52 protein-coding genes and 2 pseudogenes (2 of these 54 only partly in view) are annotated in these 55363 nt (G+C 71.1%); 30 read left to right on the top strand and 24 right to left on the bottom strand.

All coding sequences use genetic code 11. The features are described from left to right. Window positions 1-122: the 3' end of a flavin-containing monooxygenase gene (locus tag ACZ7OH_RS25315; RefSeq protein WP_470283026.1), read on the top strand. Its footprint begins 1702 nt before the window's first position; 122 of the gene's 1824 nt are visible here — the last part of the coding sequence; its start codon lies off the left edge, out of view; its stop codon occupies window positions 120-122. After that, the gene (locus ACZ7OH_RS25310) at window positions 119-1051 is read left to right on the top strand and encodes an NADP-dependent oxidoreductase (protein WP_470283025.1); all 933 of its coding nucleotides are present in this window, start codon (window positions 119-121) and stop codon (window positions 1049-1051) included. Before ACZ7OH_RS25315 ends, ACZ7OH_RS25310 begins: the two co-directional genes overlap by 4 nt. 237 nt (window positions 1052-1288) lie before the next feature. Here the strand turns inward: ACZ7OH_RS25310 and ACZ7OH_RS25305 are convergent, their stop codons facing one another. From ACZ7OH_RS25305 to ACZ7OH_RS25285, 5 genes are read right to left on the bottom strand one after another with little or no spacing between them, the layout of a single operon-like run. Next, window positions 1289-2113 carry a class II fructose-bisphosphate aldolase gene (locus ACZ7OH_RS25305; RefSeq protein ID WP_470283024.1) on the bottom strand — a complete coding sequence of 275 codons (825 nt, stop codon included), beginning with the start codon at window positions 2111-2113 and terminating at the stop codon, window positions 1289-1291. Next, window positions 2110-3048 carry a 1-phosphofructokinase family hexose kinase gene (locus tag ACZ7OH_RS25300; RefSeq protein ID WP_470283023.1) on the bottom strand — a complete coding sequence of 313 codons (939 nt, stop codon included), beginning with the start codon at window positions 3046-3048 and terminating at the stop codon, window positions 2110-2112. The genes ACZ7OH_RS25305 and ACZ7OH_RS25300 overlap by 4 nt, the downstream gene beginning before the upstream one ends. Continuing rightward, on the bottom strand, window positions 3045-3983 hold the full coding sequence (locus tag ACZ7OH_RS25295; protein ID WP_470283022.1) for a DMT family transporter: 939 nt from the start codon (window positions 3981-3983) through the stop codon (window positions 3045-3047). The genes ACZ7OH_RS25300 and ACZ7OH_RS25295 overlap by 4 nt, the downstream gene beginning before the upstream one ends. Continuing rightward, window positions 3980-4951: an N-acetylglucosamine kinase gene (locus tag ACZ7OH_RS25290; RefSeq protein WP_470283021.1), complete on the bottom strand. Its 972-nt coding sequence runs from the start codon at window positions 4949-4951 to the stop codon at window positions 3980-3982. The genes ACZ7OH_RS25295 and ACZ7OH_RS25290 overlap by 4 nt, the downstream gene beginning before the upstream one ends. A gap of 3 nt (window positions 4952-4954) precedes the next feature. After that, entirely contained in the window at window positions 4955-6073 is a 1119-nt protein-coding gene (locus ACZ7OH_RS25285) for an SIS domain-containing protein (RefSeq protein ID WP_470283020.1), read from the bottom strand. Window positions 6074-6256: 183 nt separating this feature from the next. Between ACZ7OH_RS25285 and ACZ7OH_RS25280 the strand changes: the two genes are divergently transcribed. Beyond that, on the top strand, window positions 6257-7093 hold the full coding sequence (locus ACZ7OH_RS25280; protein WP_470283019.1) for a DeoR/GlpR family DNA-binding transcription regulator: 837 nt from the start codon (window positions 6257-6259) through the stop codon (window positions 7091-7093). Window positions 7094-7128: 35 nt separating this feature from the next. On the opposite strand, the gene ACZ7OH_RS25275 is transcribed toward ACZ7OH_RS25280, so the two are convergent. The 3 genes from ACZ7OH_RS25275 to ACZ7OH_RS25265 form a co-directional block, all read right to left on the bottom strand. Beyond that, window positions 7129-8169 (bottom strand): ketoacyl-ACP synthase III family protein, encoded by a 1041-nt coding sequence (locus tag ACZ7OH_RS25275; RefSeq protein WP_470283018.1) that lies wholly within the window; start codon window positions 8167-8169, stop codon window positions 7129-7131. Then, window positions 8156-8452, bottom strand: coding sequence for a hypothetical protein (locus ACZ7OH_RS25270; RefSeq protein WP_470283017.1), 297 nt, complete (start codon window positions 8450-8452; stop codon window positions 8156-8158). Before ACZ7OH_RS25270 ends, ACZ7OH_RS25275 begins: the two co-directional genes overlap by 14 nt. A 395-nt stretch (window positions 8453-8847) precedes the next feature. Next, window positions 8848-9489, bottom strand: a complete 642-nt coding sequence (locus ACZ7OH_RS25265) for a TetR/AcrR family transcriptional regulator (RefSeq protein WP_470283016.1) — start codon at window positions 9487-9489, stop codon at window positions 8848-8850. 108 nt (window positions 9490-9597) lie between these two features. Between ACZ7OH_RS25265 and ACZ7OH_RS25260 the strand changes: the two genes are divergently transcribed. Next, entirely contained in the window at window positions 9598-10515 is a 918-nt protein-coding gene (locus ACZ7OH_RS25260) for an NADP-dependent oxidoreductase (RefSeq protein ID WP_470283015.1), read from the top strand. Between the two features lie 15 nt (window positions 10516-10530). Here the strand turns inward: ACZ7OH_RS25260 and ACZ7OH_RS25255 are convergent, their stop codons facing one another. Continuing rightward, window positions 10531-11613 (bottom strand): helix-turn-helix domain-containing protein, encoded by a 1083-nt coding sequence (locus ACZ7OH_RS25255; protein ID WP_470283014.1) that lies wholly within the window; start codon window positions 11611-11613, stop codon window positions 10531-10533. Between the two features lie 162 nt (window positions 11614-11775). Here ACZ7OH_RS25255 and ACZ7OH_RS25250 point away from each other — a divergent pair, with 162 nt between their 5' ends. Further along, window positions 11776-14073, top strand: coding sequence for an ATP-binding protein (locus ACZ7OH_RS25250; RefSeq protein WP_470283013.1), 2298 nt, complete (start codon window positions 11776-11778; stop codon window positions 14071-14073). Window positions 14074-14102: 29 nt separating this feature from the next. Here ACZ7OH_RS25250 and ACZ7OH_RS25245 read toward each other — a convergent pair whose 3' ends face one another. Continuing rightward, complete coding sequence (locus ACZ7OH_RS25245; RefSeq protein ID WP_470283012.1) at window positions 14103-14552, bottom strand: DUF302 domain-containing protein; 450 nt, start codon at window positions 14550-14552, stop codon at window positions 14103-14105. After that, window positions 14549-15412 (bottom strand): alpha/beta fold hydrolase, encoded by an 864-nt coding sequence (locus tag ACZ7OH_RS25240; protein WP_470283011.1) that lies wholly within the window; start codon window positions 15410-15412, stop codon window positions 14549-14551. Before ACZ7OH_RS25240 ends, ACZ7OH_RS25245 begins: the two co-directional genes overlap by 4 nt. Before the next feature lie 142 nt (window positions 15413-15554). Between ACZ7OH_RS25240 and ACZ7OH_RS25235 the strand changes: the two genes are divergently transcribed. Then, complete coding sequence (locus ACZ7OH_RS25235; RefSeq protein WP_470283010.1) at window positions 15555-16634, top strand: 4Fe-4S binding protein; 1080 nt, start codon at window positions 15555-15557, stop codon at window positions 16632-16634. Between the two features lie 9 nt (window positions 16635-16643). On the opposite strand, the gene ACZ7OH_RS25230 is transcribed toward ACZ7OH_RS25235, so the two are convergent. Further along, window positions 16644-17213 (bottom strand): TetR/AcrR family transcriptional regulator, encoded by a 570-nt coding sequence (locus ACZ7OH_RS25230; RefSeq protein WP_470283009.1) that lies wholly within the window; start codon window positions 17211-17213, stop codon window positions 16644-16646. A 151-nt stretch (window positions 17214-17364) separates the two neighbouring features. Between ACZ7OH_RS25230 and ACZ7OH_RS25225 the strand changes: the two genes are divergently transcribed. From ACZ7OH_RS25225 to ACZ7OH_RS25210, 4 genes are read left to right on the top strand one after another with little or no spacing between them, the layout of a single operon-like run. Continuing rightward, window positions 17365-19110: a CocE/NonD family hydrolase gene (locus ACZ7OH_RS25225; RefSeq protein WP_470283008.1), complete on the top strand. Its 1746-nt coding sequence runs from the start codon at window positions 17365-17367 to the stop codon at window positions 19108-19110. After that, the gene (locus ACZ7OH_RS25220; protein WP_470283007.1) at window positions 19107-20714 is read left to right on the top strand and encodes an AMP-binding protein; all 1608 of its coding nucleotides are present in this window, start codon (window positions 19107-19109) and stop codon (window positions 20712-20714) included. The genes ACZ7OH_RS25225 and ACZ7OH_RS25220 overlap by 4 nt, the downstream gene beginning before the upstream one ends. Further along, window positions 20711-21481 carry an enoyl-CoA hydratase/isomerase family protein gene (locus tag ACZ7OH_RS25215; RefSeq protein ID WP_470283006.1) on the top strand — a complete coding sequence of 257 codons (771 nt, stop codon included), beginning with the start codon at window positions 20711-20713 and terminating at the stop codon, window positions 21479-21481. The genes ACZ7OH_RS25220 and ACZ7OH_RS25215 overlap by 4 nt, the downstream gene beginning before the upstream one ends. After that, window positions 21478-22203 carry an SDR family oxidoreductase gene (locus ACZ7OH_RS25210; RefSeq protein WP_470283005.1) on the top strand — a complete coding sequence of 242 codons (726 nt, stop codon included), beginning with the start codon at window positions 21478-21480 and terminating at the stop codon, window positions 22201-22203. The genes ACZ7OH_RS25215 and ACZ7OH_RS25210 overlap by 4 nt, the downstream gene beginning before the upstream one ends. Here the strand turns inward: ACZ7OH_RS25210 and ACZ7OH_RS25205 are convergent. Further along, window positions 22192-22830: a TetR/AcrR family transcriptional regulator gene (locus tag ACZ7OH_RS25205; protein WP_470283004.1), complete on the bottom strand. Its 639-nt coding sequence runs from the start codon at window positions 22828-22830 to the stop codon at window positions 22192-22194. The genes ACZ7OH_RS25210 and ACZ7OH_RS25205 overlap by 12 nt on opposite strands. Window positions 22831-23080: 250 nt before the next feature. Next, a complete protein-coding gene (locus tag ACZ7OH_RS25200) occupies window positions 23081-23341 on the bottom strand; it encodes a hypothetical protein (RefSeq protein WP_470283003.1) in 261 nt (86 codons plus the stop codon). A 705-nt stretch (window positions 23342-24046) separates the two neighbouring features. Between ACZ7OH_RS25200 and ACZ7OH_RS25195 the strand changes: the two genes are divergently transcribed. After that, window positions 24047-24379: a helix-turn-helix domain-containing protein gene (locus tag ACZ7OH_RS25195; RefSeq protein WP_470283002.1), complete on the top strand. Its 333-nt coding sequence runs from the start codon at window positions 24047-24049 to the stop codon at window positions 24377-24379. Window positions 24380-24453: 74 nt separating this feature from the next. Here the strand turns inward: ACZ7OH_RS25195 and ACZ7OH_RS25190 are convergent, their stop codons facing one another. Next, window positions 24454-25458 carry an NADP-dependent oxidoreductase gene (locus ACZ7OH_RS25190; protein WP_470283187.1) on the bottom strand — a complete coding sequence of 335 codons (1005 nt, stop codon included), beginning with the start codon at window positions 25456-25458 and terminating at the stop codon, window positions 24454-24456. A gap of 133 nt (window positions 25459-25591) precedes the next feature. On the opposite strand from ACZ7OH_RS25190, the gene ACZ7OH_RS25185 reads away from it, so the two are divergent. Then, window positions 25592-26179 (top strand): TetR/AcrR family transcriptional regulator, encoded by a 588-nt coding sequence (locus ACZ7OH_RS25185; RefSeq protein WP_470283001.1) that lies wholly within the window; start codon window positions 25592-25594, stop codon window positions 26177-26179. Here ACZ7OH_RS25185 and ACZ7OH_RS25180 read toward each other — a convergent pair. Together ACZ7OH_RS25180 and ACZ7OH_RS25175 are read right to left on the bottom strand one after the other, a co-directional pair. After that, a complete protein-coding gene (locus ACZ7OH_RS25180) occupies window positions 26172-27362 on the bottom strand; it encodes an IS110 family RNA-guided transposase (RefSeq protein WP_470283000.1) in 1191 nt (396 codons plus the stop codon). The two genes, ACZ7OH_RS25185 and ACZ7OH_RS25180, sit on opposite strands and share 8 nt — an antisense overlap. Window positions 27363-27590: 228 nt before the next feature. After that, window positions 27591-28430 (bottom strand): annotated as a pseudogene (locus ACZ7OH_RS25175) (IS481 family transposase); the annotation flags it as partial. 266 nt (window positions 28431-28696) lie between these two features. On the opposite strand from ACZ7OH_RS25175, the gene ACZ7OH_RS25170 reads away from it, so the two are divergent. From ACZ7OH_RS25170 to ACZ7OH_RS25160, 3 genes are all read left to right on the top strand, one after another. Then, window positions 28697-29437, top strand: coding sequence for an alpha/beta fold hydrolase (locus tag ACZ7OH_RS25170; protein WP_470282999.1), 741 nt, complete (start codon window positions 28697-28699; stop codon window positions 29435-29437). Between the two features lie 16 nt (window positions 29438-29453). Continuing rightward, the gene (locus ACZ7OH_RS25165; protein ID WP_470282998.1) at window positions 29454-30308 is read left to right on the top strand and encodes an alpha/beta fold hydrolase; all 855 of its coding nucleotides are present in this window, start codon (window positions 29454-29456) and stop codon (window positions 30306-30308) included. A 181-nt stretch (window positions 30309-30489) separates the two neighbouring features. Continuing rightward, window positions 30490-31740, top strand: a complete 1251-nt coding sequence (locus ACZ7OH_RS25160) for an MFS transporter (protein ID WP_470282997.1) — start codon at window positions 30490-30492, stop codon at window positions 31738-31740. A 3-nt stretch (window positions 31741-31743) separates the two neighbouring features. On the opposite strand, the gene ACZ7OH_RS25155 is transcribed toward ACZ7OH_RS25160, so the two are convergent. Together ACZ7OH_RS25155 and ACZ7OH_RS25150 are read right to left on the bottom strand one after the other, a co-directional pair. After that, complete coding sequence (locus tag ACZ7OH_RS25155) at window positions 31744-31935, bottom strand: helix-turn-helix domain-containing protein (RefSeq protein ID WP_470283186.1); 192 nt, start codon at window positions 31933-31935, stop codon at window positions 31744-31746. 212 nt (window positions 31936-32147) lie between these two features. Next, window positions 32148-32375: pseudogene (locus ACZ7OH_RS25150) on the bottom strand (hypothetical protein); the annotation flags it as partial. A gap of 711 nt (window positions 32376-33086) precedes the next feature. On the opposite strand from ACZ7OH_RS25150, the gene ACZ7OH_RS25145 reads away from it, so the two are divergent. From ACZ7OH_RS25145 to ACZ7OH_RS25110, 8 genes are read left to right on the top strand one after another with little or no spacing between them, the layout of a single operon-like run. After that, window positions 33087-34592, top strand: a complete 1506-nt coding sequence (locus tag ACZ7OH_RS25145) for a flavin-containing monooxygenase (RefSeq protein ID WP_470282996.1) — start codon at window positions 33087-33089, stop codon at window positions 34590-34592. Next, window positions 34585-35490 (top strand): alpha/beta fold hydrolase, encoded by a 906-nt coding sequence (locus ACZ7OH_RS25140; protein ID WP_470282995.1) that lies wholly within the window; start codon window positions 34585-34587, stop codon window positions 35488-35490. The genes ACZ7OH_RS25145 and ACZ7OH_RS25140 overlap by 8 nt, the downstream gene beginning before the upstream one ends. Then, on the top strand, window positions 35487-36833 hold the full coding sequence (locus tag ACZ7OH_RS25135) for an NAD(P)/FAD-dependent oxidoreductase (protein WP_470282994.1): 1347 nt from the start codon (window positions 35487-35489) through the stop codon (window positions 36831-36833). The genes ACZ7OH_RS25140 and ACZ7OH_RS25135 overlap by 4 nt, the downstream gene beginning before the upstream one ends. 13 nt (window positions 36834-36846) lie before the next feature. Next, on the top strand, window positions 36847-38229 hold the full coding sequence (locus tag ACZ7OH_RS25130) for a flavin monoamine oxidase family protein (RefSeq protein WP_470282993.1): 1383 nt from the start codon (window positions 36847-36849) through the stop codon (window positions 38227-38229). Continuing rightward, window positions 38226-38930 carry a transporter gene (locus ACZ7OH_RS25125; RefSeq protein ID WP_470282992.1) on the top strand — a complete coding sequence of 235 codons (705 nt, stop codon included), beginning with the start codon at window positions 38226-38228 and terminating at the stop codon, window positions 38928-38930. Before ACZ7OH_RS25130 ends, ACZ7OH_RS25125 begins: the two co-directional genes overlap by 4 nt. After that, window positions 38927-40207, top strand: a complete 1281-nt coding sequence (locus ACZ7OH_RS25120) for an NAD-dependent succinate-semialdehyde dehydrogenase (protein WP_470282991.1) — start codon at window positions 38927-38929, stop codon at window positions 40205-40207. The genes ACZ7OH_RS25125 and ACZ7OH_RS25120 overlap by 4 nt, the downstream gene beginning before the upstream one ends. Next, window positions 40204-41319 (top strand): Zn-dependent alcohol dehydrogenase, encoded by a 1116-nt coding sequence (locus tag ACZ7OH_RS25115; RefSeq protein ID WP_470282990.1) that lies wholly within the window; start codon window positions 40204-40206, stop codon window positions 41317-41319. The genes ACZ7OH_RS25120 and ACZ7OH_RS25115 overlap by 4 nt, the downstream gene beginning before the upstream one ends. After that, window positions 41319-42596, top strand: a complete 1278-nt coding sequence (locus tag ACZ7OH_RS25110; RefSeq protein ID WP_470282989.1) for an aspartate aminotransferase family protein — start codon at window positions 41319-41321, stop codon at window positions 42594-42596. The genes ACZ7OH_RS25115 and ACZ7OH_RS25110 overlap by 1 nt, the downstream gene beginning before the upstream one ends. 33 nt (window positions 42597-42629) lie before the next feature. On the opposite strand, the gene ACZ7OH_RS25105 is transcribed toward ACZ7OH_RS25110, so the two are convergent. Next, window positions 42630-45023 (bottom strand): glycoside hydrolase family 32 protein, encoded by a 2394-nt coding sequence (locus tag ACZ7OH_RS25105; RefSeq protein WP_470282988.1) that lies wholly within the window; start codon window positions 45021-45023, stop codon window positions 42630-42632. 245 nt (window positions 45024-45268) lie between these two features. Here ACZ7OH_RS25105 and ACZ7OH_RS25100 point away from each other — a divergent pair, with 245 nt between their 5' ends. Further along, on the top strand, window positions 45269-46117 hold the full coding sequence (locus ACZ7OH_RS25100; protein WP_470283185.1) for an SAM-dependent methyltransferase: 849 nt from the start codon (window positions 45269-45271) through the stop codon (window positions 46115-46117). A 212-nt stretch (window positions 46118-46329) separates the two neighbouring features. Here the strand turns inward: ACZ7OH_RS25100 and ACZ7OH_RS25095 are convergent, their stop codons facing one another. Continuing rightward, complete coding sequence (locus tag ACZ7OH_RS25095) at window positions 46330-47364, bottom strand: alpha/beta fold hydrolase (RefSeq protein ID WP_470282987.1); 1035 nt, start codon at window positions 47362-47364, stop codon at window positions 46330-46332. A gap of 118 nt (window positions 47365-47482) precedes the next feature. Here ACZ7OH_RS25095 and ACZ7OH_RS25090 point away from each other — a divergent pair, with 118 nt between their 5' ends. Genes ACZ7OH_RS25090 through ACZ7OH_RS25080 form a run of 3 tightly spaced genes read left to right on the top strand, consistent with a single transcriptional unit; the run spans window position 47483 to window position 48875 of the window. Continuing rightward, window positions 47483-48124 (top strand): class I SAM-dependent methyltransferase, encoded by a 642-nt coding sequence (locus ACZ7OH_RS25090; RefSeq protein WP_470282986.1) that lies wholly within the window; start codon window positions 47483-47485, stop codon window positions 48122-48124. Between the two features lie 59 nt (window positions 48125-48183). After that, window positions 48184-48558 (top strand): putative quinol monooxygenase, encoded by a 375-nt coding sequence (locus ACZ7OH_RS25085; RefSeq protein WP_013225627.1) that lies wholly within the window; start codon window positions 48184-48186, stop codon window positions 48556-48558. A 5-nt stretch (window positions 48559-48563) separates the two neighbouring features. Further along, window positions 48564-48875 (top strand): ArsR/SmtB family transcription factor, encoded by a 312-nt coding sequence (locus ACZ7OH_RS25080; protein ID WP_470282985.1) that lies wholly within the window; start codon window positions 48564-48566, stop codon window positions 48873-48875. Window positions 48876-48968: 93 nt separating this feature from the next. Here the strand turns inward: ACZ7OH_RS25080 and ACZ7OH_RS25075 are convergent, their stop codons facing one another. Then, a complete protein-coding gene (locus ACZ7OH_RS25075; RefSeq protein WP_470282984.1) occupies window positions 48969-49568 on the bottom strand; it encodes a TetR/AcrR family transcriptional regulator in 600 nt (199 codons plus the stop codon). 73 nt (window positions 49569-49641) lie between these two features. On the opposite strand from ACZ7OH_RS25075, the gene ACZ7OH_RS25070 reads away from it, so the two are divergent. From ACZ7OH_RS25070 to ACZ7OH_RS25060, 3 genes are all read left to right on the top strand, one after another. After that, window positions 49642-50010, top strand: a complete 369-nt coding sequence (locus ACZ7OH_RS25070; protein WP_470282983.1) for a DUF1330 domain-containing protein — start codon at window positions 49642-49644, stop codon at window positions 50008-50010. After that, on the top strand, window positions 50010-50753 hold the full coding sequence (locus tag ACZ7OH_RS25065) for an alpha/beta fold hydrolase (RefSeq protein WP_470282982.1): 744 nt from the start codon (window positions 50010-50012) through the stop codon (window positions 50751-50753). Before ACZ7OH_RS25070 ends, ACZ7OH_RS25065 begins: the two co-directional genes overlap by 1 nt. 346 nt (window positions 50754-51099) lie before the next feature. Then, window positions 51100-51480 carry an STAS domain-containing protein gene (locus tag ACZ7OH_RS25060; protein ID WP_470282981.1) on the top strand — a complete coding sequence of 127 codons (381 nt, stop codon included), beginning with the start codon at window positions 51100-51102 and terminating at the stop codon, window positions 51478-51480. Window positions 51481-51522: 42 nt separating this feature from the next. Here ACZ7OH_RS25060 and ACZ7OH_RS25055 read toward each other — a convergent pair whose 3' ends face one another. Further along, window positions 51523-54657 carry a LamG-like jellyroll fold domain-containing protein gene (locus ACZ7OH_RS25055; protein ID WP_470282980.1) on the bottom strand — a complete coding sequence of 1045 codons (3135 nt, stop codon included), beginning with the start codon at window positions 54655-54657 and terminating at the stop codon, window positions 51523-51525. Between the two features lie 164 nt (window positions 54658-54821). Beyond that, window positions 54822-55363: the 3' portion of an SDR family oxidoreductase gene (locus tag ACZ7OH_RS25050; RefSeq protein WP_470282979.1), read on the bottom strand. The gene runs 217 nt beyond the window's last position; the window shows 542 of its 759 coding nt (coding positions 218-759); its start codon lies beyond the right edge, outside the window; its stop codon occupies window positions 54822-54824.

The raw sequence follows: 55363 nt of genomic DNA, 5'->3' as shown, positions 1-55363 counted from the left end.
CGAAACCGACCGTGATGGGTGGCCAGTACGGCCCCGGGCCCCTCGGCTACCTCGCCGTCGTGCGGGAGTGGGCCGCGACCGGCGTGGACCGCGACGTCGCCATCACCAAGGCCTCGCTGTGAAGCGCCTCCAATATCACCGCTACGGCGGTCCGGACGTCCTGCGGCTGGAAGATTTCGAGCCGGCCCGCCCGGCCCCGGGCGAGGTGCTCGTGCGGGTGAAGGCCGCGGCCGCCAACGCGATGGACTGGAAGATGCGCAACGGCGAGATGCGCCTGCTGACCGGCCGCGCGTTCCCGCGAGGGTTCGGCAACGACTTCGCCGGCGTGGTGGAGGCGGTCGGTGCGGGCGTCACCAGGGTGCGGGTCGGCGACGCGGTCGTCGGCGGCACGAGCCTCAAGGGGGCGGGGGCGTTCGGCGAGATGGTCATCGCCGAGGAAAAGGCGGTGGTGCACAAGCCCGCGGAGCTGTCCTACGAGCAGGCCGCGGCGATCCCGGTCGTCGGCATCACCGCGTTCCAGGCCCTCCTCGGCAAGGGGAACCTCCGGGCCGGGCAGGCCGTCTTCGTCAACGGCTGCCTCGGCGGCGTCGGCCGGGCCGCCGCCCAGATCGCGCTGCTGTCCGGCGCCTCGGTGGGCGGGAGCTGCCGGGCCACCGCCGTGGCGGAGGCGCGCGAACTCGGCATCGACCCGGTCGTCGAGCCCGGCTTCGACCCGGCGCGGCTGCGAGGACGGTTCGACCTCGTCTTCGACACACCAGGCACGCTCTCGGCGACAGCGGCGCGGACGTTGCTGAAGCCCGGCGGGCGCATCATCGACATCGTCCCCACGCCGGCGAAGTTCGCCAGGAGTGTCCTACCGGGACCGTACCGGGTGATGATGGGCCGGCCCAGTCCGAAGGACCTCGAAGAGGTGGTCCGCATGGCCGCGCGGGGAGAGCTGCGGATCCCGGTCGCCCGGACGGTGCCGCTCGCCGACGCGATCCCGGCGCTCACCGAGCTCGAACGCCACGGCACTCCCAAGGGCGGCAAGCTGATCGTCACGACGGGCTGATTCCGGTGGCGGGTCAGCCCGCGCGCTCGGCGATGAGGTCGTCGATCCAGGCGTGGAGGATCGGTTCGGCGCCCGGCAGGTCGGGTGAAGAACGACAGGAGGTTCCCCAGGGACCGGAGCCGGTCGATGTCGCCGAGCAGCGCGATGATCAGGCAGGCGACGGCCGTCGTGGGTGAGTTCGGAGTGGTCGTCGAGGCTCGATGACTCCAGGGCGGCACCGGCACCCGGTGGGGGACGTCAGGCGCCGGCCAGGAGCTGCAGCAGCCGTGCGACCTCGTCGCGCATTCGGTCGCGGCCCGGTGATAAATACCTGCGTGGGTCGGTGAGGCTCTCCCTTTCGGCCAGCGTTGCGCGGACCGCGCCCGTCAAGACCTGGTTGAGGCGGGTGCCGACGTTGACCTTGCGGATGCCGTGCTCGACCGCGCGCCGGACGCCGTCGTCGGGGACTCCGGACGAGCCGTGCAGGACCAGCGGTACCGGCACCGCGGCGGCGAGCCGGCCGATCAGCTCGTCGTCCAGCACCGCGTCGCGGCCGGCCATCGCGTGCGACGAGCCGACGGCCACCGCGAGGGAGTCGACGCCGGTCGCGGCGACGAACGCGGCCGCTTCGGCCGGGTCGGTCCGGACGCCCGGGGCGTGCGCGCCGTCCTTGCCGCCGATCTCGCCGAGCTCGGCCTCCACCCAGCACCCTGCGGCATGGCACCGTTCGGTGACCGTCCGGGTGCGCGTCACGTTCTCCGCGTAGGCCGAACTCGCGGCGTCGAACATGATCGACCGGATGCCCAGCGCGAGACCCTGGTCGACCAGCGTTTCGTCGTCGATGTGGTCGAGGTGCACCAGGACCGGCACCGCGGCGGCGCGGGCCATGCTCAGGCACGCGCTGCCGAACGGGTCGAGCGAACCGTGGTAGCGGACGGCGTTCTGGGAGATCTGCAGGATGACGGGGAGGCCGGCCTGCTCGGCACCCGCCACGATGGCCTCCGCGTGCTCCAGGAGGATCGCGTTGAACGCCCCGACCGCCCCGCGCAGGCCGGTGAAAATGCTTCGGGCGTCGGTGTTCACGCGGTCTCCTTCACGGTGAGTGCGCCGAGCCAGCCGGCTCGGACCTCGAGATCGACTTCGCCCGCGACGGGGCGCAGGACAGCGGCGGCCGACGTCGCGACGACGTCGGCCAGCGCGGCGGACCAGTCCATTCCGGACACTCCGCCGGCGGTCGCCAGGTGGCGGGCCAGCGCGGCGGCGGCCGCGTCACCGGCGCCGGTGGGGTTGCCGACGACCCGCTCGACCGGCCGGACCGCGAACTCGCGCTCGGCGGTCACCGCGACCACGCCCTCTTCGCCGAGCGTGGCGACGACGGCGGCGGCGCCGTCGCGGACCAGCTGCCGCCCGGCCGCGACGACGTCGACGCGCTTTCCGAACAGCTCGGCCAGTTCGTCCCGGTTCGGGACGAGCACGCTCCCCGTCGTCGCCGCGGCGCGCAGGGCGGCGCCGGAGACGTCGGCGATCACCGGGACGCCGGATTCGGCGCACAGCACCGCCATCCGGGCGGGCACGTCGTCGCCGAGCCCGGGCGGCACGCTCCCGGAGATGACCACCGCTCCCACACCGTCCGCCAGCTCGGCGCGGAAGGCCGCCATGACCTCGTCCCGGGTGCCGGCCGCCACGGCCGGGCCGCGCTCCTGCAAGCTCGTCGTGACGCCGTTGTCCTCCACGACCGCCACGGTCCGGCGAACCGCGGCCAGCGCCGGGACCAGGCGGTGGGGGAGACCGAGCCGGTCGAGACCGGCCCGGAACTCGTCCGGCTCCGCGCGCCCGGACAACGCCAGGACGAAGCTGTCGCTGCCCAGGTGCCGGGCCACTGCGGCGACGTTCACGCCCTTGCCGCCGGCGCGGCTGCGCACGCTCGCCACGCGGACGGTCTCGCCGACCGCCAGCCCGGCCACCCGGTAGGTGACGTCGATCGCGGGGTTGAGAGTGACGGTGAGGATCGTCGTCACGACGCGGCTTCCCGGCGTTCGGCCGGCGCGGGGGCCACAGACGGTTCTTCGCCGCTCTTTTCCGTGCTGTAGACCATGAGCGACGAGCCCACGAGCGCGAGCACGATGCCGGCGACCTGGAACCCGGTCGGCAGGGTCTGGAAGATGATGAGCGAGAGCACGATGGTCAGCACGGGCGCCAGCGCGTTGGTGATCGGCGCGACGATCGTGGCCTTGCCCCGGCTCATGGCCATCACGAGGAACAGCGCGCCCACGGCGTTGAGCAGCTGCGTGATCGCGGTCAACGCGGGCGCCTGCCACGGGAACGACAGGGGGAGGCCGCCCATCATGATGATGGCGACGGGGATCAGCAGGAGCCCGCTGACGGTCATCCAGCCGAACGTCGTCGCGTCGTTGACCCCGACGACGGCCGCCTTGCGCATGAAGTACGCCTGCACGCCCCACGCGACGCAGACCAGGATCGCGAGCCACAGGTACGTTCCGCTGGTCTCCTGCGAGTCGCCCGAAGACACCGAGAACAGGACGATCGCGACCAAGGCGAGGCCGACGCCGATCCAGCTGAGCGCGGTGAGCCGTTCCCGCAGGGCCGCGAAGGCCATCAAGACGGTGATCGCCGGGGAGAGCGCCACGATCGGGAAGATGATGTAGGCCGGCCCGATGGTCAGCGCCTTGAACAGCACCAGCTGCCCGCCGGCGCCGGTCAGGCCGATCAGCAGGCCGTAGACCGCGGCGATCGGCCGGCGGTCGATCTTCTGCCCGCGCAGGGAGAAGTACGCGGGGATGAGCATGGTGACCGACCAGATGACGTAGACCATCGGGTCGGGGTAGCCGTAGCGGGAGGTGGGCAGGCTGGAGAACGCGCCCCAGACACCCCAGAACAGGACCAGCAGGCCGGCGTAGGGAATCCAGGCGGCGCGGCGCTTCGGTGCGGTCATGACAACCCCTCCAAGGTGGGGACGGCGGAGATCCGGTCGAGCGGGATGGGCCGGCCCGCCAGCCGGGCGGCGTAGACCGCCGCACCGACGTGCGGCGGCAGCAGGGGCTCTCGCAGCTCGTAGCCGTGGCTGCCGTGCTGGAGCGCTTCGCGGAAAGAGCCCAGCAGGTGCGTCGAGCCGAACATGCCGCCGGAGTAGGAGACCGGCACGGTCTGCTCCGGCTCGAACCCCAGCGCCGCGGCACCGGCTTCGACGTGGAGGGCGAGCTCCCGCCCGGCGCGGCCGAGGATGACCGCCGCCGTGGGGTCGCCCGCCTCCGCGGCGCGGGTGACGACCTTGCTGAGGTCCGCGATCTTCCCGCGGTCCCCGTGCCACCGGTTCATGACGATGTCGATGGCGTCGAGGTCGGTGGTCACGCCGAGCGTCCGGCGCATCTCCTCGGCCAGCGCGCTCGCCGGCTGGCGCCCGTCGCTCATCCGGGAGAACGCGCCGAGACCCTGGACCGCCACCCAGTAGCCGGAGCCTTCGTCGCCGAACAGCTCGCTCCAGCCGCCGGCCCGCCACCGCCGTCCGAGGTGTTCCCCGTAGGCGATGGACCCGGTGCCCGCGACGACGTTGATCCCGTCCGCGCCCCCGAGGGAGGCCGCCCAGCCGCAGATCATGTCGTTGCCGCACGCGTAACCGACGTCGCCCAGGATCCGGCGGGGGAGCGCGTCGAGCACCGGGACGTCGGCGGAAATCTCTCCGTAGCAAGGGATGCCGAAGAAGGCGTAGGAGAGGTCGGCGACGTCGATGCCCGCGGTGGCGCAGACTTCGCCGATTCCCTGGCGCAGCAACGGTTCGACGATGTCGATGCCCTGCTGCAGGTAGTAGAGGCCGGCCGTGCGGGCTTCCGCGACGACGCGTCCTGCCGCGTCGACCAGGCAGAAGGCGGTCTTCGTGCCGCCGCCGTCCACACCGAGGAACATGGCTCAGCCCTCCGCCGGGGTCGGGAACTCGTGGATGACGACGCCGCGGACCACGCGGTTGACTTCGCCGCCGGGGAACGGGTTGTCGGGGGTCAGGCCGTGGGCGAGCGAACACGCCAGGGCGATCGACTGCGCCGGGATGGCCGCCACGATGGCCCGCACGGAGTCGGGCAGGTGCGCGATTCCCGGGATCGGCCACTCGCCGGCGTCGGAGCCGATCACCAGCACCCGCTCGGGTCCCAGGGACTCCACCAGCTCGCGCGTGATGTCGTCGTCGTAGCGGCGGGTGTACGGATCGCCGGACGGGAAGACGATCGCGACGGTCCGGTCGTCGAGGATCGACTTGGGGCCGTGCCGGAAGCCCAGCGGGGTGTCGGCGACGGCGACGACCGCGCCGGCGGTGAGTTCGAGGCACTTCAGCGCGGCCTCGCGGGCGAGCCCCTTGAACGCGCCGGAGCCGAGGTAGACCAGCCGGGCCGGATCGGCGGCGGCGACCGCTTCCGCCCGGCTCGCCGCGGTGCGCAGGACGTCTTCCGCGGCCCGGGCGGCGGCATCGACGTCCACCTCGAGACCCAGGGCGAGCAGGGCGGCCAAGGTCATCCCGGTGAACGACGACGTCATGGCGAAGCCGCGGTCGTTCAGCCGGTCGGGAAGCGCCACCACGACCGCGTTCTTGGCGTCCGCCCAGCGGCGGGCCAGAGCGCCGGCGGGGTTGCAGGTGATGACGATGTGGTGCAGCGCGGGAGTGAGCCGCTGTAGCAGCTCGGCCGCGGCGGCCGACTCGGGGCTGTCGCCGCTGCGGGCGAACGACACCAGCAGCACCGGCCGGTCGTCGGCGACGGAGTCCGGGTCGGCGACGATGTCCGTCGTCGCGATCGGCTCGATCGGCCGGCCGAGGTGCCGGGCGAGGTCGGGCGCCACGACCTCCCCGATGTAGGCCGAGGTCCCCGCGCCGGTCAGGACGATCCGGGTCCGCGGATCGACGAGCGCGTCGCCGAGCAGGCGGTCGATGTCGGCCCGGGCGGCGGCGACGGTCCGCGCCACCTCGGGCCACGTGCCGGGCTGCTGCCGGATCTCGCCGGCGGTGCGGCTTTCGCCCGGCTGCTTTTCGTGCTCTGACACCCACATCACCTTTCGGGTCGGGGCCGGTTCGGCCGGCTCCGCCCAGTGGTACGTCGTGCGGTGTCCGGTGGGCAAGAGTTGCCGCGCAAACGAGCATCGCGGATGTTCGTTTGCCGCGTTGCCCCTGGTGAGTTGTCGGATCGATGCGCGAAAGTGTTCGAAACGGTCGTATAGTGTGCAGATATGAGCCTTGCTGATGCGCGGGTCCGGGGTCGCGCGCCCCGGTCCCAGCGGATGGCGGAGATGGTGCGCGAACTGGGCGAAACGGGCCGCCTGCACGTCGGTGAGCTCGCGCGCCGGTTCGGCGTCTCCGAAGCCACGTTGCGCCGGGACCTGACGGCGTTGGAGGAGCAGCGGCTGCTGACCCGGACCCACGGCGGCGCGTTGGCCCAAGGGGTGGCCTACGAGCTGCCGGTCCGGTACCGCGAAGGCCAGTCGAAGGACGCGAAGCGGGCGATCGCCCGGCAGGCGGTGCGCAGGCTGCCCGCGGGTCCGCACGTGATCGCGCTGACCGGCGGCACGACCACGGGCGGGCTGGCGAAGGAGCTGCCCGACCGCGCGGACCTCACGGTGGTGACGAACGCGCTGAACACGGCCATGGAGATCGTGCTGCGGCCCCGGGTGAAGCTCGTCGTCGTCGGCGGTGTCTCCCGGCCGCGGTCCTACGAGCTCGTCGGCCCATGGGCGGAGCAGGTGCTGGCGTCGATCAACATCGGCACGGCGTTCATCGGGGTCGACGGCATCGACGCGGCGGGCGGCATCACCACCCACGACGAGAACGAGGCGAGGACGAACCGCGCGATGCTCGCCCGCGCGCAACGAGTGGTCGTCATCGCGGACGGCAGCAAGCTCGGCAAGCGGACGCTGGCGCGGATCGGGGACATCACCGAAGTCGACGAGCTGATCACGGACTCATCGGCCGACGCGGGCAGCGTGGCGGCGATCCGCGCGGCAGGGGTGCGGGTGACGGTCGTCGAGGTGCCCGCGGCCGTGCCGGGTTCGGCGCCGATGCCGCCCTGAGCGGGCGGCATCGGCGGACCCGTCCCGCGGGCCGGTCAGGTCGCGACCGCGGGGCCGAGCTGCAGGACGACGGCCGTCCACGTCATCCCCACCCCGATGCCCAGCAGCAGCACGTGCTCGCCCGGGCTCGCTTCGCCCGTGCGGAGCAGATGGTGCAGGGCCACGATCTGGTCGCTGGCACCGAGGTGACCCACGCGCAGCCCCAGCTCGGTCATCGTGCGGGACTCCGGGATGCCCAGCGGGCGCAGGACCTGCGTCTGCATCAGGCGCCGCCCGTAGTGCGGGGCGCAGACCTTCACGATGTCCGGCAGGTCGACGCCGGCGTCGGACAGCGCTGTCTTCACCACCACCGTCACCCCGTCCGCGTTGCGGGCGTCGACGTGCGCCGGGCCCCCGTTGCGGCCGAGCCACTGGCGCTTGCGGTGGCGGATGTCCAGCGACCGGTGGGCCGTGACGCTGGCCGGGCGGAACGGTTCGTCCCCGCGTTGCAGGCCCTCCAGAGACGGGTCGGTGTAGGAGGCGATCGCGCGGACGCGGGCCAGGCCCGGCCGTCGCGAAAGGACGACCGCGCTGCCCGCGTCGCCGTAGACGATGCCGGTATCGGTGCTCCAGTGCGGAAACCCGGGCGCGCCGAACCGGTCGCCGGCGGTGATGAGCGCGGCCTCGTGGTCCGGGCGGCCGGCCAGCACGCTCGCCGCGACGTCCAGGCCCGCCACCACGCTGTTGCTCATCGCGCCGAGCTCCAGGGTGAGCCCGGCGCCGGCGCCGACACCGAGCCGGTCGCGGACGTAGGAGGCGGCGTGCCAGAAGTCGATCCCGGGGTGGTAGATCCCGGCGTGCAGGCACAGCGTCGGCCAGACCGGTTCGCCGGCCGCGGTTTCGGCCTGGCGCAGGGCTTCGCGGCCGGCGCGCACCGCGAGCTCGGGCCCGGGCAGGCCGGCGACGGCGGTGGAGAGCTGACCGGTCCGGTCGGCCTCGGCGGCGGTGAACTCGCCGGCCGCGAGCGGGACCGCGACCGGGGTCAGCGCGCCGACGTCGCTGCCGAGCCCGGTGAGGTGCAGGTCATCGACGCGCATCCGCGGCCACCTCCGGGAGCACGGCTTCGATCTCCGACAGCATGTCGTCTAGGTGGAGCGGGGGAGCGGACAGGCACCCGGCGGCGGCGAGCTCGGCGGCGACGGCTTCGGCGCTTCCGCCGGCGAACCGGTGGAAGCCCGCGAAGCAGACGGGGCCGTGGCTCGAAACGGCGATGGCCAGGTGCGCCCAGCCGGTCTCGCGGTCCCAGCGCACGATCAGCCGGGTGATCCCGGTGACGGTGTGGGTCTCGCGAAGCACCTGTGTCAACGTCGTGGCGGTCAAGCAACTTCCTTTCGGCACGGCGAACAGCACGTGCCACGGGGCACGCGCTGACGGGAGAAGGGTCGGGGACGCGTCGTCGGGCCCCGGGGAACGCCGGAAACCTACCGCGATGATCATGCGACCTCATCCGCACCCCGATACTCAGAGTGATCGCGGAAGCTGCTACCGGCGTGGATTTCTTGAAAATAGCTCGGTTTTCGCTTGTGGCGATCGTGAGGATCTCTCGCGCTTCGGTTACTCTTCGTGCTGGCTCGTGGTGGCAGATCTGTTCGGACTCCTGGCCACTGTGGACAATCGCCGAGTATCGGCGGCCGGCGGACTCTCCGCCCGGGCCGTCCGCGCCGGTTGTGGTGCGACCAGGAGTTTTCGCCTGACCCGACGGGAGCCGCTGGCGGCTACTGATCTTCGAGTCCGGCGACAGCGGTGGGCACCGCGAATGTCCGCACGTGGTCGATGGCTGCCCTCAGGGCTTCCTTCAACGGACTGATGTCGCGGGCGACCTGGGAGAGAAGCATGCCGCCCTGAAACGCTGAGAGCAGGAGGTACGCCAGACGAGTGGGATCCGCCTCCGCGGTGAGGCGGCCCAGTTGCCGCATCCGTTCGAGTCCGTCCCGGAAGATGTCGCGCCACTGCTCGAAGGCGTTCGCCAGTTCCGCGCGGACGTCCAGATCCGATTTGACGATCTCGCTGGCGAGGGAGCCGAGGCTGCAGCCGTCCTGGTACGAGCGCTCGTAGGCGATGTAGTGGTCCGCCCACTCCTCAAGCGAGTCGAGGGTCTCGAAGCGGGTGAACCGCTCACTGCGGTGGAACGTGAGAACGCGCTCGGCCTGCCACTCGATGACCGCCAGGACCAAGCTCTCCTTGGTTGGGAAGTAGTGGTTCAGCTGCGACCCGCTGATCCCCGCGGCGCGGCGGAGCTGCTCGTTGTTCGTCGCGTGGACGCCCTTGGTGTAGATGAGCTCCGCGGCGTGCTCGAGGATGCGGGCCCGGGTCGCCTGCCCCTTGCCGGTGAGCTTCTGCGGCACTCTCGCTTCCATACCCACACGATACCGCAGAGTGGGCTTGACAGCCCACTCCAGGTCGTGTTCACTGCCATTAATGGGCTAGCAAGCCCAAAACGGCCCACGAGACACCCGGAGGTACCGATGAAGGCGATCGTCGCGACGGACCAGGCCGCGGAAGCTGCCGGGATCACCCTCGCCGAGCGGCCCGAACCGACCCCGGCGATCAACGACGTCCTCGTCGACGTCCATGCGTCGGGCTTCGTCCCCGCGGAGTGGGAGTGGCCCTCGACCTGGGTCGATCGCTCCGGTCATGACCGAACCCCGGCGATCATCGGCCACGAGTTCGCCGGCGTGGTCTCCTCCCTCGGCTACGGCACCACGGGACTTTCGGTGGGGCAGCGGGTCTTCGGGATCGCCGACTGGCACCGCGACGGAACCCTGGCCGAGCGCGTCGCGGTGGAGGCCCGCAACCTCGCGCCGCTGCCGGGGGACGTCGACTTCACCGTCGGCGCCGGCCTGCCGATCTCCGGCCTGACCGCGTGGCAGGGCCTGTTCCAGCACGGGCGGCTGCAGGCGGGCCAGAGCGTCCTCGCGCACGGTGCCGCCGGCGCGGTCGGGTCCGCGGTGACGCAGCTCGCCCGGGAGTTCGGGGCCTACGTCATCGGTACCGGGCGCGCGGCGGACCGCCAGGCGGCGCTCGACTTCGGCGCCAACGAGTTCCTGGACCTCGACCACGACGACCTCACCGGCATCGGCGGGGTCGACCTGGTCTTCGACGTCATCGGCGGGGACGTCCAACGGCGCTCGGCGAGCATCGTCCGGCCCGGCGGGACACTCGTGTCGGTGGTCGGACCCGTCGAGGCTCGTCCCGCCGACGGGCTCGCGATCGACTTCGTCGTCGAGTCCGTTCCGGATCAGCTCGTGCAGATCGTCGACCGGGTGCGGGACGGGCGCCTGCGCACGCACATCGGAACCGTCACGCCCCTCGACGACGCCCTCCCCGCGCTCAAGCCGGGCGAGCGGCGCAAGGGCAAGACCGTCATCCGGGTGCGCCCCTGAGCGCTCCGCGGCCGGTCACCGAACCGCCTCCGGATCCAGGACGCGCCGGGCACGCAGGGCTATCCGCAGGGTCAGCCGCTCCTCGGGGACCTCCAGCCGGGCACCGAACAGCGCCCGGAGGCGGCGGAGGCGGTTGCGGGCCGTCTGGGGGTGGATGCCCAGCCGTGCGGCTATTTCGGGTGCTCCGCCCCGGGCCGCGAGCACGGCGTCGAGCGTGTCGGCGAGCTTGCCGCGCTGGTTCGGCGAGAGTCCGGACAGCGGCGCGAGCGCCCGTGTGGCGAGGACGCCGGTGAGCAGTTCGTCCGCGACCAGCCAATGGGTGGTCAGGTGCTCCGACCACCGGACGAGGCCCGCGCCCGGCACCAGCCCGCGCCGGCCGAGTTCCCAAGTGCGCCGGGCCCAGCGCAGCGACGTCCCCGCCTCCGACGGGGGCACGGCCGGCCCGGCCGCCGCGGGCTCCGGGCCGAGCACCCGCGACAGGTCGGCCGTGGCGGGCAGGAGCAGGAACGGGTGCTCGGCGGTGAGGTCGGCCAGCACTTCGGGACCGAGCCGCGGGCCATCCGTGCCCGCCGCCACGACCACGGCGACCACGCGGTCCGGCGGTGTCCAGCCGGCGCGCACGGCCAGCCCCGTCCACGGCCGGCCGGTCGTGATCGCGCGCAGGAGGTCCTGCCGGAGGGCCGGCACGTCCGGTGCCTGAGCGGCGCGGTACGCCTCGGTGGACAGGCGGATCAGGACGTCGACGCAGCGCAGCACGGCCTCGACGCCGGTTCCGACCACGCCGGCGTCGGCGCGGCGGCCCAGCTCGGCGATGACCGGGAGGGCGTGCCGGCCACCGGTTTGGTAGGCGCGGGCGAGCCGGTCGACGTCGCCGCCGACCTCGTGCTCGGCGACGCCGGCGCGGCGGAAAGCGGCGGCTCCCGTGAAGGTCCCGAGCGGCCCACCGGGGCGGCGAGCGGCCACCAGCGCCGCCACGAACTCCGTGGCCGAGGCGTCGAACAGCGCGGCGTGCTCGGGCAGCGCGTGTCGGACACCGGCGACGACCGCACGGGCGATCGCCGCCGCGGCGGCACCGTGACCAGGCGGCGGGGTGGTCATCGTCGACCTCCGGTGCGGACGGGTATCGCTGGGAGCGCCGATTCTGGTGCGCGGCCTCCGCCGGACGCTTCGTCGGAAATACGTAGATCCGCGGTGTCCGGCGCGTGGACAGGCGTTCCGCGGACGATCAAGATGTGGGCTGCGACGGATTCGGGTGATGGGATGACGGCGGACGACCCAGGGGTGGCCGAGCGGGGGGAGCTGACGAGCTACGTCGGCCGCGCCGAGGACGAGCGCGAGCTGCGGCGCCTGCTCGGCAAGGCCCGCCTGGTCACGCTGACCGGCCCGGGCGGGGTGGGCAAGACGCGCCTCGCCGGGCGGGTCGCCAGTTCGGTCACCCGGGCCTTCGCCGACGGCGTGGCCGTGGTCGGGCTCGCCGAACTGCGCGACCCGGCTCTGCTCACGCGCACGCTCGCGGACGGCCTCGGCCTGCACGACACGGCCGCCCGGTCGGCCGGGGACACGGTGCTGGCGCACCTGCGCGAGCGGCGGATGCTGCTCCTGCTGGACAACTGCGAGCACCTCGTCGCCTGCTGCGCCGAACTCGTCACGTCGCTGCTGCGGCACTGCGCGAACCTCGTGGTGCTGGCGACCAGCCGCTGTTCGCTCGGCGTCGCGGGCGAGTGGGTCATGTCGACAGCGCCGCTGGCCGTGCCGCCGGAGAGCGCCCGGACCGTCGAGGACGTGCTGTCCTACGACTCCGTGCGGCTCTTCGCCGACCGGGCGGCCGCCGTGCTGCCGTCGTTCCGGATCACCGAGGACGACGTGGCCCCCGTGGTCAGGCTGTGCCGCCAGCTGGACGGGCTGCCGCTGGCCGTCGAACTGGCCGCGGCCCGCGTCCGCGCCCTGTCGCCGGGCCAGATCGCCGAGCGGATGAGCGCGAGCTTGACGTTGCTGACCACCGGCGCGCGGTCCTTCCCCGAACGGCAGCGCAGCCTGCGGGCCACGGTCGAGTGGAGCCATTCCCTGTGCACCGACGTCGAGCAAACGGTCTGGGCGTGCTGTTCGACGTTCGCGGCACCGTTCGACCTGGGCGCGGCCGAGGACGTCTGCGAGGGCAGCCTCGAGCGTGGCGCGGTGCTGGACGGCGTGGACGGCCTGGTCGACAAGTCGGTGTTGTTGCGTGTCGACGGGACGGCCGGCGCCCGCTACCACCTGCTGGAAGCGCTGCGCGAGTTCGGCCAGGAGCGGCTTGCCGGTGCCGGCCTGGCCGACGTCGTGGCCCGGCGCCACCGCGACCACCACGCACGGCTGCTGCGGCGCGCGGACGACGAGTGGTTCGGCCCCCGGCGTGACGAGTGGTTCGCGTGCCTCTCGGAGCGGCACGCGGACATCCGGGCGGCACTGTCGTGGTCCCTGCGCACGCCGGAGGCGGCCGTGGTCGCGCTCCGGATGGCGACGAGCGTGATCGAGTACTGGGTGGCCCGCGGTGCCGCGTGGGAGCTGCGGAAGTGGGTCGACCGCGCGCTCGCCGCCGTCGCGCCGGACGCTCCGGGGCGGGCGCGGGGACAGGCCATCGCCGCCCTGTGCGCGGCGCTGCACGCGGACCTGCCCGGCGCCCGACAGCGACTGGCGCGCGCCGAAAGCAGCTGCGACGACGAGGCAGTTCCGTACATCCGCCACGCCCGGGCGTTCGTGGGAATGCTCGCGATCGAGCCGGACGCGTTGGAGAACGCCGCCGAAGCCGTGCGGATCTTCAGCGAGCGCGGTGCCGTCCGGCCACGCCTGCACCCGATGTTCATCCAGGCGGTGGCGCTGGGTTTCCGCGGTGATCTCGCCGGTGCCCGGCGGCTGCTGGAGTCGATGCGCAGCCTGTGTGAAACGGCGAAGGACGATTCCTACCGTTCGATGGCGTTGTTCGGGCTGGGCGTGGTCGAAATCTCGATGGGCGGCGACCTCGAAACCGGGGAACGCGCGATCCGGGAAGCGCTCGAAATCGATCTGCGTGGCGCCGACGTGCTGTCCGCGGCGTACCGCGTGGACGGGCTGGCGTGGGCGGCCGCCCGGCGCGAGGACTGGGCGGGCGCGGCCCGCTTGTTCGGCACGGCGGCCGCGTTGTGGGACCGGTGCGGCGCGGAACCGGACGTGGCGGTATCGCTCGCCCACCGGGAAGCGCTGAAGCTCACCCGCGACGCGCTGGGCGACGCCCGGTTCGAGGAAGTGTTCGCCGAGGGACGCCGGCAGAACCCGCATCGCATCCTGGCGCCCGCGGCGTCCCCGGCGTCAGGTGGGCGGGAGGTGCCCGGTGACGTCCCGGTTCTCCCGCCGCTGACCCGGCGCGAGTCGGAGATCGCCGGCCTGGTCGCGGCGGGGCTGAGCAACCGCGAGATCGCCGTCCGCCTGGTCATCGCCCAGCGGACGGCGGAGACCCACCTGCAGCACATCCTGAACAAGCTGGATTTCGTCAACCGGACGCAGGTGGCGGTCTGGGTGAAGGAGCAGCGCCCCGGACAGCGGTGACGCCGGTCGACCGGGGCTCGGCGTCGACATCAGCCGGCCAGTTCGGCCGGCACCGCGATGTCGAGTGCGGTGAACAGGGCGGCGAGCTTGTCGTCCAGCTCGGCGCCGACCGCCGCGACTTCCGGGTCGTCGAAACTCGAAAAGCGGGTGCTCGGCTGGTCGACGGTGAGCCGCACCCGATCGTCGTGGTCCTCGTGGATGGCGACGCGCAGCGGTGCGTACAGCATGATGCCGGAGTCGTGGCGGTACATGCGCTCGGCGACGGTGTGGTTGCCCATCAGGTAGGTCGTGCACCGGCGGCGGTGCCCGGCCACCCGCATCACGAGATCGGTCCCACCCGGGCCGCCGTCGAAGAAGTGGCCGGGGTCGAAGGGAGGGACCGCTTTCTCGTAGCGGTCACGGAACTCCTCGAACGGCGGGTCGACCGCGACTTCGAGACGGCGAACCTCGTGCGCGACCACGCGTACCCGGTCGGTCACGACGCCACCGCGTTCAGAACGCCGGCCAGCACGTCGGGCCGTTCCAGGGCGATGAAGTGGCCGGCTCCCGGCACGACCGTGTATTCGGCGTCGGGCAGCAGGTCCTTGTTCGCGGCCCGGTCCGATCGCCGTGACCAGTCCTGTTCGCCGTAGACGAGGTGGATGGGAGCCTTGACTTCGGGATAGCGCGATCGGGCCGCGATGAGGCTGGGCAGGCTCCGGTAGACGGCCCGGGCCACCCCCGGGTAGCCGGGGCGGCTGCCCACTTGGAGGAGCTCGTCCACGTAGTCCTCACGCAAGGCACTCCGGTCGCCCAAGCCGCCCCGCAAGATCCGCCGGAGCGCAGCCTTCGGCTCCACCCGGGCGAACACCGGGCCGACGCCCGGGGCGAGCACGCCGGTGACCACCAGCCGGGCGAGCAGGCCGGATCGGGCGATCCCGCCCCGGAAGTCGTAGGTGTTCACCGCGACGACGCGCCGGACCCGCTCCGGCAGGTCGGCCGCGGTCGTGAGGGAGAGCACCGCGCCCATGGACTCACCCAGCAGCGTCACGTCCTCGAGGTCGAGTTCCGTCAGGAGGCGTTCGACCCCCGCGCGCATGGCCGGCTCGTCGTAGGAGGCGCCGGGCACGATCTCGGAGTAGCCCATCCCCGGCAGGTCGAGGGCGTAGACGGTGTAGTGGCCGGCGACCAGCGGGACGAGGCTGCGGAAGTGCTCGGCCTGCGTGCGGACGGTGTGCAGCAGGACCAGGGGAGCGCCGGTCCCGCCTTTGAGGTAGCGCAGCGTCCCCTCGCGGTGTCCTTCCCGCGGGGGGAGGGTGTGGGTCGTGGTGCCGGGAACGTGGATCGTCGGCTGGGGCATCTCGCCTGCTCCTGGGTGAGGCACGGGGTAAACCGATCGGTTTCCAGCAGCGTAAACCGATCGGTTTCAGAGGGCAAGCCGAGGTGCTAGCGTGGGCGGAGACCGGAAACCGATCGGTTTCCGGCTGAGCTCGGGAGGCTGGATGACCACCGTGGGGGCCGGAGAAGAGCCGAAGCTGCCGGCCAAGCTGGCCGCGCATCCGTCGGTGCGGGCCGTGCTCGCCCGGCGCCGAGCCGACGGCGAGCCGAAGCCGCCCGCGGTGATCGACGCGGCCTGGCTGCGTGAGCTGTGTCTGGCCGCCGGTGCGGACGACGCCGCCGCGGTCAGCCTCGACCACCCCGATCTCGCGGGCGAGCGGGAGTACGTCTCGGCGGCGTTGCCCGGCACCCGCAGCTTGGTCGCGATGGTGTTCCGGATGAACCGCGACAACTGCCGATCGCCGGCCCGCAGTGTGGCCAACCAGGAGTTCCACCAGACCGACGAACAGGCCAACCACACCGCCCGCGAGGTCACCCGGGCGCTGCAGGACGCCGGCTACCGCGCACTCAACCCTTCGGTCGGCTTCCCGCAGGAGATGGATCGCTTCGGCACCGACCGGATCTGGGTGGTGGCGCACAAGACGGTCGCGGTGGCCGCCGGGCTCGGCGTGATGGGCTTGCACCGCAACGTCATCCACCCGAAGTTCGGCAGCTTCGTGCTGCTGGTCACCGTGCTGGTGGACGCCGAGGTGAGCGAGTACGGGCGGGCGCTGGACTACAACCCCTGCATCGACTGCAAGCTGTGCGTCACCGCCTGCCCGGTGGGGGCCATCGACAAGGACGGGGCGTTCGACGGGCTGGCCTGCACCACGCACAACTACCGCGAGTTCATGAGCGGGTTCACCGACTGGGCGCAGACCGTGGCCGACAGCCGGGACGCCGCCGACTACCGTGCCCGCGTCACCGACTCCGAAAGCGCCTCCATGTGGCAAAGCCTGAGCAACCCGCCCGGCTACAAGTCGGGCTACTGCGTGGCCGTCTGCCCGGCCGGCGAGGACGTCCTGGGGCCGTACCTGGCGGATCGCAAAGCCTTCATGAACACCGTGCTGCGCCCGTTGCAGGACAAGCGGGAGACCCTGTACGTCCTGCCGGGCTCCCGCGCGCAGGAATACGCCGAGCGCCGCTTCCCCCACAAGTCGACCAAGGAAGTCACGGGTGGCTGGGCGCCACCGGCTTCCTCGTGAGCCGGCCGGTCAGCGCACGCCCGCGGCGTCGAGCAGGGTCACCACCGTCGGGGTGATCAGCCCCTTCAGGTTCTCGACCCCGATCCCCGCCCGGGCGCTGGCACCGTCGAAGACCAGGATGAGCTGCCGCGCCAGCAGTTCCGGGTCGCGCGCTCCGCCCTGCTCGGCCTCGGTGCGGAAGAAGGTCAGCAGATTGCGCTTGATCCGGCGTGCCACGCGGCTAGCGGGGTGCCGCTGGTCCTTGAGCTCGATCTGCACGGACAAGTAGCGGCAGCCTCGGAACCCGGGCGCGCGCCCCTGTGCCTCGACCTGCTCGAAGACGTGCAGGATCCGGTCGCGGGGTGAACGGCCGTCGCCGGGCGGGGGCAGCAGGCCCGCCACGAACGCGGGCGCGCCCGCTTTCAAGCTCGCCGCCACGAGCTCGTCCTTGCTTTCGAACAGCTGGTAGAGGGAGCGCTTCGACACTCCCGCCGCCTTGCAGAGCGCCTCGACGCCGATGCCGACACCCTCTTGGTAGGTGAGCGTGGCGGCGGCTTCCAGCAGCCGCTCGCGGGGGCCCGGCTTCGCCTCGGTCGTCATCCTGCGAGGTTAACCCGATTCCGGCGGATTGGAAACCGATCGGTTTACCTGGGCCGCGGGCTCTCGCCGGGCGGTACGTTGACAGGGTACAGATGTGCTGTCTAACGTACCCTCATCCGAAACCGCCGTTCAGCTCGTCGAGGAGCGCCGAATGACGCACGTGTACGACATAGATGTCCGGATTCCGATGCGGGACGGCGTCGCCTTGGCGGCCAACGTGTGGCGCTTGGCCGACGGCGAGGGGCCGACGCTGCTCGTGCGTCTCCCGTACGGCAAGGACGTGATGGGGCTCGGCCACGAGCTCATGCCCAACGTGCTGGCGGTGCTGGAGGCCGGCTACGCGCTGGTGGTGCAGGACTGCCGGGGTACGAACCGCTCCGAAGGCGAGTTCGTGCCGCACATGGCCGACCGGGCCGACGGCGAGGACACCCTCGCGTGGATCGCCGACCAGCCGTGGTCCGACGGCACGGTCGGCAAGTACGGGCCGTCCTACCTCGGGATGGTCCAGTGGGAGGCCGCCGCGACCGGCTCTCCCGCCCTGAAGGCGATCGCGCCGTGCGTCACCTCGATCGACAACTACGAGGCGCCCTGGTACTCCGCGGGCGGTGCGCTTTCCCTGAGCCTGGTCACGTGGTGGAACGCCATGATGTACACGGCCGACGCGCAGCGGTCCCTGGCGATCGGCGAAGGCTCGCCGTCCCAGGTGCAGGAGCTGGTCCAGGCGTTGCTGACCCAGGAGTCCCTCAACGACGTGCTGCCGACGGCCGAGGTCCCGGTCCTGGCGGCGTACGGGAAGTGGTGGGACGACTGGATGGCCCACCCGTCCCACGACGGGTACTGGGACGCGATGGAGCTCACGCCCGAGCTGAAGAACGTCACCGCTCCGGCGCTGAACATCGGCGGCTGGTACGACCTCTACATCGGACAGACCGTCCGCACCTTCACCGCCGCTCGCCGGAACGCCGGCAGTGAGCAGGCGCGTGAGGGCCAGCGGCTGATCATCGGTCCGTGGGACCACCTCTCCGCGAGTGGCGTCTACCCCGACCGCTCCTTCGGCGCGATGGCCGCGCCCCAGCTGATGCGGCTGACCGACCTGCACGTGAAGTTCTTCGACCACTGGGTGAAGGGCGACACCGCCGCCTTGGACGGCGTGGCCCCGGTGAAGATCTTCGTGATGGGCATCGACGAGTGGCGCGACGAGCAGGACTGGCCGCTGCCCGACACGACGTGGACCGACTTCCACCTCGGCAGCTCCGGCCACGCCAACACCGCGGGCGGCGACGGCGTGCTGACGACCGAGCCGGCGGCCGTCGCCGAGCACGACACCTACCTCTACGACCCGCGCCGCCCGGTGCCCACGGCCGGCGGGGCGTGCCTGCCGATGACCCCGGGGTTCGGCGGCCCGGTCGACCAGCGGACCGTCGCCGGCCGCGAGGACGTCCTGTGCTTCACCGGTCCTGTGCTCGAGGAGCCCGTCGAGGTCACCGGGCCGGTGTCCGTGCAGTTGTTCGTGTCTTCGTCCACAGTGGACACCGACTTCACCGCCAAGCTCGTCGACGTCTTCCCCGACGGCAAGGCGATCAACCTGTGCGACGGGATCCTGCGCGCCCGCTACCGCAACGGCCTCGCCACGGAGGAGCTGATGGAGCCCGGCACGGTCTACGAGATCACCGTCGACCTGACCGCCACCGCCAACGTTTTCCTGCCCGGGCACCGCATCCGCCTGGACGTCTCCAGCAGCAACTTCCCACGCTACGACCGCAACACCAACACCGGCGGTGTCATCGCCCGCGAGACCGAAGAGCAGATGGTGCCCGCGATCAACCGCATCCACCACGGGCCGGAGCACCCCAGCCGGCTCGTCCTGCCGATCATCGACCGGAAGGGGCAGAAGTGAGCGCCGCCGACCGGGTCGCCGAGCTGACCGCGGAGTTCGGCGCACCCGTCCTCGACGTGTCGTGGCTGCTGTGCGATCGGCACCCAGCCGACCGCGTCGCGTTCACCGTCGTCGACGGCGAGCCTTTCACGCTGTCCTACGGCGAGCTGGCCGCGCGCTCGCACCGCTACGCGCGCGCGTTGCAAGGGCTCGGCGTCGGCCCCGGCGACCGGGTCGCGACCCTGATGGGCAAGAGCACCGACCTGGTCACGCTCATCCTCGCGATCTGGCGGCTCGGCGCGGTCTACGTCCCGCTGTTCACCGCGTTCGCGCCCCAGGCGATCGCCCTGCGGCTGGCCGGCTCGGGCGCGCACGTCGTGGTCGTCGACCTCGACCAGCGCCACAAACTCGACCCGGGCCCCGACCTGCCGCACGACCCGCGGCGCAGCGTCGTCACCGGCGCGTCGCTGGCGGACCTGGCCGCCGTCGCGTCCCCGGAGCCGGTGCCCGCGGTCACCACGAGCGGGGACGGGCCGCTGGTGCACATGTTCACCTCCGGCACGACCGGCAAGCCCAAGGGGGTGATCCACCCCGTCTCCTACATCGCCGGCTGGCAGATCTACCTCGAGTACGCCCTGGGTGTCACCCCGGAAAGCAGCTATTGGTGCGCCGCCGACCCCGGCTGGGCCTACGGGCTGTACTCCGCCATCGTCGCTCCGCTGGCCGCCGGCATCCCGAGCCTGCTGCTGGCGGGCGGGTTCTCCGTCGAGACGACCTGGCGCACGCTCATCGAGCACTCGATCACCGACTTCACCGCCGCCCCGACCGTGTACCGAGGGCTGCGCTCCTCGTCGGTGCCGGTGCCGAGGGAGCTGAGCCTGGAACGGGCGTCCAGCGCGGGGGAGCCGCTGACGCCCGAGGTCAACGACTGGGCGCGGGCCGCGCTCGGTCTCGCCGTGCACGACCACTTCGGCCAGACCGAAGTCGGCATGCCACTGGCCAACCACCAGCACCCGGAACTCGCCCGGCCCCTCAAAGCCGGATCGATGGGCCGGCCGGTGCCCGGCTGGAGCCTCACCGTCCTGGCCGACGACCAGGCCGAGCCCGTCGAACCGGGTGTGCTCGGCCGGGTCGCGATCGACGTCGCGGCGAGCCCGTTGATGACCTTTAGCGGCTACCAGGTCCCCGGGCAGAGCGATGCCAAGTTCACCGCCGACGGGCGTTGGTACCTCACCGGCGATGCCGGGCGGTTCGACGCGGACGGCGACTTCTTCTTCTCCTCGCGCGACGACGACGTCATCATCATGGCCGGGTACCGCATCGGGCCGTTCGAAATCGAGAGCGTCCTCGCCCAGCACCCCGCCGTTGCCGAGTGCAGCGTCATCGGTGCCCCCGATGACGTCCGCGGGGAGGTCATCGAGGCCTACGTCGTCGTCCGCGACGGCCACGACGCCTCGCCGGCGCTGGCCACCGAACTCCAGCAGCTCGTCAAGACCCGCTACGCCGCCCACGCCTACCCGCGCACGGTCCACTTCATCGACGCCCTGCCCAAGACACCGAGTGGCAAGACGCAGCGTTACCTGTTGCGCCGGCGGCGAGCCGAACTGACCGCGGGGACACGGTGACCGAACCGCTTCTCGCCGAGCAACGCGGCGCCGTCCGGTGGTTGCGGCTCAACCGCCCCGAGCGGCGCAACGCCCTCGACGTCACCCTGATCGAAGCGCTGGACAAGCAGATCACCAGCGCCGAGGCCGATCCCGCCACCGCGGTCGTCGCGGTGGCGGGTTCCGGGCCGAGCTTCTGCGCCGGTGGCGACTTCCACCAGTTCCTCCAGCTGCACGACCGGGGCGAGAATCCCGTCGGCTTCCTGACCGACGTCTCGGCCTGCTTCAGCCGGATCGCGGCCGCCACCAAACCGTGGGTCGCCGTGCTGCACGGCCACGCCGTCGCCGGCGGTCTCGAGCTCGCCTTGGCCTGCGACGTCGTGGTCGCGGCCGACACCACGCTCATCGGCGACGGTCACCTCGCCCGCCGGCTCGTCCCGGCGGGCGGATCCAGCGTCCGGCTGCCCGGCGCGGTCGGGCGCGGGCTGGCGCGCTGGCTCCTGCTCACCGGCGAGCTGCTGCCCGCGACCGCGTTCGCCGGCACCGGCTGGCTCCGCGCGATCGTCCCCGAGGCGGATCTGCACGCCACTGCCGAACGTATCTGCCGTCAGCTGGCCGCGCGTGCCAGTCCGGCCCAGCAGCGGCTCAAGACCTTGCTGCACCGCATCGACGGTGTGGCGCCCGAACCCGCCCTGAGCGAGGAACTCGCCACCTTCGCCGACAACTGGCCGGCCAGCTCGGTGGCCGACGCCCTGCGCGCGTTTCTCGAGACCGGAGACCACCGATGAACCGCTACCACGGACGCGTCGTCGCCATCACCGGCGGCGCCCAGGGCCTGGGGCTCGCCATGGCGACCCGGTTCGCCGCCGAAGGCGCCACTGTCGCGGTGGCCGACGTCAACGGCGAAGCCCTGACCGGTCAACCCCATGCCGACGTCGTCGACGTGACCGACTCCGCCCAGGTGAACGCCTGGATCGCCGCCGTCGTCGAGGAGTTCGGCCGCCTCGACGTCCTGGTCAACAACGCCGGCATCATCCGCGACAACCGGGTCGAGGACATCACCGACGACGACTGGCACGCGGTGCTCGACGTCAGCCTCACCGGCAGCTTCCACTGCGCGCGCGCCGCGTTCGGGCCCATGAAGCGCCAGGGGTACGGTCGCGTCATCAGCTTCTCGTCCATGTCCTGGCGCGGAAACTTCGGGCAGGCCAACTACGTGGCCGCCAAGGCCGGCATCGTCGGCCTGACCCGCACCCTCGCCCTCGAGGGCGCGCGGCACGGCATCACCGCCAACGCCATCGCGCCGGGCCTCATCGAGACCCCGATGCTCGCGTCGATGAACGGCCCCGCCCGCGACAAGCTCACGGGCAAGATCCCGATGCGCCACACCGGCCGGCCGGAGGACATCGCCGAGGCCGCGGCGTTCCTGGCCAGTGACGCCGCCGGCTACGTCACCGGCGTGGTCCTGGACGTCGACGGCGGCATCTCCATCGGATCGTCAATCCGCTGACGGTGGCGCGCTGAGACCGTGCAGCAGAAGATCGGCCATTTCGGTGTACGCCTCACCCGCGCTCAGGCCGCCCTGCAGGAGCACCCCGGACTGGACCCCTTCGATGGCCAGCGCCACGAGCTGCCCGGCGAAGCTCCCGTCGATCGACCGCAGCGCGCCTTCCTCGACGCCTTCGGCGACCAGTTCCCGGACGCGCCGGGCCGCGGCCGCGGAGTTCGTCCGGTAGATGCTCGCGGTCGACCGGAGCCCGATCATGTCGGCGTAGAACTGGGTCGAACACCGGCTCATCGCCCGGCCGACCCCCGACAGGTAGGCCGGGATGCGCAGCCGCGGATCGGCGACCTCGGCCACGGCCTGCTCGATCTGCTCGGTCGCCTGCCTGAAGAACCCCTTCGTCAGGGCCACCACCAGCTGTTCCTTGTTGCCGGCCACGCTGTAGAGGGTCGCCTTCGAGCAGTGGAGCCGGTGCGCCAGATCGTCCATGCTCAGCGCCATGAAGCCCTCGGCGAGCACGAGCTCTTCGAGGTCCCTGAGCAGCTGGGCCCGGCGTTCGGGGTCGACCCGGCGGCGGCGCGCCGAACCGTTGCCGGTGTCGTCCACTGCGGTCATCAGGGGCCCCGTCGTCACGGACCCAGTATGACCCGGGGGAGAGGTCCCGGCCCGGGCGGCTTCGCCGGCCCTCGGGTCTGGACCGGCGAAGCCTGATCCCGGGGTTCCTGCGCGCCGAAACCCCAGAACTGGAAGTTTGACTACCCCACTCGTGCGAAAATCACACCGATTGGGGGATCGGCGCTGAGCCGTCCGGGGGAAATCGTCGGTTGTCAGGCGATGGTTGACCTCGCCACGGTCGGGAGGCGACCTCATCCTCTCGTGCCGGTCAGGCGCCGAGGCGGCTGTAGAGCCTGCTGGCCAAGGACGCGGCCAGCTGGTTCAGCGCCGCATGCGGATCGAGCTGCGCGAACTGGCCGAGCAGCTCCGCCGCCGCGTAGGCCTCGGCCTCCGACACCACCGCCACGCACCGCTCCCGTCGTCCCCGCTCCAGCAACCGCGTCAGCGCCTCGGCGTACTCCTCGAGGTCGGCGACCTCGGTCAGGCCGTAGCGCTTCTCGAGCGGATCCTGGACGGCCTCGTCACTCACGGTCGCACCCCTCTTCCTCACTGCCAGCCCCACACGTCTCAGAAAATCTATGCCGACTGAAGTAGACATTGGATGGCGGGTGTGTGTAGTGTTCTTCTCGTAACGAGGAAGACAACGTCAAGCAGGCGCGGGAGAGGACGTAACTACCCGCGAGGTGAGACAAGGCGGTCAGGCAGCGCGGAGCCGATCACGGAACAAGGTTTCGGCTGGTGGCCGCGAGTTCGGCAGTACCGATAGTGAAGATCAGCAGTACTCGTAGTTGTTTGTGCAAGTCGCAAGTGCAGTGGCAGGACCGGTCAGGTGGCCGGAGCCGATCAGTGAACGGGGCTCCGGGCAGTGGCCAGCGGCGTCAGCGTGCTGGGACCGATCAGTGGAAGGGTTCCAGCCGTGGCGCAGGCAGCAGTGAACGCAGTACCGGAAGTACCAGCAGTACCCAGTAAGTGGAAAACACAGGAGAGAAGGGATCGGGAGCATCATTGGATCGCCCGCAGCGGCTGGGTAGTAGCGCCGCGCGGGTGCCGCAGTCCCATCGAGTTCGGAGGTGGTGCTCGGTCACGAGTAAGCGATCCCCGCGACACCCGGCTTTCGGCCGGACGCGGGTGCAGGAAGCCGGCGGTCGCGCCGGTTGACAATGGTGAAACCCAACCCTTGAGGACCCCGGGTGCCGTGCGCGGCACCCGGGGTCCTTTGTGATGTGGAGGTCGAATGATCCCTGAGCAAGCAGGACCGGCCACGCGCGGCGCGGCCGACAAGTTCGACGACGAGCACTACCCCGCCTACACGATGGGCCGGGCCGCCGACATGCTCGGCACCACCCAAGGCTTTCTGCGCAGCCTCGACGAAGCCGGGCTGATCACGCCGCAACGCTCCACCGGCGGGCACCGCCGCTACTCACGCCAGCAGCTGCGACTGGCCGCCCGCGTGCGGGAACTCGTCGACCGGGGAACCGCCATCGACGCCGCCTGCCGCATCGTCACCCTCGAAGACCAGCTCCACGAAGCCCAGCGCCTCAACACCGAACTCCGCGCCGGCAACTGAGCGCCACACCCAAGCCGGCTGAGACCCACGCCGACCGTACGTCCGCGATTCGCGGCGGCGGGAAAGCCACAAGTTCAGCGCACCGTGACGACGACCTTGCCTCTGGCGCGTCCTTTGTCGACGTCCGCCAGGGCGTCGTTGGTCGCGTCGAAGGGGAAGACCCGGTCCACGACCGGCTCGATGACACCGGCGTCGATGAGCGAGGTGATCTCGCGGAGCTGGGGGCCGCTGGCGCGCATGAAGAGGAACGAGTAGTCCACCTGGCGGCGCTTGGCCGCAGTCCGGATTCCGTGGCTCAACACGCGTGTCGCCGGGCGCAGGATCCACGGCTTTCCCATTTCCCGCGCGAAGTCCGGGTCGGGTGGGCCGGAGAGGGAGATGAGCTTGCCGCCGGGCTTCAGGATCCGCAGGGACTTCTTGAGCGCCTCGCCGTCGAGGCTGTGCAGGACCACGTCGTAGTCGTGCAGGACGTCTTCGAAGTCGTCCTTGCGGTAGTCGATCACGACGTCGGCGCCGAGGCGCTCGACCAGGTCGACGTTCGCGGTGCTCGTGGTCGTGGCCACGGTCGCGCCGAGGTGCTTCGCCAGCTGGATCGCGAACGTTCCCACGCCGCCGGAACCCGCCTGGATGAAGACCTTCTGCCCCTTTCGCAGCCGGGCGCGTTCGATCAGTGCCTGCCAGGCGGTCAAGCCGACGAGCGGGACCGAAGCGGCTTCCTCCATCGTGAGCCGCTTCGGCTTCAGGGCGAGGTCGTCTTCGTGGACGGCGATGAACTCCGCGAAGGTGCCGATCCGGTCCTTGCCCGGGCGCGCGTAGACCTCGTCGCCGGGTTTGAACTCACGCACGCGGGCCCCGGCGCGGACCACGACACCGGCCACGTCGTGGCCCAGCACGAACGGCGGGCGGTAGGGGAGGAAGAGCTTGAACTCCCCGTCCCTGATCTTCGAGTCCAGGGCGTTGACGCCGGCGGCGTGCACCTCGACCAGCACGTCGTGCTCGCCGACGGCGGGTTCCGGCACGTCGCCTGCCCGCAGTGTGTTGCCGTTCTTCCCGTAGCGATCGACGACGAACGCCTTCATCTCAGTCACCCATCTTTAGCTTATGATCGTACTACAATACGACCGGGCGGATCGGAGACGCAAGGGACCCGGCCACACTTAGATTATGATCGTACTAACATAAGGGCTTCGGTCCCGGTGAGTGGAGGCGCGCGTGGTGCGGTACGCGAAAGAGCACAAGCAGGCGACGCGGCAGCGGATCATCGAGACGGCCGGCCGCCGGCTCAAGCGCGACGGGATCGACGGCTCCGGCGTCGCCACGCTCATGAAGGACGCGGGCCTGACCAACGGCGCCTTCTACGCCCACTTCGAGTCCAAAGAGGACCTGGTCGCCACCGTGGTATCCGAGCAGCTGCGCGGTCAGCGCGAGTGGCTCACCTCGTTCCCGCCCGGCCGCGACGGCGTCGAGCAGATGGTGCGCACGTACCTCTCGCCCGAGCACCGCGACAACCCCGAAGAGGGCTGCCCGTCCGCCGCGCTGCTGGACGAGATCGGCCGCTGCGCGGATCCGACCAAGGAGGCCTACACCGGCAGCGTGCTGGCCGTCATCGACGACATCGCCGCCCGCCTGGCGCCGCACGACCCACCGTCGGCGCGCGTCAAGACGCTCAGCATCTACGCCCTGATGGTCGGGACCCTGCAGCTCGCTCGCGCCCTGGCTGACCGCCAGCTGTCCGATGGTGTGCTGGAGCAGGGGATCCGCAACGCGCTGATCGTGCTGGACGCCCCGTCGGCTAGCTGAGTCGCCTCGTGAGGTTGGGGACGCGACTGACCGGCGGCTGGCTGTAGGCCCATTCCTCGGTGAGGGTCCGGTTGAAGCGTTCGGCTTTTCCGAAGCTCCTATGGGTGTCAAGTTGTTGTGGCTGGTGCTGGTTCGGGCCTGGTGAGGAGTTTGTAGATCTCTCTCGCGCGATGTGGCGTTTGAGGCAGCGGATGATCTCTTTCTTGGTTTTCCCTTCGGTGGTGCGTCGTTGGACGTAGGCGCGGGTGGCGGGGTCCCAGGCCATGCGGGTGACGGCGAGGATGTAGAGGGCGTAGTTGGCTTGTCGGTCGCCTCCGCGGTTGAGGCGGTAGCGGATAGTTTTGCCGGAGCTGGCGGGGATGGGAGCGACGCCGCAGAGGTGGGCGAAGGCGGATTCGCTGCGTAGCCGCTGTGGGTTGTCCCCGGCTGCGATGAGCGGGGTGGCGCTGGTGTGCGGGCCGAGGCCTTTGGTGGCCAGCAGGTGCGGGGCGACCGTGTTGACCAGGCGGGTGAGGTGCTGGTCGAGTTCGGTCAGTTCGTCGGTGAGTTGCTGGTAGCGGCGGGCCAGGGTGCGCAGCGCGAGTTTGCTGACGGCCAGGACCGTGTGGGGTGCCGTGCCGGGACGCCACGTCAGGGCGAGGGTGACGAGTTTGTCGATGCTGAGCCCGCGCAGTTGGTCCCGCAGGGTGTCTGGGGCGGTCACGATGAGGGCGTGGAGCTGGTTGGTGGTCTGACGGCGGGCCTTCTGCGCTGATCGTCGGGTCAGGTGCGGGGTGCGGATCATTTCGACCCGGCCATCGCCGCTTTTGGGGGTCGAGGTGGCGGTGCCGGCCAGCACTGCCCGTGCTGCGGCCTCGGCGTCGAGAGGGTCGGTCTTGCCGTGGCGCCGCCGGGTGGAGCGGTCCGGGCGGTTCACTTCGATGACTCGGTGGCCGTGGCTGAGCAGGTAACGGGTGAGGTTGGCGCCCCAGCTGCCGGTGCCTTCCACCCCGAACGCTGATATCGGTCCCCAGGTCGTCGCCCAGGTTTCCAGTTGCTGTGAGCCGGCGGCTGTGGTCGGGACGGATAGTTGGCCGAGTCGTCTGCCGAGCTGGTCGAGGGCGACAGCGACGTGGATGTCGGAATGGGTGTCGACGCCGACGGTGACATCAATGGATGCTCGTGCGAGGCTCGGAACGGTCACTGTTGTCCTTTCCCAGGGATACGGCGGTGGCTATCAGGCGGCCGAGCCTGGGCAGGGACAGAACTGCGATGGGGCCTCTGGCCAGGCTCCTATCAAGTCACCAGTCAGGCCCGACCGCCTGGTCAACGTTCGTTCCGGGGCTGGTCGACGCTTCGGGAACAAGGCACCGATGGCCGGTTGGTATGTGGGTCAGGCCAGCCCCGAAACGAACGTGAACCCAGCCTCGCAGTTGGTCCGCGGCCGGTATGGCCGAGTGCGTCTGTGGACGATGCCCGCGTCGCGCAGCGTGTCGCGCCAGAGAAGTGAGCGGTAGCAAGATCCGTTGTCGGTCGGGACCCGGGCGACGGTGATCCCGTGGTCGGTGAAGAACTGCTGGGCCCGACCCCAGAACGCGGCCGCGGTTTCTTTGGTCTCATCGGCCAGGATCTCGGTGTAGGCCAACCGGGAGTGATCATCGGCGACGTTGTGCAGGTAGCTGTAGCCCAGGTTCGCGCGGCCACCGACCGTGCGCGGCCGCGCCGGGTCACGATGAGCGGCGCTGTCGGGTCCACCTGCGGCGCGGCCGTGGATTTTGCGGCCGCCGCCACCGGGGATGTTGCCCAGCTTCTTGATGCCGACGTGGATCAGGTCACCGGGTGCGGCGTGTTCGTAGCGGCGGACGGGCCGGCCCGTGGCTCGATCGAGGTAGGCGAGCCGGGCTAGCCGATAGCGAGTCAGCACCCGATGCACCGTCGAGGGAGTCAGGCCGAGCAGGTAGGCGATGCGAGCCGGTCCCCACCGGCGGATCAACCGGACCTTGATGATCTGCCGTTCGATCCGGGTGGGTGTCCGGTGTGGGCTGGTCCGAGGCCGCGAAGAGCGGTCGGTCATTACTGGCTCGCCCTGCCTGCGGTAGCGAGCGGCCCATCGGGCGGCGGTGGAGACCGGCAGCTGGAACCGTTCGGCAGCTCGCCGCAGCGGCCGGCCCTCGTCGACGACATAGCGGGCCAGGTGCAGCCTGCCGGTCGGGGTCAGGGGTGCGTTAGCGTGGGTCGCGAGGGCCTCCGTTGCTTGGTGTAGACGTCGCAATCCACACCGAACCCGGAGGCCCTCTCTCATACCAGGATCATCCGGTCACGTGTCGCGCCGATCGCAACCTTCCCGGACAGAACGCCTAGCTGAGTCGCTCGTCATGGGGGTGGGAGCGCTTGCACCGCTCATAGAATTATGGTCATAATATAAACCATGACCACCTACACAGCCGACACCCTCGAGAATCACACCGCCGCGGGTCCTTCCGCGGTCTTCACCTACCGGCGCACCGGACCGCGGGGTGGCGTGCCCTGGTCCTGCTCATGCGGTTCCGCGGCACCATCGACTGGTGGGACCCGGAGTTCGTCGACCGGCTCGCCGCGGACCGCGACGTGATCCTGTTCGACAACGTCGGCATCGGGTACACCGGCGGCGAGCCGCGCGACACCGCGGAGGGGTTCGCTGACGGCGCCATCGAGTTCGTCGAGGCCCTCGGGCTGGGGCAGGTCGACCTGCTCGGCTGGTCGCTCGGCGGCATCGTGGCGCAGCTGGTCGCGCTCCGGCGGCCCGGTCTCGTGCGCAAGATCGTCGTCGCCGGCAGCAGTGGGCCGGGCGTCGCGCCGGGCACCCCGGCGATGGGGGAGCGGGTGCTGTCCATCATGGCCAAGCCGGATGCGGACGCCGAAGACCTGCTCTACCTCTTCTACCCGGAAACCGACCAGGCCCGGGTCTCAGGCCTCGAGCACCTCGGGAAGGTCGCCAAACGCCTCGAAGCGGGCGGTCCCGCGGTCACCGAGGACGCCGCCCAGGGCCAGCTCGCCGCCGTCGGACGCCTCCTGGCCGTGGAATGGGACCAGCTGAAGGCCCAGCTGCGGGCGATCGGCCAGCCGGTCCTGTACGCCAACGGGATCCACGACGTGATGATCTCCGCCCTCGGCTCCTACAAGGCGGTCGAAGAGGTTCCCGACTCCACGCTGGTCCTCTACAGCGACGCCGGCCACGCCTTCCTGTTCCAGCACATCGACGAGTTCGCCGCCCAGGTCGACCTCTTCCTCGGCAAGTGACCGAAAAGGACGAACAATGAACAGCAACCAAGACGTCGTACTGTCCTATCGGGACGCACCGACCCGCACCGTCTCCGCCGGCGGCGTCGACTTCGCCTACCGCGAGCTCGGCCCGAAGACCGGGGTCCCGGTCGTCTTCCTGACCCACCTGGCCGCGGTCCTGGACAACTGGGACCCCCGCGTCGTCGACGGGATCGCCGCGCACCACCGGGTCATCGCCTTCGACAACCGCGGTGTGGGCGCGTCCACCGGCACCACCCCGAAGTCGATCCAGGCGATGGCGGCCGACGCCGTCACCTTCATCCGCGCGCTGGGCTTGACGAAGGCCGACCTGCTCGGGTTCTCGATGGGCGGCATGATCGCGCAGGTGATCGCCCAGACCGAGCCGGACCTGGTCCGCAAGCTGATCATCGCCGGCACCGGGCCCGCCGGGGGCGAGGGCATCAAGAACGTCACCAGGATTTCGAACCTCGACACCGTCCGGGCGCTGCTGACCCTGCAGGATCCGAAGCAGTTCCTCTTCTTCACCCGGACGCCGAACGGCAAGCGGGCGGGCAAGGAGTTCCTGGCCCGCTTGAAGGAACGCAAGAACGACCGGGACAAGGCGATCGCGCCGAGGGCCTACATCGCCCAGCTCAAGGCCATCCACCGCTGGGGCCTGGAGAAGCCGTCCGACCTCTCCGCCATCCGCCAGCCCGTGCTGGTCGCCAACGGAGACCACGACCGGATGGTGCCGACGAAGAACACCCACGACCTGGCCCGACGCCTGCCGGACAGCGAACTGGTGATCTACCCCGACGCCGGCCACGGCGGCATCTTCCAGTTCCACGCCCGGTTCGTCGACCAGGCCCTGGAGTTCCTGGCGCGATAGTGCCGGATGCACCGCGCGGGGCGAATCGGGGTGCAGAGTGTCGTACCCAAGGACGATCGGGATGGCGAACAGTGGAGCCTCACGATCGACCGACAAGGACAACCAGATGCCGGATTTGACGCCCCCTCGGCGAAGAGTGCGTGGTGCTGCCGCCGCCGGCGCGGTCGCAGTCGTCACGGTCATGATCGGGAGCACCGCCCGCCGGCGAGGCGAGTCGTTCGGCCTGGACGCTCCACGCCGCCGGGCGCGGGTCGCGCGCCGAGCCGTCACCGCGAGGGCGCAGCAGCAGGTGAAGAGCCGGTGGACGGTTTTCCTCGCCTACGGGCTGCTGGCGGTCGCGAGCCAGGCGCTCTTCGTGACCTACGCGCCCGTGACCGCGGACGCCGCGCGGCACTTCGGCGTTTCCGTCGGGGCGATCGGCTGGCTGTCGCAGGTCTTCCCGCTGATTTACGTGCTTCTCGCGATCCCGGCCGGCCTCGCGCTCGACCGGTTTCTCCGGCCGGCCCTCGTCGCCGGCGCGGTCCTCACCGCCGCCGGGGCGTTCCTGAGGCTGGTCTCCGACGATTTCACCTGGGCCTTCATCGGCCAGGTCGTCGCCGCGGCCGGACAGCCGTTCGTCCTCAACGCCATCCCGGGTCTCGCCGTGGGCTATTTGTCCGAAAAGGACCGCGCTACGGGGATCGCCGCCGCGTCCTCCGCCACCTTCGGCGGCATGGTCGTGGGGTACCTGCTCGGGGCGTTCCTGCCCGGCGAAAGCAACATCCGCACTCTCACGCTCATCACCGCGCTGATCGCCCTGGACGCCGCGCTGTGCCTCGTCGGAGCACTGCGCTCCCCGCCGGCACGAACAAGCCCGGTGACCGGCGGCCTCCGGGCCTTTCGCGCGGCGTTCGGCAACCGGTACATCCGGCGGTTGTGCGCGGTCGTCGCCATCCCGATGGGTACGTTCATCGCGCTCGCGACGTTCGCGCAACCGCTGTTGGCGCCGGCCGGCGTGCCGGAATCCACCGCGGGGCTCATCCTCGCGGGCACCATGATCGCCGGGGTGCTCGGCTGCGCCGTCGTGCCGGTGTGGGCGGACCGGCGCGGCCGCGAGGTCGGGCTGATGGGCGCGGGGATCGCGTTCACGGCCGTGGCGTGCCTGCACCTGGCCCTGGTGCCCAGCACGCCGATGGCCTTCCTCACGCTGCTCGGGACGGGTTTCGTGCTGCTGCCGGCGCTGCCCATCGTGCTCTCGCTGAGTGAGCGGCACGCGCCCGACGCCGAGAGCACCGCCGCCGGGCTGATCTGGATGGCGGGCAACCTGGGCGGGGTCGTGCTGGCGACGGCGATCGGGTTCCTCGTGACCAGCCCGGCCATCGCGTTCGTGGCGCTGTCCGGCGCGACGCTGCTGGCCTTGCCCGCCTTGCGCTGGTTCCGGAAGCTGGGGTGAAGCTCAGCCGGCCATGATTTCGGGCGCGACGTCCAGGACGAGCAGTGCCGCCGCGAGGTGGGTGGGGTTGTCTTCGACCTTGACGACCGCGAGCTCGTTGGCGCGGGAGACCCGCCGCTCGACGGTGTTGCGGTGGGCGTAGAGGCTGGCGGCCGCCCGGGTGGTGTTGAAGCCGCACTGCACGTACGTGAGCAGCGTCCGCCGTAGCTCCGGATCGGCTTCGGCCAGTGGGCCGAGGTGTTGCCGACGAACCGGCGGGCACTCGCGCGGTCCTTGGTGAGGGCGTCGATCAGCTCGACGTCGGCGTAGGCGGTGAACCGCCGGGCGGAGCCGAGCCGGATGACCAGTGCCTGGGCCGAGAGGGCGTCCTGGTGGCTGGACCGGAACCCGTCGAGCCCGCGTCCCGGCCGTCCCACCGCCACGCTGACCTCTTCCGCCACGATCTCCTCGACCTGGGGCAGCTCGACCGGATCCGCCCCGGACAACCAGATCCAGCGCGAAGTGGCACTGGCCCGGGCCACCAGCGTGTTCCGGCCCGCCGCGGCGGAGCGCACGGCCGCGATCGCCTCGTCCAGCACCTGGTGCTGCCGGGGGTCGTCGACCCACAGCACGAGGCCGACGTGCCACCGCGCCATCCGGTAGCGCAGGCGTCCCTCGGCGAAGTCCTCCGACACCGGCGCCCCACCGGCGATCATCTGGATCAGGGAGATCGCCTCGGCGTCGGCGTTGCCCATCGCCGCGGCGAGGCTCGCCTCGCGCAGGATCGCGACCGAGTCGAGGGCGTACTGCACCAGCGACTTCGCCGACACGTCCAGGACTCCCACGAGCAGGTCGCGATCCGCGCAGTGTGCCGCGCATTCCTCCAGCCACCGGCGCCAGCCGATCCCCAGCGCCGCCCGCCACCCTCCGGCGAAGTCGGGTGCGAGCCCGCGGGCCACGAGATCGCCGATGTACGCGGTGATCCGCGGGCCGACGTACGGTTCCACCCGCCGCCCCGGGTGCTGGATGTTCGACGTCAGCCACTGGACGAGATCCGAGCGGTTGAGGTGGCGGTCCTCCTCGACCAGCGAGGCGTCCGAGAGCAGCGCGGGGTCGTCCTGTGCCGTGATCGCGATCGTCGAAATGGCGTCGGTCAAGGCTTCCGTGTCCGCCAGGAGCCGCTGGCACACGGACCGGATCGCGTCGGCGACCTCGACGGCAGGGGCGGGCCACAGCTCTTCCATACCGGGAGTGTGCACTGTGCACCAGCTCCGCGCGAACCTGGTGCTCGCCGTCGTTGTGACCGCGGCCATGGCTTGGCGACAGTGAAGCCATCACGAAGCCGGCTCAGCGAGGAGAGGCAGACCATGGCAGCTGAGGTGCTGGACGCCGACGAGGAGTTCGACGTCGTCGTCATCGGCGCGGGGATTTCCGGGATCGGCGCGGCGACGTATTTCAGCCGGGAGCTCCCCGGGAAGTCCCTCGTCGTGCTGGAGGGTCGCGACAACATCGGCGGGACCTGGGATCTCTTCCGGTACCCGGGCATCCGGTCCGACTCGGACCTGCACACCTTCGGCTACGAGTTCAAGCCGTGGCGCCACGAGGCCGCGATCGCCGACGCCCCGCTGATCCGGGAGTACCTCCGGGAGACGGTCGAGGAGAACGACCTGGCGCGCCTCATCAGGCTGCGCCACCGGGTGGTCCGGGCAGAGTGGTCCACAGTGGACTCGAAGTGGTCGCTGCGCGTCGAGGCTCCGGGGTCCGTCAAGACGATCCGCGCGCGCTGGGTGTTCGCCGCCACCGGCTACTACCGGTACGACAAGGGGTTCTCGCCGGAGTTCCCGGGGCGCGACGACTTCGGAGGCCGGATCGTCCACCCGCAGCACTGGCCCGAAGACCTCGACCACAGCGGCAAGAAGGTCGTCGTCATCGGCAGCGGCGCGACCGCGATCACGCTGGTGCCGGCGATGGCCACCGAGGCCCGGCACGTCACGATGCTGCAGCGCACCCCCAGCTACGTCATGGCGCTGCCCCGCGTCGACCGGGTCGCGACGACGCTCACGAAGCTGCTGGGCGAGAAGCGCGGGTACGCCGCGACGCGGTTCAAGAACATCTGGACCGAACACGCGATCGTCAAGGGCCTGCGGGCGTTCCCCAAGATCGGACGAGCGGTGATCCGGCGCGAGAACCGCAAGCGCCTGCCCAAGGGATTCGACGTCGACAAGCACTTCAACCCGCCGTACGACCCGTGGGACCAGCGGCTGTGCCTGGCCCCCGACGGCGACTTCTTCGACGCGATCAAGGCCGGCACCGCTTCCGTCGTCACCGACACGATCACGCGGTTCAGCAAGCGCGGCGTCGTCCTGGAGTCGGGCGAGGAGCTGGAAGCCGACATCATCGTCACCGCGACCGGGTTGAACATGCGCCTCTTCGACGGGATGCCGATCGTGGTCGACCGGCGCGAGATGGACATCGCGGACTCGGTCTCCTACCGCGGGATGCTGCTGAGCGGGATCCCGAACTGGGCGATGGCGATCGGCTACACGACGTCGTCCTGGACGCTCAAGGTGAGCCTGATGTGCCGCTACTTCATCGATCTGGTCCGGCACATGGACGCGCACGGCCACGACCGGGTGGTCCCGGTCGCGCTGCCGGGGATGCCGCACCGGCCGGTCATGGACCTTCAGGCCGGCTACGCCAAGCGCGCCGAGAAGAGCCTGCCCAAGCAAGGAGATGCCGCCCCGTGGCGGATGGCGCTGTCCTACCCCGAGGACGCCAAGGCGCTGCGCGGCCCGGTCGCCGACGAGAACCTCGAGTTCGGCACCGCCCGGCCGGCGGCGCTGCCCGGTGAACGGCGGTCGGCCCGTGTCTGAAGACCAGTACGCGGCACTGCCCTCCGGTGTGACCATCTGCTACCGCGACCACGGCGACCAGGCCGCTCCCGCGATCCTGCTCATCGCCGGGATGGGCGAGGACCTCACCTTCTGGACCGGGTCGTTCGTCGACGCGCTTGTCGCCCGGGGCTTCCGGGTCGTCACGATGGACAACCGCGATGTCGGCCAGTCGACGTTCGCGGCCACCCCGCCGCCGGCGCTGTGGCGCCAGGTGCTCGCGCGTCCCCGCCGTGACGCCTACTCGCTGGCGGACATGGCCGCCGACGCGGTCGGCGTCCTCGACCACCTCGGGATCCCGCAGGCCCACCTGGCCGGCCGGTCCCTGGGCGGGATGATCGCCCAGACGGTCGCCGCGACCGAACCCGCGCGTGTCCTGTCCCTGACGTCGATCTTCTCGACCACAGGCGCGAAGAAGGCCGGTCAGCCGGCCCTGTCGACGATCCGGCTCCTCGCCGGCCCACCGGCGCGAACCAGAACCGCGGCAGTACGCGCCCACCTGCGGATCACCAGCCACATCGCCGGAACGGGGTACCCGATCGACGACGCGGCCGAGGCCGCCATGGCGGCAGGGGGCTGGGACCGCGCCGCCGGCGACCTGGCCGCGGGCGCGGCCCGGCAGATCCAGGCGATCCAGCGCTCCGGGGACCGGACCGCCCGGCTGCGCCGGATCACCGCGCCCACCCTGGTCATCAACGGTGACCGGGACCTGCTGGTCGCCCCCAGCGGCGGCGCCGCGACGGTGAAAGCGATCCCCGGCGGCCGGCACGTCGTCATCCCCGGCATGGGGCACCACATCCCCGCGGCCCTGGTCGAACCCATCACCCGGCACATCGCGGAACACGCTGCGACGCAGGGAAAAGCGAGGGCGGAGTCATGAGGATCGACAATGTCGAGTGCAGCACCTTCAGCGGCTGGATCGACCCGCCCGAGGACGTCCTGCCCAGCCTCGACGGCGACCTCACGTGCGACGTCGCGGTCATCGGCGGGGGCATGGGCGGCATGGCGACGGCGCTGCGGCTCGCCGAGCGCGGCCGGGACGTCGTGCTGCTGGAGGCCGAGTTCTGCGGCTACGGGTCCAGTTCGCGCAACGGCGGCCAGATCGCGAGCGTCCCGGGCGGGGACCTCCGCCTGCTGAGCCTCTTCTACCCCAAGAAGGTGCCCGGCATGGTGCGGCTGGCAGAGAACTCCGCGAGCTTCGTCGAAGACCTCATCAAGACCCACGCCATCGACTGCGACTACGAGCCCAACGGCCTGGCGTTCGCGGCCGTGGGACCCGGGCAGATGCTCCGGACGCGGACCGTGGCGGCGATCCTCCGGCGCGCCGGCGGACGCGGTCACGTCGGCACGAGCGAGCAGCTCGGCATTCCCCGCGGCTTCGTCGGCGGCATGCGCGAGGCCGTGGGCGGGATGCTGAACCCCGGCAAGCTGAGCCGGGGCGTGCGCCGCATCCTGGTCTCGTCGTCGGCCCGGGTCTTCGAACGGACCAAGGTCACCGACGTGACGCCGCGCGGCGGCCAAGTCGTCATCTCGACGCCCGGCGGCACCGTGCGGGCGAACACCGCGGTGCTCGCGACGAACGCCTACTCGGGGGAGTGGGACATCACCCCGAAACGGCTCTCGGTGCCGATGTGGCTCATCGAGATGGAGACCGAGCCGATCGCCCCGGAGCGGCTCGCCGCACTGGGCTGGAGCAGCCGGTCGGGCGTGATCACCCAGCACCAGGTCATGGAGCACTACCGCCTCACCGCGCGCGGCACCATCGTGTTCGGCGTCCGGCGCGTCGAGCGCGGCATGACCTACCCGCTGCCGGCGAAGGCCCCGGACCGCGAGCTGGTCGAGGAGCTCGCCGGCGCGTTCGCGAGCCGGTTCCCGACGCTCGCCGACGTCGCTGTCGAGCGGGCGTGGGGCGGCTGGATCGCGATCACGTCGTCCTGGCTGTCGATCGCCGGCCGGATCGAGGACAACGTCTACTACTCGATCGCGTGCAACGGGCACGGACTGGCCCAGGCACCGTACGTCGGGTCCCTCATCGCCGACTCCATTGTGGACGGATCAAGGCACGAGGATCTCGACGGTATCTGGGCGGAGAAGCCGAAGTTCCCGCCCTTCGCGATGGTCGGCCCGCGCAGCCTCCGCCTGGTGTCGGCGCTCGACCGCTTCACCGACTTGATCAACGGCAGCCGGCGCCGTGCTCTGCGCGCTGCCGCCCGTGTGCGCTGAAAAGGAGAAAATCATGTCGCCATCTCGTGAGCGCCGTCCCGCGGCCACCTCGGTCGACGTCGTGGTCGTCGGCGCCGGGTTCGCCGGCCTGAGTGCCGCCGAGCGGCTGGTGAGCACCGGCCTGTCCGTCCTCGTCCTGGAAGGGCGCGACCGGGTCGGCGGCCGATCGCTCTCCGGCGAGGTGGCGGGGGTGCCGGTCGACTTCGGCGCGACCTGGGTCGCCCGTCGGCACACGGCGATCCGCGACCTCGCGAACCGCGTGGGGTGCACCACGACCGGCCAGTTCAACCAGGGGCGCAACGTCCTGTGGATGGCCGGCCGGCGCCGCACCTACCGCGGCACCATTCCCAAGGTCTCGCCGGCGGCGCTGGTGGACATGGCCCGCGTCCAGCTGGCGCTGGAGAAGCTGGTCGCGGCCGTCGACGTCGACGCGGCCTGGGAGTCGCCCCGGGCCGGCGAGTTCGACGCGATCTCCTTCGGCGAGTGGCTCGACCGGAAGAAAGCGCTGCCGGCCACCCGTGCCCTGATGACCGTCGTCAGCAAGGTGCAGTGGGGCTGCAGCCCGGGAGACGTCTCCCTGCTGCACGCGTTGCGCTACATCCGCGCGGCCGGGGGTGTCGACCACATGCTCGACGTGGAGGGCGGCCAGCAACAGGACCGCTACCTCGAAACCACCCAGGAAATCGCGAAGCGGGTCGCCCAGCGGCTCGGTGACCGCGTCGTCCTGGGGACGCCGGTGCGCTGGATCAGCCAGGACGACACCGGTGTCATGGTCCGCACCGACTCGGAAGAGATCACGGCGAAGTACGCGATCGTCACCGTCGCGACGGCACACCGCGCGGGTATCGCGTTCCACCCGGCGTTGCCCGAGTCCGCCGAAGGGCTCGTGAAAACGTGGCGCATGGGCGTCCTGAGCAAGGCGTTCGTCGCGTACGACAAGCCGTTTTGGCGGACCAACGGGCTTTCGGGCGAGGCGGTGACCGACACCGGGACCGTGTTCATCACCTTCGACGTCTCGCCCGACGGTGGTCCCGGCGTCCTGATGGCGTTCTGCGACCCGCGCGTGTTCGACGGCTTCGGCCCCGAGACCCGGCGCAGCATGGTCCTGCGGCAGCTCGCCCAGCTGTACGGCACGCAGGCGAGCGCCCCCATCGACTACGTCGACCACTGCTGGGGAGCGGAACCGTTCGCCCCGGGCGGCCCGAACCCGGCCGTCGCCCCGTACGCGACCACGAGCTACGGCCGGGCGCTCACCGAGCCGCACGGCCGTGTCCACTGGGCCGGCACGGAGACCGCGGGCGAGTGGGCGGGCTGCATGAACGGCGCCGTGCTGACCGGTCAGCGCGCCGCCGAGCGGGTCGCGGCCATGGTCGCGCGGGAGGTGCCGGCGCGATGAAGGACGTCCTCTTCCTGCTCGCCGACCTGTGGATGATCTTCGTCGGCTACTTCTTCGGCTGGCGGTTCATCCGCCGGTACGGCAACTACCTGCTCGGTCTCGAATGGATGGTCGTCGCGACTTCGGGCAGCAACTTCCTCGTCTGGTCGTTGCTCGGCGGCGACCAGAGCAGCGTGCTGTACGGCGTGGCGTACTTCTTCGACGCCTTCTCGCGGTCGGTCGGCATCACGCTCATCCTCGTCATGGGCTTGCTGAAAGTCACCCGTGGCTACAAGCCGTCCGTGGCCGTCGATGTCGGCGTTTTCGCACTCGCCACCGCGGCCGGGCTGTTCCTCCGGCACTTCCACGGTGAAGACCCCTACGCCGACAATGCCGCGTTCGCCGTCGCCGCGTTCTACGTCGCGGTCAACCTCGTCTCGGCGGTCTTCCTGGCGTACTTCGCCAAGCGGCTCTGGGACGCCGGCGCGAGGTGGCCCGCGATCTGGACAGGACTGGTGACCGCGGCCGGCACCACCATCGCGATCGTCTACGACTTCTTCCCCTTCCCGTTCGACGACGCGAGCCGCACGTTCTTCTACACCGCCGCGCTGGCGACGTGGGGCACCCAGGGGTTCGTCTACTTCTTCGCCTACCGCGCGCTGCACAACCACAACGTGGCCTCGAGCGCGAAACCGACCCAGGAAGCGGGTGCGTCGTCATGATGAACCTGGCACTCGACTCGGCCGAGAAGGCCTACCGGGCCTGGTCAAAACAGACCACCGTGCCTCAGCGCGCCGAACTGCTGAGCACCGTCGCCGCCCTGCACAACGCGCGCAGCGGCGAACTCGCGAGCATCGCCCACCGGGAGATGGGCAAGCCGCTGGACGAGGCCGTCGCCGAGGTCGAGTTCAGCGCGTCCATCTATTCTTACTTCGCCGCGAACGCGCACAAGTTCCTTGCCGACGAGCCCGTCGAACTGATCGAGGGGGAGGGCACGGCGTTCGTCCGCCGCCAGCCGATCGGCGTCCTGCTGGGCATCATGCCCTGGAACTACCCGTACTACCAGGTCGCCCGCTTCGCCGCGCCCAATCTGGCCCTGGGCAACACCATCGTGCTCAAGCACGCGCCCCAATGCCCGGGCTCGGCCGCGGCCCTGCAGCGGATCTTCACCGACGCCGGCTACCCCGAAGGCTGCTACGTCAACGTCCGTGCAACCAACGACGAGGTCGCCGACGCCATCGCCGACCCCAGGCTGCAAGGCGTGTCCTTCACCGGTTCCGAGCGAGGCGGGGCGCAAGTCGCGGAAACGGCGGGCCGCAACCTCAAGAAGGTCGTGCTCGAGCTGGGCGGCTCGGACCCGTTCCTCGTGCTGTCCTCCGACGACCTGGACGCCACGGTCCAGGCCGCGGTGGACGCGCGGTTCGAGAACACCGGGCAAGCGTGCAACGCGGGCAAGCGGTTCATCGTCGCCGAGGACATCTACGAGGAATTCCTCGGCAGGTTCACGAAAAGGGTGCTCGCCAAGGCCGACGGACTAGCTCCGCTGTCGTCGGTGGCGGCTGCCGAGCGCCTCGAAGAACAGGTCCAGCGGGCCGTCGACGACGGCGCGACCCTGGTCTGCGAAGGACGGCGTGAAGGTGCGTACTTCCCGCCAGGTGTCCTGACCGGGGTGGCACCGGAATCGCCATCGGCCGCCGAGGAATTGTTCGGTCCCGTCGCGACCGTCTACCGCGCGGGATCCGAAGCCGAAGCCGTCGAGCTGGCCAACAACACCCCGTACGGACTGGGCTCCTACGTGTTCACCACGGACCCCGAGCAGGCGATGCGCGTCGCCGACCGGATCGAGGCCGGCATGGTCTTCGTCAACGGCGTCGGCCTGGAAGGCCCGGAACTGCCGTTCGGCGGGATCAAAAGGTCCGGCTTCGGCCGTGAACTGGGCCGGTCGGGAATCGACGAGTTCGCCAACAAGAAGCTCATCCGCAGGGGGACCCCGTCATGACCATCGAATTCGACGCCGCTGTCTTCAGGACGCCGGACGCGCCGCTGGCCGTCGAGCGGGTTTCGCTCCACGACACGCCGCCGCCCGGTGAGGTCCTGGTGCGGCTGAAAGCAAGCGGGGTGTGCCACAGCGACCTGCACGTGCTCGTCGGCGAATGGGAGGTGCCCGCGCCGATGATCCTCGGCCACGAGGGCGCCGGAATCGTCGAGAGCGTGGGCGAAGGGGTCACGACGCTGGCGAAGGGCGATCACGTTGTCCTGTCCTGGACACCGTCTTGTCGCCGGTGCCGCTACTGCGTCAGCGGCAGGCCCGTCCTCTGCGACCTGGTCAGCCGGCACTCGGCCAACCACCTGTCCTTCGACGGCCGGACCCGCGTCACAGGCGCCGACGAGCGGGATGTCCACAGCTTCGCGGGAGTCGGCACGTTCGGCCAGTACACGCTCGTGCCCGAATCAGGCGCGATCGCGGTCCGGGACGACGCCCCGTTCGCCCAGGCGGCCTTGATCGGCTGCGCGGTCACGACCGGAGTCGGAGCGGCGGTCACCACCGCGAAGGTCCGGCCGAGCGACACCGTGCTGGTGCTGGGCTGCGGCGGCGTCGGGCTGAACGCGATCCAGGGTGCTCGCCTGGTCGGCGCGCGGAAGATCATCGCCGCGGACCTCTCCGACGAGAAGCTCCAGCAGGCACGCGTTTTCGGCGCGACGGACGTGATCAACAGCACGCGGGAGGATCTCGCGGACCGGGTCCGCGAGCTGACCGACGGACGCGGGGTGGAGATCGCCATCGAGGCCATCGGGCTGCCGCGCACCATCGAGGCGGCCTACGCGGTGCTGGCGCGAGGCGGAAAAGCGGTCGTGGCCGGGCAGGTGGCGGACGGCGTGCGCGTCTCGATCGACCCGTTCGTCCTGTCCGATCAGGAACTTTCGCTCGTCGGCTCCAACTACGGCTCGAGCAAGCCCGCCGTCGACTTCCCGCTGCTGGTCGAGCACTACCTGAACCACCGCATCGACCTCGACTCGCTGGTGACGCGCGTGATCGACCTGGCCGACGTCAACGAGGCGTTCGACGAGATGAAGCGCGGCGTCGGCATCCGGACGGTGATCGAGTACTGATGGCTCTGGAATCGTCCCGGCTCGCGTTCGAACGGGCCCGGCGCAGTGTCGGCGGTGGCGTGGGGTCGGGCCTGCGCGCCGCGATGCGTCCCCACCCGCTCTTCGTGCGGGAGGCGCGGGGCGCGCACGTCTGGGACCTGGACGGCGACCGATATGTCGACTACGTGATGGCCTGGGGGCCGCTCCTGCTCGGCCACGGCGACCCGCGCGTGCTGTCCGCCGTGTCCGACGTCGCGAAGAAGATGCAGGTCATCGGCACCGGTCACGCCCTCGAATACCTTGCCGCGGAGGCGGTCCTCGACGCCGTGCCCCACGGCGAGCGGCTGCTGTGGAGCAACACCGGAACCGAAGCGGTGCAGGTGGCGCTGCGCCTCGCCCGGGCCGCGACCGGACGGCGCCGCGTCCTCAAGTTCGCCAAGAGCTACCACGGCTGGCACGACACCGTGCACGCCGGAATGTCCGAAGACGCCGCCGATCGGCCCGCGTCACCGGGCGGCCGAGGGCAGTCGCCCAGCGTGCTGGACGACCTGGTCATCGCGCGCTTCAACGACGTGCCCCTGGCCGAGCGCCTCCTGGGCGAGGCCGTCGAACGCGACCTCGCGGCGGTGCTCGTCGACCCGGTGATGAGCAACGCCGGTGTCGAGGCACCCGAGCCGGAGTTCCTGTCCACGCTGCGAAACCTGTGCGACCGCCGCGGCGTCGTCCTCGTCTTCGACGAGGTGATCGCCGGGTTCCGGATCGCGCGCGGCGGCGCGGCCGAGAAGTACGGCGTGCGCCCCGACCTGTCCGTCTTCGGGAAGGCGATGGCCGGGGGCTTCACCCAGAGCGCCGTCGTCGGCCGGGCGGACCTGGTCGACCAGGTGACGGCCGGCGTCGTCCACGCGGGAACGTTCAACGCCAACCCGATCGCGCTCGCCGCCGTCGAGGCGACGATGCGCGTGCTGGCCGACCCGGCGGTCTACGAGGCGCTCGAGGAGACGTCGTCCGAGTTCGAAGCCCTCGTCGGCGGCGCACTCGGTTCGGTGCCGGGCTGTGGCAGCTTCAACCGGGTCGGCTCGCTCCTCCAGTACATCCCCGCGGGTGGGGCCACCGGCCTGCACGGCACCGGCGGGCTGTGGACGGTGCTCCTGGAAGGGATGCTGCGTCAAGGCTTCCTGTTCATGCCGTCCGGCAAAGTCTTCCTCAGCACCGCGCACACGACGTCGGACATCGAGGCCACGGCCGAGGCGCTCGGGAAGCTGTTGCGGCCGGAAACCGGGTGTGCTCCCGCCGGCTGAGGTTCGGGTCACGCTGGCGATGACCACGGGCCGTCACGTGATCGAGAGGTTCTGCGCGGTGGTGTTGCCCGCGTATCCGTTGACGCCGAACCTTCCGGAGGCGTACGCCGAGTCCGTGGCGTCGATGATGGGCGTGGCGCCGTGGTCCAGCCAGACTTGGATGCGCGCGCCGGTCGTGCGGACCTTGAGGTGGTAAGTGCGGCCCTCGATGACCGACGTCGGATAGGTCGCGATGTCGAGGCCGGGGCGCCACAGCTTCACCAGGCCGTTCGTGTCGATGTTCGCCGTGTAGCCCTCGCCGGTGGCGGTGGCGCGGAACGTCAAGCCGGCCGCTGTGCCGTTCGTGACGGACACGTCACCCTCGTACGTGAAGTCGGATCCGGTGCGGTCGCTGAGGAAGAAGCCGTTTCCGGACGCGGTTCCCCGCAGGCCGTCCGGGGTGGTGGTCCAAGCGCCGCCCCGGGTTGTCCACGGGCCGGACGTGAACGCCGTGAAGCCGGCCGGGCCGGTGTTCAGGTTCTGCACGGTCGCCGACCCGTGGTACGCGTTCGCGCCGAAGCGTCCGGACGGGTAGGTGGCGTCGGTGGCGTCGATGACCGGCGTCGTGCCGTGGTCGAGCCGGACCTGGATGCGTGAGCCGGTCGTGCGGACCTCGAGGTGGTGGGTGACGCCCGGGTCAAGGGGCGTGGCGTAGGTGGCGATGTCGCGGCCGGGGCGCCAGAGCTTGACGACGCCGCTTCGATCGACGTTCATGGTGTACCCGGCGCCGTCGGCCGTGGCCCGGAAGGTCAAGCCGGCCGCCTGGGCGGTGTCCAGCCGGACGTCGCCCTGGTACACGGCGTCCGCCGCGGTGCTCGCGCTCAGGTAGAACGCGTCGCCGGTCGCCTGCGCCTGCTTGCCCGCGGCTGTGTCGGTCCACGAGCCGCCGGCGGCGTGCCACGGGCCCTCGAGGGTGCTCTCCAGCGTCGGCTGGGCGGTGCCCCAGCTCGTGCTGAGGCGCGTGAACTTCGCGCTCTTCAGCCGGACCGCACCTCCGGTCGCGAAGAGCCGGATGCCCTGGCTGACCGCGGCGGAGTCGAAGTTCACGTTGTCCGAGAAGGAAAACAGCCCGCCATCGCCGAAGACCTCCAGCTGGCCGCGGTCCACGAGCAGCCGCACGCTGACCTCACCGCCGGTGGGCGGCAACGGCTTGCCGTCCAGGGTGCCCGCCGCGCGGTCGTAGACGACGGTGCGGTCGGCCGTGCCGTCGGAACGGCTGTGCAGCGCGAAGCCGAACTGGCCGGCTGTCGCGCCGGCGACGTCGAAGGTCGCGGTGATCTCGTAGGTGTCGGCGAGGATCCCGGCGAAGGGGTCGCGCCCGCCGGCACCCACCGTCTCGTTCCGCCAGCTCCTGCTGTCGGCCCGCAGCGAGTCGAGCTCGGCGACCGGGGTCCGCGTCACCCGCGGGCCGTCGGGCGAGTCCACCAGGCCGAGCGTCACCGGGAACGTCGCGTTGCCGGTCCAGGTGCTGCCGCGGTTGCCGCCCTGCCAGGCCATCTGCACCACCCGGCCGTCCGGCGTGCCGGTGAAGGTCTCCGCGGCGTAGAAGGTGCCGCCGGCGTAGGTGGTGCCGAGGTTCATCTTCTTCGGCTGCGGCCGGTCGGTCCGGAACGTCCGGCCGTCGAACGCGCCGACGACGTACTCGCCGGTCGCCGAGGTCAGCACCCACCGATCGCCGCCGAGGGGGAACAGGTCGGGGCACTCGAAGAGCCAGTCCGCCGCGTACCGGCTGGCGAAGGTCCAGTGCAGCAGGTCGGGCGAGGTGTAGAGGTCGACGCCGTTGCCGCCCCGGTTCGACCACACGACCATGGCCCACTGGTGCCGGGCGGCGTCCCAGACGACCTTCGGGTCCCGGCTCTCGTCCGGGATCTCGATCTGCTTGCGGCCCTGGTCGTACGCCTGGAAGCTGCGGCCGTTGTCGTTGCTGTAGAAGATGCTTACGCCGTTCGTGTTGCTGAACACCACGATCGGGTCGAGCGGACCGGTCTTCAGCCCGGCGGTGTTGTCCCGGTCGACCACCCCGCCGCCGGAGAACAGGGTGCCGGGATGCACCCCCGGCTCCAGCGCGATCGGTTTCTGCGTCCAGTGCACGAGGTCCGGGCTCGTGGCGTGGCCCCAGTGCATCGTGTCCCACTCGAGGCCGTGGGGGTTGTGCTGGTAGAAGAAGTGGTAGAGGCCGTTGGCGTAGACCAGGCCGTTGGGGTCGTTCATCCACCCGGACTGCGAGCTGAAGTGGAACTGCCCCCGGAACGGCTCCTGGTAGGTGGTGGCGGGGTACGGGAACTCCGGGTAGTCCCACGGGGTTCCGGCGTTCGCGGGCGCGGCCGGCGCCAGCACGGTCAAGGCGACGAGGAGAACGACGAGCGACGCACGCGCGAGGCGACCCACGGGACCCACACCCTTCCTCCCGCGCGGTGCGCCGGGACGGCTCCGGCCGGGTGCGGGAAGCAGGTTCACCGTCCTGCGCTCCGGACGGGGCTGTCAACCGCCGCCGCGGATCTTGTCCGGACAACTTCCGTTGAGGGGCACGGAAAGACGGACCAGCCGGTGGTGGTCCAGACTGCGCCGGCGGCGGCGAGGATCACCCCGCGCACCGGCAGCGATACGATGGCCCGATGGGGTCGGGAAGCGGCATGGCGGAGGAGCCCTTACCGGGCGTGGACCTGGAGCGGCCCAGCGTGGCGCGGGTCTACGACTGGTACCTCGGCGGCACGGCCAACTGGGCGATCGATCGCGAGTTCGGCAAGAAGGTCCTGACGACGTTCCCGGCCGGGAAGTACTGCGCCCAGGCCAACCGGGCCTTCCTGCACCGCGCCGTGCGGCACCTGGTGGCGCGGGGCGTGCGGCAGTTCGTCGACATCGGCTCCGGGGTGCCCACGATGGGCAACGTGCACCAGGTCGCGGACGAGGTCGCGCCGGACTCCCGGGTCGTCTACATCGACTACGAACCCGTCGCGGTCGCGCACTCCCGGATCCTGCTGGAGCAGCACGGCGATCCCGCCCGCCACGCGGTGATCCACGGCGATCTGCGGGATCCCGACGGAGTCTGGGACGCCGTCGCCCGGACCGGGGTGGTCGACCTCGGCGAGCCGCTGGCCCTGCTGGTCACCGCGGTGCTGCACGTTCAGCAGACCGGCCCCGACGGCCGGGACGTGGGTCCGGAAGCCATCGCGCGGTACCGGGACCTGCTGCCGGCCGGCTCGTACCTGGTGCTGTCGCAGATCACCCACGAGGGACTGCCCGAGGACATCGCCGCCCAGCTGCACGCGATCATCCGGATGTACGACAACGACGTCAGCAAGCACGTGTTGCGGTCGAAGGCGGAGTTCGGCGCGCTGTTCGGCGACTTCGCCCTGCTGGAGCCCGGCGTCACGTGGACGGCGTCGTGGCACCCGGAAGAGAGCGGCCCGGACACGCCCGTGATCGACTTCGAGGACCCCAGCGAGTCCGTGATGCTGGCCGGAGTCGGGCAGAAACCCTGACCCGCACCACGGCAGCTTGCCGGACCGGATAACGCCGGAGATCGGCTGCTCCGGGAGCCCGGGTGGCCAAGCGCGCCGGCCGGACCGCCGGACGAGTTCCCACTCCTCCGGACCGGTCGGCCGCCACAGCACAGTGGTCGGCGTTGCCTCCTCCTGAACCACCTCGCACCCCTCAACCGAGTTGATCGTTCTGCCGGTGCCCCCGGGCTGGGTCAGAGCAACCCGGCGGTGGCGGCGTGCGCGGCGGCCGCCGCCCGGGACGACACGCCCAGCTTGCCGCGGATGTTCGACACGTGGCGGTGCGCGGTGTGGGCGCTGATCCCGAGCCGGCGCGCGATCTCCTGGTCGCTCAATCCTTGCGCGACCAGGCGCAGCACGTCGAGCTCGCGTTCGGAGAGCCCGCCCGCCGCGCCGGCTAGGCGGGCGGGCCGGCCGGCGCCGAGGAACTCCCGCACGGCGCGGACGAGCCCGTCCACGTCCCCGCGCCAGGGCAGGTGGTCGGTGCCGTCGAGCGGGACGAACGCGGCGCCCGGGATGCGGGCGGCGACGTCCCGGCCCAGCGCGAACGGGATCGCGCGGTCGTCGCGGCGGTGCAGGACGAGCGTCGGCACCTCGATCGCGCCCAGCTGGTCGTGGACGTCGAACGCGTACACCGCCGCGAGCGAGCGCGCCGCTTTCTCCGCGGTGAGGCTTGCGCGCTGGAACCGGACGAACTCGTCGCGTTCCGCCGGGGTCGCGGTCGGCAGGAACAGGTCGGCGAGCACGCGGGACCCCACGCCCCAGTGCCGTCCGACGACCGCCAGCAGGGAATCGCGGGCTTCCGCCGCGGCGATCTCGGTGCCGCGGGCGTAGCTGCCGTAGAGGACGAGCCGCTCCACGCGGTCGGGGTGGGCCGCCGCGTACGCCATCGCGGCGCAGCCGCCGGACGAACCGCCGAACAGGGTCACCTTCTCCCCGGCCGCGTCGACGACGGCGCTCAACGCGGCCACTTCTTCGGCGAGCGAAGTGACCAGCGGCCCGGTGTCGTCGGACATGCCGACGCCGGGCCGGTCGTAGCGGACGAGGGTGAACCGGTCGCCGAGCAGGCCGGCGAACCGGCGGAACAACGCGTTCTGCCAGTCCAGTTCGAGGTGTCCGCACCACCAGCCGCCGACGACCAGCGGCGGCCCCGCGCCGACGGCCGCCCAGGCGAGGGTGCGGTCGTCCGGGCCGCCGGTGAACCGCACGACCTGGTCTTGTCCCGGCATCTCACGAGCGTAGGCCGTGGCCCGTTCCGGCCAGTCCCCGGAATGGCACGTGCGGGTGATGCGGTGGGAGGCCGGTGGCTGGTGTGCTGCAGCGCATCGGCGGTGTGGAGGAGGAGCGATGGCCGGAGGGGACAGCGTGGGGGCACGGGACGGGCTCTGGGAACGGTTCGGGGCGGCACTGTACGAACCGTTCCTGCGCCGCGGGGAGCGGCTCGGGCTGGCAGGCCGGCGCGGGGAACTGCTGCGGCGCGTGCAGGGCCGGGTGGTCGAGATCGGGGCGGGGACCGGGCTCAACGTCGGGCACTACCCCGCGACGGCGGAGGTCGTGCTGACCGAGCCCGTCCCGGCGATGTACCGGCGGCTCGAAAAGCGCGTGGCGGGCCGCGTCGGGATGCGGTCGGTACAGGCGCCGGCGGACGCGCTGCCGATGGCGGAGGCCAGCGTCGACACGGTCGTGTCGACGCTGGTCCTCTGCACGGTGCCCGACGTCGACCGGGTGCTGGCCGAGCTCGCGCGGGTGCTGCGGCCCGGTGGGCGGCTGCTGTTCTGCGAGCACGTGCGCGCCGAGGACCCGAAGCTGGCGCGCAGGCAGACGCGGCTGGCGGGGCCGTGGGCGGCGTTCGCGCAGGGCTGCCGGTGCGATCGCGACACCGTCGCGCTGCTCAAGCAGCGGTTCGACATCGAGGAGATGAGCACGGCGCGGTGGCGGGGGATGCCTTCGGTGGTGCACCCGCTGGTCATCGGCACAGCGACGGCGTGACGAGGTGCGGCGTCCTGTGGTTCAATGACCATTGAACCTGTCGAGCGAAGGATGCGGACATGACGCACGCGGAGCGGCACGAGGGCGTCCTGATGACCGGGCGCAACGGGGCGGACGGGACCAAGGCGTTCTACATCGAGATCGAGGCGCGACCGGACAAGGTGGAGGAAGTCCGGGTCATGTTGCGCGACATCCTCGGGTGCGTGGAGGGTGAGCCGGAAACCGGACCCTGGTACGGCGTCCAGTTCGGACCGACGACCTTCGGCATCTTCGAGGTGTTCCCGAGCATCGCCGGCCGCCAGGCCCATGTGGACGGTGGCGGCGGGGACATCTTCCGCGATGTCGAGCGGATGAACGACATCCTGGCCGCACCCGCCCACGTGCACCGGCTGGACGTCCTGTTCAGCAAGCAGATCTTCACCGCCGCGGGCTGAACCCGGTGTCCGACCGGCCCCACCCGGACCTGGCCGGCCTCGGCCTGGCCGACGTGATGCGCGGCTTCGCCGATCCCTCCCGGCTGCACATGGTGCGCACGATGGCCGCGCTCGGCGAATGCGAGTGCTCGCGTGTCTACGCCGACCTCGGGCTGAGCAAGTCCAACGCCTCACACCACATCCGGGTCCTGCGCGAGAGTGGCATCGTGCGGCGCACGCAGCGCGGCAACCAGCAGTACGTCGCGCTGCGCCGCGACGAGCTCGAGGTGCGGTTCCCCGGCTTGCTCGACGCAATCGTCGCGAACGCCGAGGCGTGAGGCGCACCGCACGACGACGGCGGTCGAGGCCATTTCTCCGGGCCGCGGCAGCGTTCCGGACTTCGAGGCGGCACGTGACGCCGCCTTCCGGGCCTAGGGAGTCAAGGCGCGGCGCCACTGGCCGGTGACGGTCCGCCGCAGCGCCTCGGGGTCGACGCTGCCCGGATCGAGCAGCCGTTGCAGCGCGATCCCGCGCAGCTGCCCGACGACGGCCGTCGCGACCTCGTCCGCGCTCGCGTCCGCGTCGATCTTGCCGTCCGCGATGCCGGCCTCGACGTCTTCGCGCAGGTCCGCGCGGAAGGCGGCGTCGCGTTCGCGGAAGATCGGGGCCAGGTCCGGCTGGGTGGCGGCTTCCGCCCACAGCAGCAGGAAAGCCTGGTTGAACACGCCGATCCGGCCGAGCTCGCCGAGGTAGCCGTCGATCAGCCGCAGCAGCCGATCGAGGCCGGGCGGCAGGTCCTCCAGGCCCGGGACGAACCCGGCCTGCGTGGCCCGCGCCAGCCGTTCGACCAGGGCCTGCTTGCCGCCGAAGTGGTGGGTGACGATGCCGCGGCTGTACCCGGCGCGTTCCCCCACGCGGGCGAGCGTCAGCGACCGCACCCCCTGCTCGACGACGAGTTCGGCGGCGGCGGTCAAGAGCGCGGCTTCGGCCTGGTCGCGGCGCTCCTGCTGGGTGCGGCGGGTGGGAGGCATGAGGAGAAGCCTAGCAATTGAACTTGCGTGTCGCTCAACAAGTATGCGTACAGTGGTGTTCCAGGAGGTCCTGATGATCGAAATCGAAGACCACGCCCTCGACGCCCTGCTCGCCGACGACCCGGGCGGCCCGGTTGTGATGCTCAACCTGCTGCGGTTCCGTCCGGACGGCGGCCGCGAGAGCTACCAGCGCTACGCCGAAGCCCTGCGTGGCGAACTCAACCCCCGCTACGGCCTGAAGGTCGAGTACCTCGGTGCCGGCGGCCCGGCGCTCGTCGCCGAGGACGGGCAGGCGTGGGACATGGTGGTGCTGGTCCGCTACCCGGACCGGCGGGCCTTCGCGGCCATGGTCCGGGACCCCGAGTACCAGGCGATCACCCACCTGCGCACCGAGGCGCTGATGGAATCGGTGCTGCAGCCGACGACGCCGGGGGCGGCCTGATGCCCGCGGTGTTCGTCCACGGCAACCCCGAGACGGCGGCGGTCTGGGACCTGCTGCTGGCGGAGCTCGCGCCGTCGCGTCCGGACCTGGTCTGCCTGTCGCCGCCCGGTTTCGGCGCGCCGCTGCCCGCCGGGTTCGGTGCCTCCCTCGCGGACTACCGCGACTGGCTGATCGGCGAGCTGGAAGCGTTCGGCGAGCCGGTGGACCTGGTGGGTCACGACCTCGGCGGCGGGCACGTCGTCAACGTCGTGCTGAGTCGTCCGGACCTCGTCCGCAGCTGGGTCAGCGACACGCTGGGGATCTTCGACCCGGGCTACGAGTGGCACGAGCTCGCCCGCGGCTGGCGGACGCCCGGCGCCGGCGAGGCCGACGTCGCGGCGCGGTTCGGCGGCACGGCCGAAGCGCGGACGGCGGTGCTGGTGCAGCGGGGGATGGGCCCGGCCGTCGCCACGCGCGTCGCGGCGGGGCAGGACGAGGTGATGGGGCGGGCGGTGCTCAGCGTGTACCGGTCCGCGGGCGAGCCCGGCCTGGGTTTGCCGCTGGAACGGGCGGCGGCCCGGCCGGGTCTCGCCATCCTGGCCACGGCCGACCACGTCGTCGGGACCGAAGCACAACGCCGCCGGGCGGCCGCCCGCGCCGGGGCCCGGGTCGCCGTCCTCGACGGCCTGGGTCACTGGTGGATGACCCACGACCCGGCCCGCGCCGCCGCGGTGCTGACCGGCTTCTGGGCCATCCTCGGCTGAGGCCCGGCGCGCCGTTCACCCGTTCGCGTGAGGGTCGCCGCTACGGGCTTTCTGCTCTGGTGCTCGCCGGCCGGCGGGTCCAGACTGGCGTCAAGTCGCCGGACGGTGGGCCACGGCCCCGGTTCCCCGTGGCCCAGGTCCGTGGACGGTTCAGCCAACAGCCGGCTGCGGGCCGCCGCTCCAGCGCGGTGATGAGTGCCGCGATCCGCTGGGAAACCTCGCCCGCGCGCTGGAAGCCCGTCACCGGCCTCGGCGCCACGGCCGGCCGCGCTACGCTCGTCTTGGCCGGCGCCTCCGGCCCAGCGATCGCGGCCGTGGCCGCCCCGAGCACCGGGAGAGTCAGGGCATGGAATGGTCGGACCCCGGTCCGGAGGACATCGGACCGATGGCGATCAGCTCGGAGATCGTCCCCGGAGGCGTCCGGAAGATCCGGGTGAGTGGCGCCCTCGAGCTCGCCGGCCGGGATCGGCTGCGCGCCGCGTTCCTCGCCGCTCTCGACGCCCGCCCGGAGGCCATCGTGGTCGATCTGACCGAGGTCGGATTCTGCGACACGACCGGCATCGAGGCATTGGTACGCCTCGACATCGGCGGCCGCGAGAGCGGAGTACCGGTTCGGATGCGCCCCTCGAAGTCCCTGGCCAGGGTGCTGGAGCTGAGTGGCCTGTGCGAGGTGCTGGATCTGGTGCCGGTGACGCCGGCCGTGGTCGTGAGTGAGAAACAGGGCTAGCACACTGTTTCTCACTCACGACCCCGTACCGCTACCACGAGCTCACCCGAGCTGGGCCACCTCCGCGTCCGTCAGCGCCTTGCCGACCACGCCGACGTCGTCGACCGCGCCCGGCCAGAAGTCGACGTTGCGGCCGTCGTACTTGGCTCGCCCGACCGTGAACGCGCCGGTGCTGACCAACGCCGGTCCGGCGGGGGCCGTCGCGACCTTCACGCCGTCCACGTAGAGCCGGATCTCGTTGCCGGACCGCACACCCGTCAGCTCGTACCAGCGGCCGGTCTCCGGCACGACCTCGTACCGGGCCCGGTTGCCGCCGGGTGTGCTGAACGCGAACGCGCCCTGCCCGTACTGCAGGTAGAACGGGCTCTCCCGCTCCCGGCCGTCCTGGCTCACCGCGGTCGCGTAGTTGCCGGGCAGCGCGTCGAGACGCACCTTCGCGGACACGGTGTAGTCACCGGTCGTGTCGACGACCGGGCCGTAGGTGTCGGCGGAGCCGCCCGAGAACTGCAGCGCGCCGTCCTTGAAGGCGGCCCCGGTCGGCGTGAGCGTCAGCGGGTTGTCGCCGCCGCTCGAATCCTTCGCGGTCGTGCCCCCGCGCTCGTCGAGGTTCCACGAACCCTTCCCCGCGTACGGGTAGGGCTTACCGGCGTTGGCGCCGGCCTCGATCACGCGCCGGTTGATCTCCCGGACGGGACCCGGGTCGACCTTGATGCGTTTGCGGTCGTAGGTCCAGAGCCCGTTCAGCTCGCCTTCCAGGTCGGTGACCTGCGTGTAGACCGACGCCGACAGCTCCGCCCGAGCCTGGCCGAGGTAGAACGTGCGGGTGTTGTCGACGTACTTCGCCGTCAGCGCCGCCTTGTCCGCCACCCCGCTGTAGATCGCGATCGGCGCGCCCGGCCACTGGTGACCCGGCGTGCGCAGCGTGAAACCGCCGTGCTCGCCATCCATCGCGACGCGCTTGCCGTCCGAGCGGGCCGGGTCGGTGTTGTTGTAGTCGTGGTGGTCGATGACGTCGCCCGCGCCCGAGTCACCCTTGGAGGCACAGCAGTTCACCCCGCTGTGGGCGTTGACGATCCGGCTCGGGTCGGCGGCCTTGACCTGGTCGGCGATCCGGCCGGTCGCGGCCTTGTCCCACTCGCCCCAGCCCTCGTTGAACACGATCCAGGCGTAGACGGACGGGTAGTTCTGCAGCTGGTGCATCTCTTCCAGGCCCTGGCTGAGCCACGCCTGCTGCGCCGCGGGGTTGTTGCCGTCCTCGACGGACACGAAGTCCTGCCACACCAGCAGTCCCAGCTGGTCCGCGTGGTAGTACCAGCGGGCCGGCTCGACCTTGATGTGCTTGCGGACCGCGTTGAAGCCGAGGTCCTTCTGCGCCTTCAGGTCGAAGACGAGAGCGTCGTCGCTCGGCGCGGTGTTCAGGCCGTCCGGGTAGAAGCCCTGGTCCAGCTGCATCAAGGAGAAGAACGGCTTGCCGTTGAGCGTCAGCTTGGGCGTGCCGTTCACGTTCGTGATGCCGGTGGACCGCATGCCGAAGTAGCTCTTGACCTTGTCGCCGCCCAGGCTGACCTCCAGCTGGTACAGGTACGGGTCGTCCGGCGTCCACAGGTGCGGGTTCGGCACCGCCAGTTTCAGGTTCGCGTTCGCCGGTCCGCTGACCGTGCCGACCTGCCGGCCGCGCGCGTCCTTGGCCACCGCCGTGACGGTGGCGTTGCCCGCGGACTTGACGGTGAGCGCCAGCGAGCTCGTGGTGAGGTCGGGCGTCGTCTTGATCTCGTCGATACCCTTGTCCGCCACGGGTTCCAGCCACACCGTCTGCCAGATGCCCGACGACGGCGTGTAGAAGATGCCGCCGGGGTTGGCGGACTGCTTGCCCTTGGGCTGGTACGGGCCGGTCGTGTCGGTGACGGCGACGACGATCTCCTGCTCGTCACCGCGCTTGAGCGCGTCGGTGATGTCCGCGCTGAACGCCGTGTAGCCGCCGGTGTGCTCGGCGACGAGCTTGCCGTTCACCCACACCTTGGCCTGGTAGTCGACCGCGCCGAAGTTGAGCTTGAGGCGCTGCCCGCCGCCGATCTTCCAGTCGCGCGGGACGGTGACCGTGCGGCGGTAGAACATGTGGTCTTCGTGCCGTTCGAGCCCGGAGAGCTGCGACTCGATCGGGTAGGGCACGATCACCTTTTCGGCCAGCCGCTTGCCGAACGTCGGCTGCTGCCCCTCCGTGGCGGCCGAGAACTCCCACGGGCCGTTGAGGTTGACCCACTTCTCGCGCTCGAGCTGCGGCCGCGGGTACTCCGGCAACGGGTGGCGCGTGTCGACGTTCTCGCCCCACGGCGTCCGGAGCCGTTCCGTCGACGCGTTCGCGACGATGCGCCCGGACTTGCCGATCTTCGTGCCGTCCACCGCGAGGCCGCCGGCGCCGTCGTAGTAGAGCGTGACCCGCTGGCCCTTCAACACTTTTTCGGCCAGCTGGATCGTGGCCCGGGTACGGGTCGCCGTGATGGCCGAGATCGGCATCGGCGTCGCGTCGACCTCGATGCGCAGGTGGTCTTTCAGGTCGCTCGTCCCCGACACGCGGCCGTCGAAGCCGGCCGTGAGGGTGCGGCCGTCCGTGGAGATGTCCGCCGTGCGCGGCACGACGGCGAAGTCGGCCGGCGGCGTGAACGCCGACAGCGGCACGATCTGCTTCGCGATCGCCGCGCTCGACCAGCGCAGGAACATGTTGGCGCCGCCGGTGTCCTGGAACATCTCCAGCTTGAAGTCGTACTGCTTGCCGGCGGTCAGCGTGACCGGCTTGCTGGTCTGTTCGGAGTCCCAGTCGCCGACCCAGTGGTCGATCACCGGCGCGCCGTCGAGGAACAGCCGGAACCCGTTGTCGCCGATGGCGTAGAAGGTGTAGTCGCCGGTCTGCGGCACGGCGAGCTGTCCGGTCCAGCGGGCGGTCGTGTTCTCCGTGCGCCCGGCGACCAGCCCGAAGACCGAGGTCAGGTCGGGGTGGTTGACCTCCGAGTCGAGTGCGGTACCGGCCAGGTTGGCGAAGTCGTGTGCGCCCGGCGCCGAGGGCGTGAAGTACTCGGCCTTCAAGCCGTGCACGGGCTCGGCGGCGCCTGCGGGCGGCGTGCCGGCGGCCACGCCCAGCGCCACCAGCAGGGCGACGAGGACGGAAGCGGCTCTTCTCATCGACGAGGTCCTTTTCATTTTTACAACGTTGTAAAACTCTCCGGCTGATCCAATCAGACAAGTCGGACCGTCAACTACCGCCGAATGGAGGTATCTCGACGGCCGTCTGCCGGGTCGTGAACGGGCGTACGGCAGGCGGGGCCGCGGCGGGTTTCTGCCCGGCCTCAGTCGCCGGAGACCAGCACGGCGGCTTCGGGACTGTGGAGCCACTCCGCGTAGCTCGGCCCGAGGATGGTCGCACCCGCCCCGGGGAGGAGGCAGTCCTCGGCGATGCCGGTCACGGTGTCCTGGTCGGTCCGCAGCTCCAGCCGCAGGCCGAAGTGGTCGACGAAGGCGCGGGCGAGGTCGAGCACCTCGGCCGGTTCCGGGCCGGCGATGTCGGGCGTGCGGCCCTGCGCGGGGCGCTCGGCGACCTCGACGAGCGCCGCGGCCACCGCCGTCGCGGCCACGGTCTGCACGCGCAGGTCGAACACCGTCGCGTGGTCGCCGTCGCGGGTCCGGCCCACGAGCTGCCCGGGGAACTCGTGGAAGTGGGTCGCGCGCACGATCGTGGCGGGGACCGGCCCCGAACCCGCGACGCGCTCGTGCTCGATCTTCGCGCGGAAGTAGCCGAACCCGGTGTCGTCGATCCCCACGACCGACAGCGTCACGATGTGCCGCACGCCCCGCTCGGCGCCGACGCGCTGCAGGTTGGCCGCGGCACTGG

Source organism: Amycolatopsis sp. NPDC114478 (assembly GCF_055633805.1).
The sequence above is the reverse complement of the archived record's forward strand: the minus strand, read 5'-3'. Positions and strand labels throughout refer to the sequence as shown.

Excerpts from the sequence above, each read along its gene's own strand:
- ACZ7OH_RS25240 (WP_470283011.1), bottom strand. The coding sequence starts at position 15,412 with ATGCCCCAGCCGACGATCCACGTTCCCGGCACCACGACCCACACCCTC.
- ACZ7OH_RS25145 (WP_470282996.1), top strand. The coding sequence starts at position 33,087 with ATGGCAGCTGAGGTGCTGGACGCCGACGAGGAGTTCGACGTCGTCGTC.
- ACZ7OH_RS25135 (WP_470282994.1), top strand. The coding sequence starts at position 35,487 with ATGAGGATCGACAATGTCGAGTGCAGCACCTTCAGCGGCTGGATCGAC.
- ACZ7OH_RS25275 (WP_470283018.1), bottom strand. The coding sequence starts at position 8,169 with ATGCGCGTCGATGACCTGCACCTCACCGGGCTCGGCAGCGACGTCGGC.
- ACZ7OH_RS25055 (WP_470282980.1), bottom strand. The coding sequence starts at position 54,657 with ATGAGAAGAGCCGCTTCCGTCCTCGTCGCCCTGCTGGTGGCGCTGGGC.
- ACZ7OH_RS25100 (WP_470283185.1), top strand. The coding sequence starts at position 45,269 with ATGGCGGAGGAGCCCTTACCGGGCGTGGACCTGGAGCGGCCCAGCGTG.
- ACZ7OH_RS25115 (WP_470282990.1), top strand. The coding sequence starts at position 40,204 with ATGACCATCGAATTCGACGCCGCTGTCTTCAGGACGCCGGACGCGCCG.
- ACZ7OH_RS25195 (WP_470283002.1), top strand. The coding sequence starts at position 24,047 with ATGATCCCTGAGCAAGCAGGACCGGCCACGCGCGGCGCGGCCGACAAG.
- ACZ7OH_RS25170 (WP_470282999.1), top strand. The coding sequence starts at position 28,697 with ATGCGGTTCCGCGGCACCATCGACTGGTGGGACCCGGAGTTCGTCGAC.
- ACZ7OH_RS25165 (WP_470282998.1), top strand. The coding sequence starts at position 29,454 with ATGAACAGCAACCAAGACGTCGTACTGTCCTATCGGGACGCACCGACC.
- ACZ7OH_RS25250 (WP_470283013.1), top strand. The coding sequence starts at position 11,776 with ATGACGGCGGACGACCCAGGGGTGGCCGAGCGGGGGGAGCTGACGAGC.
- ACZ7OH_RS25065 (WP_470282982.1), top strand. The coding sequence starts at position 50,010 with ATGCCCGCGGTGTTCGTCCACGGCAACCCCGAGACGGCGGCGGTCTGG.
- ACZ7OH_RS25110 (WP_470282989.1), top strand. The coding sequence starts at position 41,319 with ATGGCTCTGGAATCGTCCCGGCTCGCGTTCGAACGGGCCCGGCGCAGT.
- ACZ7OH_RS25160 (WP_470282997.1), top strand. The coding sequence starts at position 30,490 with ATGATCGGGAGCACCGCCCGCCGGCGAGGCGAGTCGTTCGGCCTGGAC.
- ACZ7OH_RS25095 (WP_470282987.1), bottom strand. The coding sequence starts at position 47,364 with ATGCCGGGACAAGACCAGGTCGTGCGGTTCACCGGCGGCCCGGACGAC.
- ACZ7OH_RS25255 (WP_470283014.1), bottom strand. The coding sequence starts at position 11,613 with ATGACCACCCCGCCGCCTGGTCACGGTGCCGCCGCGGCGGCGATCGCC.
- ACZ7OH_RS25210 (WP_470283005.1), top strand. The coding sequence starts at position 21,478 with ATGAACCGCTACCACGGACGCGTCGTCGCCATCACCGGCGGCGCCCAG.
- ACZ7OH_RS25190 (WP_470283187.1), bottom strand. The coding sequence starts at position 25,458 with ATGAAGGCGTTCGTCGTCGATCGCTACGGGAAGAACGGCAACACACTG.
- ACZ7OH_RS25085 (WP_013225627.1), top strand. The coding sequence starts at position 48,184 with ATGACGCACGCGGAGCGGCACGAGGGCGTCCTGATGACCGGGCGCAAC.
- ACZ7OH_RS25060 (WP_470282981.1), top strand. The coding sequence starts at position 51,100 with ATGGAATGGTCGGACCCCGGTCCGGAGGACATCGGACCGATGGCGATC.
- ACZ7OH_RS25075 (WP_470282984.1), bottom strand. The coding sequence starts at position 49,568 with ATGCCTCCCACCCGCCGCACCCAGCAGGAGCGCCGCGACCAGGCCGAA.
- ACZ7OH_RS25295 (WP_470283022.1), bottom strand. The coding sequence starts at position 3,983 with ATGACCGCACCGAAGCGCCGCGCCGCCTGGATTCCCTACGCCGGCCTG.
- ACZ7OH_RS25260 (WP_470283015.1), top strand. The coding sequence starts at position 9,598 with ATGAAGGCGATCGTCGCGACGGACCAGGCCGCGGAAGCTGCCGGGATC.
- ACZ7OH_RS25230 (WP_470283009.1), bottom strand. The coding sequence starts at position 17,213 with ATGACGACCGAGGCGAAGCCGGGCCCCCGCGAGCGGCTGCTGGAAGCC.
- ACZ7OH_RS25125 (WP_470282992.1), top strand. The coding sequence starts at position 38,226 with ATGAAGGACGTCCTCTTCCTGCTCGCCGACCTGTGGATGATCTTCGTC.
- ACZ7OH_RS25225 (WP_470283008.1), top strand. The coding sequence starts at position 17,365 with ATGACGCACGTGTACGACATAGATGTCCGGATTCCGATGCGGGACGGC.
- ACZ7OH_RS25120 (WP_470282991.1), top strand. The coding sequence starts at position 38,927 with ATGATGAACCTGGCACTCGACTCGGCCGAGAAGGCCTACCGGGCCTGG.
- ACZ7OH_RS25130 (WP_470282993.1), top strand. The coding sequence starts at position 36,847 with ATGTCGCCATCTCGTGAGCGCCGTCCCGCGGCCACCTCGGTCGACGTC.
- ACZ7OH_RS25280 (WP_470283019.1), top strand. The coding sequence starts at position 6,257 with ATGAGCCTTGCTGATGCGCGGGTCCGGGGTCGCGCGCCCCGGTCCCAG.
- ACZ7OH_RS25265 (WP_470283016.1), bottom strand. The coding sequence starts at position 9,489 with ATGGAAGCGAGAGTGCCGCAGAAGCTCACCGGCAAGGGGCAGGCGACC.
- ACZ7OH_RS25290 (WP_470283021.1), bottom strand. The coding sequence starts at position 4,951 with ATGTTCCTCGGTGTGGACGGCGGCGGCACGAAGACCGCCTTCTGCCTG.
- ACZ7OH_RS25070 (WP_470282983.1), top strand. The coding sequence starts at position 49,642 with ATGATCGAAATCGAAGACCACGCCCTCGACGCCCTGCTCGCCGACGAC.
- ACZ7OH_RS25235 (WP_470283010.1), top strand. The coding sequence starts at position 15,555 with ATGACCACCGTGGGGGCCGGAGAAGAGCCGAAGCTGCCGGCCAAGCTG.
- ACZ7OH_RS25090 (WP_470282986.1), top strand. The coding sequence starts at position 47,483 with ATGGCCGGAGGGGACAGCGTGGGGGCACGGGACGGGCTCTGGGAACGG.